Origin of the sequence: Streptomyces sp. NPDC088261, assembly GCF_044740805.1 — a bacterium.
GTDB lineage: Bacteria > Actinomycetota > Actinomycetes > Streptomycetales > Streptomycetaceae > Streptomyces.
This window is the reverse complement of sequence record NZ_JBIURL010000021.1, coordinates 1-56,622: the sequence shown is the minus strand read 5'-3', so window position 1 is coordinate 56,622 and position 56,622 is coordinate 1. Positions and strand designations below refer to the sequence as shown.

Annotated in this window: 51 protein-coding genes and 1 pseudogene; 17 read left to right on the top strand and 35 right to left on the bottom strand. The window is 73.1% G+C overall.

Features of this window, described 5'->3' with window-relative positions; translation table 11 throughout:
- Positions 1-121 precede the first annotated feature (121 nt).
- From pepN to ACIODU_RS29940, 3 genes are all read right to left on the bottom strand, one after another.
- Positions 122-2,623, bottom strand: a complete 2,502-nt coding sequence (gene pepN / locus ACIODU_RS29950) for an aminopeptidase N (RefSeq protein WP_401771524.1) — start codon at positions 2,621-2,623, stop codon at positions 122-124.
- Positions 2,624-2,756: 133 nt separating this feature from the next.
- Positions 2,757-3,101 (bottom strand): chorismate mutase, encoded by a 345-nt coding sequence (locus ACIODU_RS29945; RefSeq protein ID WP_356424500.1) that lies wholly within the window; start codon positions 3,099-3,101, stop codon positions 2,757-2,759.
- A 165-nt stretch (positions 3,102-3,266) separates the two neighbouring features.
- Positions 3,267-4,091, bottom strand: coding sequence for a serine protease (locus ACIODU_RS29940; protein ID WP_356424503.1), 825 nt, complete (start codon positions 4,089-4,091; stop codon positions 3,267-3,269).
- Positions 4,092-4,448: 357 nt separating this feature from the next.
- Here ACIODU_RS29940 and ACIODU_RS29935 point away from each other — a divergent pair, with 357 nt between their 5' ends.
- The 4 genes from ACIODU_RS29935 (at position 4,449) to ACIODU_RS29920 (ending at position 8,029) form a co-directional block, all read left to right on the top strand.
- Positions 4,449-5,351 (top strand): hypothetical protein, encoded by a 903-nt coding sequence (locus ACIODU_RS29935; protein ID WP_356424506.1) that lies wholly within the window; start codon positions 4,449-4,451, stop codon positions 5,349-5,351.
- A 94-nt stretch (positions 5,352-5,445) separates the two neighbouring features.
- Positions 5,446-6,975 carry an ankyrin repeat domain-containing protein gene (locus tag ACIODU_RS29930; protein ID WP_401771520.1) on the top strand — a complete coding sequence of 510 codons (1,530 nt, stop codon included), beginning with the start codon at positions 5,446-5,448 and terminating at the stop codon, positions 6,973-6,975.
- A gap of 116 nt (positions 6,976-7,091) precedes the next feature.
- Positions 7,092-7,682, top strand: coding sequence for an NADPH-dependent FMN reductase (locus ACIODU_RS29925; protein ID WP_401771517.1), 591 nt, complete (start codon positions 7,092-7,094; stop codon positions 7,680-7,682).
- A complete protein-coding gene (locus tag ACIODU_RS29920; RefSeq protein ID WP_356424514.1) occupies positions 7,679-8,029 on the top strand; it encodes a helix-turn-helix domain-containing protein in 351 nt (116 codons plus the stop codon). Before ACIODU_RS29925 ends, ACIODU_RS29920 begins: the two co-directional genes overlap by 4 nt.
- 81 nt (positions 8,030-8,110) lie before the next feature.
- Here ACIODU_RS29920 and ACIODU_RS29915 read toward each other — a convergent pair whose 3' ends face one another.
- The 5 genes from ACIODU_RS29915 to ACIODU_RS29895 all read right to left on the bottom strand — a co-directional run bounded on the left by ACIODU_RS29915 (position 8,111) and on the right by ACIODU_RS29895 (position 12,040).
- Positions 8,111-8,413, bottom strand: a complete 303-nt coding sequence (locus tag ACIODU_RS29915) for a barstar family protein (RefSeq protein WP_356424517.1) — start codon at positions 8,411-8,413, stop codon at positions 8,111-8,113.
- Between the two features lie 70 nt (positions 8,414-8,483).
- Entirely contained in the window at positions 8,484-8,873 is a 390-nt protein-coding gene (locus ACIODU_RS29910) for a ribonuclease domain-containing protein (protein WP_161312255.1), read from the bottom strand.
- 272 nt (positions 8,874-9,145) lie between these two features.
- Positions 9,146-10,798: a DEAD/DEAH box helicase gene (locus ACIODU_RS29905; protein WP_401771513.1), complete on the bottom strand. Its 1,653-nt coding sequence runs from the start codon at positions 10,796-10,798 to the stop codon at positions 9,146-9,148.
- A gap of 105 nt (positions 10,799-10,903) precedes the next feature.
- Entirely contained in the window at positions 10,904-11,107 is a 204-nt protein-coding gene (locus ACIODU_RS29900; protein ID WP_015607926.1) for a cold-shock protein, read from the bottom strand.
- Positions 11,108-11,317: 210 nt separating this feature from the next.
- Positions 11,318-12,040, bottom strand: coding sequence for a VWA domain-containing protein (locus ACIODU_RS29895; RefSeq protein WP_401771510.1), 723 nt, complete (start codon positions 12,038-12,040; stop codon positions 11,318-11,320).
- 170 nt (positions 12,041-12,210) lie between these two features.
- On the opposite strand from ACIODU_RS29895, the gene ACIODU_RS29890 reads away from it, so the two are divergent.
- Complete coding sequence (locus ACIODU_RS29890) at positions 12,211-13,122, top strand: rhomboid family intramembrane serine protease (protein WP_356424526.1); 912 nt, start codon at positions 12,211-12,213, stop codon at positions 13,120-13,122.
- Between the two features lie 169 nt (positions 13,123-13,291).
- Here ACIODU_RS29890 and ACIODU_RS29885 read toward each other — a convergent pair whose 3' ends face one another.
- The 3 genes from ACIODU_RS29885 to ACIODU_RS29875 all read right to left on the bottom strand — a co-directional run bounded on the left by ACIODU_RS29885 (position 13,292) and on the right by ACIODU_RS29875 (position 20,460).
- A complete protein-coding gene (locus ACIODU_RS29885) occupies positions 13,292-14,752 on the bottom strand; it encodes a glutamate synthase subunit beta (protein ID WP_356424529.1) in 1,461 nt (486 codons plus the stop codon).
- Entirely contained in the window at positions 14,745-19,304 is a 4,560-nt protein-coding gene (gene gltB, locus ACIODU_RS29880; RefSeq protein WP_401771506.1) for a glutamate synthase large subunit, read from the bottom strand. Before gltB ends, ACIODU_RS29885 begins: the two co-directional genes overlap by 8 nt.
- 427 nt (positions 19,305-19,731) lie before the next feature.
- On the bottom strand, positions 19,732-20,460 hold the full coding sequence (locus ACIODU_RS29875) for a VIT1/CCC1 transporter family protein (protein ID WP_356424535.1): 729 nt from the start codon (positions 20,458-20,460) through the stop codon (positions 19,732-19,734).
- A 359-nt stretch (positions 20,461-20,819) separates the two neighbouring features.
- Here ACIODU_RS29875 and ACIODU_RS29870 point away from each other — a divergent pair, with 359 nt between their 5' ends.
- The 7 genes from ACIODU_RS29870 to ACIODU_RS29840 all read left to right on the top strand — a co-directional run bounded on the left by ACIODU_RS29870 (position 20,820) and on the right by ACIODU_RS29840 (position 30,214).
- Positions 20,820-21,848 carry an ADP-ribosylglycohydrolase family protein gene (locus tag ACIODU_RS29870; protein ID WP_401771503.1) on the top strand — a complete coding sequence of 343 codons (1,029 nt, stop codon included), beginning with the start codon at positions 20,820-20,822 and terminating at the stop codon, positions 21,846-21,848.
- 1,052 nt (positions 21,849-22,900) lie between these two features.
- Positions 22,901-24,130 (top strand): ADP-ribosylglycohydrolase family protein, encoded by a 1,230-nt coding sequence (locus ACIODU_RS29865; protein WP_401771585.1) that lies wholly within the window; start codon positions 22,901-22,903, stop codon positions 24,128-24,130.
- The gene (locus ACIODU_RS29860) at positions 24,072-25,256 is read left to right on the top strand and encodes an ADP-ribosylglycohydrolase family protein (protein WP_356424544.1); all 1,185 of its coding nucleotides are present in this window, start codon (positions 24,072-24,074) and stop codon (positions 25,254-25,256) included. Before ACIODU_RS29865 ends, ACIODU_RS29860 begins: the two co-directional genes overlap by 59 nt.
- A 536-nt stretch (positions 25,257-25,792) precedes the next feature.
- Positions 25,793-27,295, top strand: a complete 1,503-nt coding sequence (locus ACIODU_RS29855; protein ID WP_401771583.1) for an ADP-ribosylglycohydrolase family protein — start codon at positions 25,793-25,795, stop codon at positions 27,293-27,295.
- Entirely contained in the window at positions 27,292-28,176 is an 885-nt protein-coding gene (rbsK, locus tag ACIODU_RS29850) for a ribokinase (protein WP_401771501.1), read from the top strand. Before ACIODU_RS29855 ends, rbsK begins: the two co-directional genes overlap by 4 nt.
- The gene (locus tag ACIODU_RS29845) at positions 28,173-29,423 is read left to right on the top strand and encodes a CaiB/BaiF CoA transferase family protein (RefSeq protein ID WP_401771498.1); all 1,251 of its coding nucleotides are present in this window, start codon (positions 28,173-28,175) and stop codon (positions 29,421-29,423) included. Before rbsK ends, ACIODU_RS29845 begins: the two co-directional genes overlap by 4 nt.
- Positions 29,420-30,214: an HpcH/HpaI aldolase/citrate lyase family protein gene (locus ACIODU_RS29840; protein ID WP_401771495.1), complete on the top strand. Its 795-nt coding sequence runs from the start codon at positions 29,420-29,422 to the stop codon at positions 30,212-30,214. Before ACIODU_RS29845 ends, ACIODU_RS29840 begins: the two co-directional genes overlap by 4 nt.
- A 644-nt stretch (positions 30,215-30,858) precedes the next feature.
- On the opposite strand, the gene lgt is transcribed toward ACIODU_RS29840, so the two are convergent.
- From lgt to hisI, 11 genes and pseudogenes are all read right to left on the bottom strand, one after another.
- Complete coding sequence (lgt, locus tag ACIODU_RS29835) at positions 30,859-31,776, bottom strand: prolipoprotein diacylglyceryl transferase (protein WP_401771492.1); 918 nt, start codon at positions 31,774-31,776, stop codon at positions 30,859-30,861.
- A 69-nt stretch (positions 31,777-31,845) separates the two neighbouring features.
- Positions 31,846-32,676 carry a thioredoxin domain-containing protein gene (locus ACIODU_RS29830; protein WP_161310864.1) on the bottom strand — a complete coding sequence of 277 codons (831 nt, stop codon included), beginning with the start codon at positions 32,674-32,676 and terminating at the stop codon, positions 31,846-31,848.
- A 76-nt stretch (positions 32,677-32,752) separates the two neighbouring features.
- Positions 32,753-33,565: a tryptophan synthase subunit alpha gene (gene trpA, locus ACIODU_RS29825; protein ID WP_401771490.1), complete on the bottom strand. Its 813-nt coding sequence runs from the start codon at positions 33,563-33,565 to the stop codon at positions 32,753-32,755.
- Positions 33,562-34,797, bottom strand: coding sequence for a tryptophan synthase subunit beta (gene trpB / locus ACIODU_RS29820; RefSeq protein WP_401771488.1), 1,236 nt, complete (start codon positions 34,795-34,797; stop codon positions 33,562-33,564). Before trpB ends, trpA begins: the two co-directional genes overlap by 4 nt.
- 147 nt (positions 34,798-34,944) lie before the next feature.
- Positions 34,945-35,130, bottom strand: coding sequence for a tryptophan biosynthesis modulator TrpM (gene trpM / locus ACIODU_RS29815; protein ID WP_401771485.1), 186 nt, complete (start codon positions 35,128-35,130; stop codon positions 34,945-34,947).
- A gap of 7 nt (positions 35,131-35,137) precedes the next feature.
- Positions 35,138-35,947, bottom strand: coding sequence for an indole-3-glycerol phosphate synthase TrpC (trpC, locus tag ACIODU_RS29810; protein ID WP_356424561.1), 810 nt, complete (start codon positions 35,945-35,947; stop codon positions 35,138-35,140).
- A gap of 155 nt (positions 35,948-36,102) precedes the next feature.
- Positions 36,103-36,672, bottom strand: a complete 570-nt coding sequence (locus ACIODU_RS29805) for a DUF2752 domain-containing protein (RefSeq protein WP_401771581.1) — start codon at positions 36,670-36,672, stop codon at positions 36,103-36,105.
- 199 nt (positions 36,673-36,871) lie between these two features.
- Positions 36,872-37,111, bottom strand: a pseudogene (locus ACIODU_RS29800) (HGxxPAAW family protein); the annotation flags it as partial.
- A gap of 86 nt (positions 37,112-37,197) precedes the next feature.
- Complete coding sequence (locus ACIODU_RS29795; RefSeq protein ID WP_401771483.1) at positions 37,198-37,872, bottom strand: TIGR02234 family membrane protein; 675 nt, start codon at positions 37,870-37,872, stop codon at positions 37,198-37,200.
- Positions 37,873-37,941: 69 nt separating this feature from the next.
- Positions 37,942-39,462: an anthranilate synthase component I gene (locus ACIODU_RS29790; RefSeq protein WP_356424566.1), complete on the bottom strand. Its 1,521-nt coding sequence runs from the start codon at positions 39,460-39,462 to the stop codon at positions 37,942-37,944.
- An 87-nt stretch (positions 39,463-39,549) separates the two neighbouring features.
- Positions 39,550-39,927, bottom strand: a complete 378-nt coding sequence (hisI, locus tag ACIODU_RS29785) for a phosphoribosyl-AMP cyclohydrolase (protein ID WP_356424569.1) — start codon at positions 39,925-39,927, stop codon at positions 39,550-39,552.
- An 84-nt stretch (positions 39,928-40,011) separates the two neighbouring features.
- On the opposite strand from hisI, the gene ACIODU_RS29780 reads away from it, so the two are divergent.
- Positions 40,012-40,644: a TIGR03085 family metal-binding protein gene (locus tag ACIODU_RS29780; protein ID WP_356424572.1), complete on the top strand. Its 633-nt coding sequence runs from the start codon at positions 40,012-40,014 to the stop codon at positions 40,642-40,644.
- A gap of 53 nt (positions 40,645-40,697) precedes the next feature.
- Here the strand turns inward: ACIODU_RS29780 and ACIODU_RS29775 are convergent, their stop codons facing one another.
- From ACIODU_RS29775 to hisD, 10 genes are all read right to left on the bottom strand, one after another.
- The gene (locus tag ACIODU_RS29775) at positions 40,698-42,116 is read right to left on the bottom strand and encodes an MFS transporter (protein ID WP_356424575.1); all 1,419 of its coding nucleotides are present in this window, start codon (positions 42,114-42,116) and stop codon (positions 40,698-40,700) included.
- Between the two features lie 158 nt (positions 42,117-42,274).
- On the bottom strand, positions 42,275-42,727 hold the full coding sequence (locus ACIODU_RS29770; protein WP_356424578.1) for a winged helix-turn-helix domain-containing protein: 453 nt from the start codon (positions 42,725-42,727) through the stop codon (positions 42,275-42,277).
- 101 nt (positions 42,728-42,828) lie between these two features.
- The gene (gene hisF, locus ACIODU_RS29765; protein WP_356424581.1) at positions 42,829-43,584 is read right to left on the bottom strand and encodes an imidazole glycerol phosphate synthase subunit HisF; all 756 of its coding nucleotides are present in this window, start codon (positions 43,582-43,584) and stop codon (positions 42,829-42,831) included.
- The gene (locus tag ACIODU_RS29760) at positions 43,581-44,000 is read right to left on the bottom strand and encodes a RidA family protein (RefSeq protein WP_401771481.1); all 420 of its coding nucleotides are present in this window, start codon (positions 43,998-44,000) and stop codon (positions 43,581-43,583) included. The genes hisF and ACIODU_RS29760 overlap by 4 nt, the downstream gene beginning before the upstream one ends.
- Entirely contained in the window at positions 43,997-44,734 is a 738-nt protein-coding gene (gene priA, locus ACIODU_RS29755; protein ID WP_401771579.1) for a bifunctional 1-(5-phosphoribosyl)-5-((5-phosphoribosylamino)methylideneamino)imidazole-4-carboxamide isomerase/phosphoribosylanthranilate isomerase PriA, read from the bottom strand. The genes ACIODU_RS29760 and priA overlap by 4 nt, the downstream gene beginning before the upstream one ends.
- Before the next feature lie 9 nt (positions 44,735-44,743).
- Positions 44,744-45,421: an imidazole glycerol phosphate synthase subunit HisH gene (hisH, locus tag ACIODU_RS29750; protein WP_356424585.1), complete on the bottom strand. Its 678-nt coding sequence runs from the start codon at positions 45,419-45,421 to the stop codon at positions 44,744-44,746.
- Positions 45,422-45,426: 5 nt separating this feature from the next.
- Positions 45,427-45,594, bottom strand: coding sequence for a hypothetical protein (locus ACIODU_RS29745; RefSeq protein ID WP_167033751.1), 168 nt, complete (start codon positions 45,592-45,594; stop codon positions 45,427-45,429).
- Positions 45,591-46,184, bottom strand: coding sequence for an imidazoleglycerol-phosphate dehydratase HisB (gene hisB / locus ACIODU_RS29740; RefSeq protein WP_356424590.1), 594 nt, complete (start codon positions 46,182-46,184; stop codon positions 45,591-45,593). The genes ACIODU_RS29745 and hisB overlap by 4 nt, the downstream gene beginning before the upstream one ends.
- Complete coding sequence (locus ACIODU_RS29735) at positions 46,181-47,323, bottom strand: histidinol-phosphate transaminase (protein ID WP_401771477.1); 1,143 nt, start codon at positions 47,321-47,323, stop codon at positions 46,181-46,183. The genes hisB and ACIODU_RS29735 overlap by 4 nt, the downstream gene beginning before the upstream one ends.
- A complete protein-coding gene (gene hisD, locus ACIODU_RS29730; protein WP_401771474.1) occupies positions 47,320-48,651 on the bottom strand; it encodes a histidinol dehydrogenase in 1,332 nt (443 codons plus the stop codon). Before hisD ends, ACIODU_RS29735 begins: the two co-directional genes overlap by 4 nt.
- 159 nt (positions 48,652-48,810) lie before the next feature.
- Here hisD and ACIODU_RS29725 point away from each other — a divergent pair, with 159 nt between their 5' ends.
- The 4 genes from ACIODU_RS29725 (at position 48,811) to ybaK (ending at position 52,822) form a co-directional block, all read left to right on the top strand.
- Positions 48,811-50,412 (top strand): oxidoreductase, encoded by a 1,602-nt coding sequence (locus tag ACIODU_RS29725; protein ID WP_356424634.1) that lies wholly within the window; start codon positions 48,811-48,813, stop codon positions 50,410-50,412.
- 103 nt (positions 50,413-50,515) lie between these two features.
- On the top strand, positions 50,516-51,544 hold the full coding sequence (locus tag ACIODU_RS29720) for a hypothetical protein (protein WP_356424599.1): 1,029 nt from the start codon (positions 50,516-50,518) through the stop codon (positions 51,542-51,544).
- A gap of 5 nt (positions 51,545-51,549) precedes the next feature.
- A complete protein-coding gene (locus tag ACIODU_RS29715; protein ID WP_356424602.1) occupies positions 51,550-52,290 on the top strand; it encodes an LON peptidase substrate-binding domain-containing protein in 741 nt (246 codons plus the stop codon).
- A 25-nt stretch (positions 52,291-52,315) separates the two neighbouring features.
- Positions 52,316-52,822 (top strand): Cys-tRNA(Pro) deacylase, encoded by a 507-nt coding sequence (ybaK, locus tag ACIODU_RS29710; protein ID WP_356424605.1) that lies wholly within the window; start codon positions 52,316-52,318, stop codon positions 52,820-52,822.
- 321 nt (positions 52,823-53,143) lie between these two features.
- Here ybaK and ACIODU_RS29705 read toward each other — a convergent pair whose 3' ends face one another.
- The 3 genes from ACIODU_RS29705 to ACIODU_RS29695 all read right to left on the bottom strand — a co-directional run bounded on the left by ACIODU_RS29705 (position 53,144) and on the right by ACIODU_RS29695 (position 55,788).
- Positions 53,144-53,815, bottom strand: a complete 672-nt coding sequence (locus ACIODU_RS29705) for a hypothetical protein (RefSeq protein WP_401771471.1) — start codon at positions 53,813-53,815, stop codon at positions 53,144-53,146.
- Between the two features lie 34 nt (positions 53,816-53,849).
- On the bottom strand, positions 53,850-54,710 hold the full coding sequence (locus ACIODU_RS29700; protein WP_401771469.1) for an ABC transporter permease: 861 nt from the start codon (positions 54,708-54,710) through the stop codon (positions 53,850-53,852).
- A 106-nt stretch (positions 54,711-54,816) separates the two neighbouring features.
- On the bottom strand, positions 54,817-55,788 hold the full coding sequence (locus tag ACIODU_RS29695; protein ID WP_356424640.1) for an ABC transporter ATP-binding protein: 972 nt from the start codon (positions 55,786-55,788) through the stop codon (positions 54,817-54,819).
- Positions 55,789-56,622 lie beyond the last annotated feature (834 nt).

The following is a 56,622-nucleotide window of genomic DNA, read 5'->3' as shown; positions in this document are numbered from 1 at the left end:
GTTTGTGGGGGGGGGGGCCCGGGGGCCCCCCCCGGGGGGGGGGGGGTTGTTGTGGGGGTGGGGGGGGGGGGGGGGGGCGGGGGGGGGGGCGGGCCCCCCCCCCCCCCCCCCCCACCCCGGGTCAGGCGCCCCGTACCCGGAGGGCGCGGGCGAGGTCGTCCAGTTGGTCGGCGAGCTTGCGGCGCAGGGCGGGGATCATCTCGGCGGTGTCCAGGCACTCCTGGCCGAGGCGCAGCACCTCCTGGTCGACCGCGTGCAGCGGGAATCCGTAGTGCCCGGCGGCTCCGGCCATGGCGGGGCCGCGCCGGCCGGCGAGGGCGACGGCCTCGGGGTAGAAGCGGGGCACGTACTCCCGTACGAGATCGGCCTGTTCGGGCTGCCAGAAGCCCTGCGCGGTGGCGGCGAACAGGTAGTTGGACAGGTCGTCGTTGGCGAAGAGCCGGGCCCAGGCGGCGGCCTTGGCCTCGGAGTCGGGCAGGGCGGCGCGGCAACGGGCCGCGCCCTCCTGGCCGGTGGCGCTGGGGTCGTCGGCGAGTTCGGCGGCGATGGAGTTCTCGTCCAGGGAGCCGAGGACCGCGAGGCGGGTGAGGATCCGCCAGCGCAGTTCGGGGTCGAGTTCGGGGCCGCCGGGGACGCTGCCGCACTCCAGCCAGTCCTGGAGGGCGCCGGGCTGGGTGGCGGCGTCGATGAAGTGGCGTACGGCGGTGAGGCGCAGCCCGGGGTTGCTGCCGTCCTCGGTGCGGCGGATGAGGTCGCGGCAGAGTGCGGTGAGGGTGGTGAGGGCGGCGCGCCGGTCGTCGTCGGAGAGGTAGCGGTCGGTGATCTGGACCGCGGCGAAGGAGAGGACGCCCTGGACGAGGGCGAGGTCGCTCTCGTGGGGCAGGTGGGCGCGGGCGGCGTCGAGGTAGGCGGTGGGGGCGAGTTCGCCGTCGCGGACCATGTCGCGGGCGGCGTTCCAGATGACGGCGCGGGTCAGGGCGCCGGGGACGCCGGAGAGGGCGCGCAGGGCGGTGTCCCAGGAGGCGGGGTCGAGGCGGACCTTTGCGTAGGTGAGGTCGCCGTCGTTGAGGACGACGAGGGCGGGGCGGCGGCCGGGCCTGGTCACGGGCGCCTCGGTGAGGGGCACGTCGAGTGCGACGCGCTCGCGCGCGACGAGTTTGGTGGGGTCGACGACGTCGAAATCGTACAGACCGACGGAGATGTGGTGCGGCCTGCTGCCGTCCCGTACGACGTCGAGGGTCCAGCTGTTGTCGCCGGTGGTCACGCGCGGGGTGAGGGTGTCGACGCCGGTGGTGCGCAGCCACCGCTCGGCCCAGGCGTGCACGTCGCGGTCGGTGGCCGACGCCAGGTTGTCGATGAAGTCGGCGAGGGTGGCGTTGCCGAACTTGTGCCGGGCGAAGTGGACGTTGATGCCGGCGAGGAAGTCCTTGTCGCCGAGCCAGGCGACGAGTTGGCGCAGGGCGGAGGCGCCCTTGGCGTACGAGATGCCGTCGAAGTTGAGGAGCGCGGAGGCGGTGTCGGGGACGGCGTCCGGGTCGGGGGCGACGGGGTGGGTGGAGGGGCGCTGGTCGGCGTCGTACCCCCAGGCCTTCCGCGCGATGCCGAAGTCGACCCAGGTGTCGGTGAACCGGGTGGCCTCGGTGAGGATCTGGTACCCCATGTACTCGGCGAAGGACTCGTTGAGCCAGATGTCGTCCCACCAGGCGAGGGTGACGAGGTCGCCGAACCACATGTGGGCCATCTCGTGCGCGACGACCATGGCGCGCGTCTGGCGCTCGGTGTCGGTGACGGCGGAACGGTAGATGAACTCGTCGCGGAAGGTGACGAGTCCGGGGTTCTCCATGGCGCCGGCGTTGAACTCCGGGACGAACGCCTGATCGTAGGAGTCGAAGGGGTACGGCTCCTCGAACTTCTCGTGGTAGCGGTCGAAGCAGGCGCGGGTGATGGAAAGGATCTCGTCGGCGTCGGTGTCGAGGTGGGGGCCGAGGGAGCGACGGCAGTGGATGCCGAAGGGCAGCCCGGCGTGTTCGGTGCGCACGGAGTGCCAGGGGCCGGCGGCGACCGCGACGAGGTAGGTGGAGATGAGCGGGGTGGGCGCGATCGTCCAGTGTCCCGCCGGGCCTTCGGGGGTGCGCGTGGCGACGCCGTTGCCGAGGACCGTCCACTCCTCGGGCGCGGTGACGGTCACCTCGAAGACGGACTTGAGGTCGGGCTGGTCGAAGGCGGCGAAGACGCGCTGGACGTCGTCCATGAAGAGCTGGGTGTACGTGTACGTCTCGCCGTCGGCGGGGTCGGTGAAGCGGTGCATGCCCTCGCCGGTGCGGGAGTAGCGCATGTCCGCGTGTATGCGCAGTTCGTGCGCCCCGGCGGTGAGCCCGGTGAGGGCGAGCCGGTTCCCGTCGAGCGCGGCGGGGTCGAGGGCCGTGCCGTCGAGGGTGGCGGAGTGCAGCGCGGCGGGCTTGAGCTCGACGAAGGTGTCCCCGGCCGCCCGCGCCGTGAAGTGGATGACGGTGCGGGAGTCGAAGGTGTCCTCGCCGGTGGTGAGATCGAGAGCGATCGTGTACCGGTGCACATCGAGGAACTGGGCTCGGGTCTGCGCTTCGTCGCGCGTCAGTACGGACATGGGGGACATGGTGCCGGATCGCCCCCGGCCCGCGCACCGGGATGTGTTGCGCTGTGGGCGATGGGGCGCCGGGATCGCGGAGGAGGCGCCCCGGCCGCCGGGCTGATCCCGCCCGGCGGGCCCCCGCGCGCCGTCACTCGACGTCGCCGCCGGAGGCGGTCTGCGTCACCTCGTCGGCGATGGTCTCGTGGTGGCGGATGACCTCGGCGATGATGAAGTTCAGAAGCTTCTCGGCGAAGGCCGGGTCCAGACGGGCGCTCTCCGCCAGCTGCCGCAGCCGGGTGATCTGGCGGGACTCGCGGGCCGGGTCGGCCGGTGGGAGATGGTGCTCGGCCTTGAGGACACCGACCTGCTGGGTGCACTTGAAGCGCTCGGCCAGCATGTGGACGACGGCCGCGTCGATGTTGTCGATGCTGTCGCGGAGGCGGTTCAGTTCGGCGCGTACGGACTCGTCGACGCCGGTGTTGCTCGTGGTCATGGTGTCGGAGCTTAGACCGTCCCGCGGGGGGCGCAGGCCGGCCCGCGCGCGCCGGGTGGTGAAGCGGGATGCGTGATCCCGGCGCCCGCGGGGTGGCTGGGCGTGTCCGTGGATGACGGCGGTCGGCCCGGGGGGCCGGTTCGGGGACCGGCCCCGGGGGCGGGGTCAGAGACCGGCGGCCGCCGAGGCGATGGCGGAGGCGAAGGTCGAGACCTCGGTGTACACGCCGTAGTAGTTCGGCCGGGCGCAGCCGTTGCCCCAGCTGACGATGCCGACCTGGACAAAGGCGCCCGCGTTGTCCTTGCGGAACATGGGGCCGCCCGAGTCGCCCTGGCAGGTGTCGGTGCCGCCCTGGGCGTAACCGGCGCAGATCTCCTGGGACGCTATGACGTCACCGTCGTACGAGTTGGGGCCGTTGCAGACGGAGTCGGAGACGAACGGAACGGTCGCCTTGAGGAGGTAGCGCTGCTGGGCGCCGCCCTCGGTCGCCCCGCCCCAGCCGGCGATGGTGAAGTTGCCGGTGTTGTACTGCGTGGTCGTGGCGATCTTCAGCGTCGGCAGGTTGATCGCGGAGGCGAGCTTGATCAGCGCCCAGTCCTTGCCCGCGCCGTTGTAACCGGGGGCCTGGAGGACCTTGGTGGACCGGACCTTGATGGCGCTGGTGCTGTTCAGGTCGACGACACCGGCGGTCGCGGTGATGCTGGTGTTGTTGCCCGAGCCGCTGACGCAGTGCGCGGCGGTGAGGACGATGGTCGGGGAGTACAGCGCGCCGCCACAGCCCATGGAGAGCCGGACCATGAAGGGGAACTCGCCCTGCGCGGCGCGGGTGCCGCCGACGACGGGGGGCGCGATGGGCGCGACGGCCGCGGTGCGGGCCTCCGGGGCCGGCAGGGGCGACGCGGAGGCGGAGGAGGGCTGGAGGCTGACGGCCGCGAGGATGACGGCACCGGCGGCGGCGCATCTCTTGAAGGCACGCACGAGCTGGTTCATGGATCTGCCCTTCGTGGGGGGAGAAACGGGAGAGCGGGCCTGACATGAGCCCGACAAAGCGTGATCCGGATTATGGGGAGCGCGCCCACCGCGCCACAAGAACCCGGATCCGGCCACGGACAGGGGGTGCACACCGGCCGCCGTCCGCTGACCGGACGCGGGACACGGTCCGGTACGGCGGCCCCGCGCCGCGCCGGCGCCGTACCGCCAGGGGTTGCCCCACCGCCGTACCACCGCGGGCCGGACCACCGCGGGCCGTACCTCCGCAGACCGGACCATCGCGGGCCGCGCGGCCGCGCGCCGCACCGCCGCCGTACAGTGGATCGCGGAGGACCGTCCTTGCAGGGGGGTACGGACGTGGCACACGGAACCGAGGTCGCGCACGGCTATCCGCACCTGGATACCGCGCGCGCCGCGATCACCGCGCTCTACCGGCGCCTCTCCCCCGAGGGCGTCCGCCGGTACGCGCCGAGCGTCGCCCCGGCCGACGTCGCCTTCTCCGACCACGACGACCTCCATCTGGGCACCCAGCGGGTCGCCCACGCGCTGGTCCAGCAACTCCGGCTGCCCGACGCCCGCGTGATCGTCAGCTTCCGCGACATGGACCACGCGGCGAGCGTCGAACTGACCGCGGGGCCCGAGTACTTCGTCGAGCTCAACAACCGTTTCCGCACCCACCGCAGGGACATCGGCGCCGCGCTCGCCCACGAGATCACGCACGTCCTGCTGCACCGGCTGGGGCTGAGCTTCCCCGGCACCCGCGACAACGAGATCCTGACCGACACCGCGACCACCTACCTAGGCGCGGGCTGGCTGCTGCTCGACGCGTACCGCGAGGACCGCGACTCCAGCCAGAAGCTCGGCTATCTGACCCCCGAGGAGTTCGGTTACGTCCTGGCCAAGCGGGCGCTCGTCTTCGACGAGGACCCCCGGATCTGGTTCACCAGCCCGCAGGGGTACACGTCGTACGCGAAGGGCCGCGCGCAGGCCCTGCGCGACGAGCAGCAGCCGCCGCTGACCACGGCCGGACGGCAGGGCCGCCACCGGTACGCGAAGGAGCGGCGGTACGCGCTCGACCACCCCGGCCGCGTGGAGGGCGCCCCCGACCCGGCGCTGCCGTACGCCTTCGAACACCTCCCCGACGGGCTGCGCGTCTCGTTCCCCTGCCCGACCTGCCACCAGCGCATCCGGGTGCCGGTCCGGGGGCGGGTCAGGGCGCGCTGCGGGCTGTGCGGGACGGTCCTGGAGTGCGACACCTGACGTCCGGGAGCGCGACTCCTGGCAGGTCCCGCGCGCCGCGCGCCGGTCCGCGGCCCCGGGATGCCCGCACAGGCGCCGCACGTAGGGTCGAAGGATGACGAATGAGCCGACGGCGGGTGTTCCCGGCCTGTTCGAGGCGGTGCTCAGCGGCGCGGACGACACGGTCGTGCGCCTGCTGCGCGCGGGCGTGCCCCCCGAGGCGACCGACGGGGACGGCCAGAGCGCGCTCCATCTCGCGGCCGTCAGCGACGAACCGGGCCTGGTACGGCTGCTGCTCGCCGCCGGCGCCGACCCGGAGCGCGGCAGCGGCCCCGACGGCGGGGACCTGCCCCTGTGCGGTGCGGCCTGCGGCGGGCACACCGAGGTGGTACGGGCGCTGCTCGCCGCGGGCGCGCGGCCCGACCGGCCGGAGGCGTTCGGCTTCACCGCCCTGGCCTGGGCCGCCGTCCAGGGGTTCCCCGACACGGCGGAGGCCCTGCTGGAGCACGGCGCGGACCCGGACCTCCCGGGCCCCGGCGGCGAACCGCCGCTGGTCCTCGCGGCCCGCCGCGGCTCCCCGTCGGCCACCCGGGTCCTGCTGCGGTACGGCGCGGGCGCCCAGGACACGGGCGTCCTGGACGCGGCCCTCGCAGAGGCGCGCCGCTGGATGGCGCTCGACGTGGAGCGCGAACTGCGCGACGAGTTGCTGCGCGCGTACGGCGACGGGTACGAGAGCGTGGTGCGGCGGATCGCGGAGGACGGCTCCGAGACCGTGGTGGTCGAACTGCTGCGGGACGGCGTGCCGGTGGCGGGCCAGGAGCGGCAGACGGGGCACGCCGCCGTCGCCACACTCCTGGAGGCCGAGCTGGGCATCCTGCCGCCGTACGAGGAGCTGGCGGGGCGGGGGCTGCGCTGCGGGGACCCCGGCCGGGACGACTGGACGGAGGCGGCGGCCGCGCTGTGGCGGCGCGGCGATGAGGAAACGTTTCTGGCGGCGTCCGCGTGGTGCGCGGACGAGGATCCGCAGCGGCAGGCGTTCGGGGCGGACGTCCTGGCGGGGCTGGGCGGGGCGGGCGCCGACGTGGCGGGCGGCACGGACCGGTTCACCGCCCGGGTGGTCGCGCTGCTGCGGGAGCTGTCGCGCGGCGCCACGGAGACGGAACCGGTCCGCGCGGTCGTGACCGGGCTCGGGCGCCAGGGCGATCCGGACGCGCTGCCGGAGATCCTGCGCCACACGGGCCACCGGGACGCGGGGGTACGGCGGCGGGCCGCGTCGGCGCTGGCCGGGCTCGTACCGGACGGACACCGGGACGGGGTGTGGGCGCTCGTCCTGCTGAGCGGCGACGCGGACGCCTCCGTACGGAAGGCGGCGGTCCGGGCCCTGGCGGGTGTGGCGGACGACACACCCGCCCTGCGGGAGGCGCTGGCGGCCCGGCTGGCGGACCCGGAGGCGGACACGGCCGCCGAGGCGGCGCACGCTCTGGCGGTACGTCAGGACCCGCGCGCCGTCGGGGCGTTGGCCCGGATCCTGGCGGACGGGGACGCGGGCGGCGGCGCGCGCCGGACGGCTCTGGACGCGGTGCGCTACGTACCGGAGGGGCCGGAGCGGCGGCGCCTGGAACGGACACTCCCCCGGCGCCACTGACGGGAGACGCATCCACCCCGCCACTAAGTTTTGCTTATCGACTAAGAAATCCGTAGTCTCCTCATGTGCCGGTCAGGTGATCCCCCTGCCGGCCGGCCCCTCACAAGGAGACAGCAGTGGCGCACCTGAAGATCATCGTGGCGAGCACCAGGCCCGGCCGGATCGGCCTGACCATCGGGCAGTGGGTCGACGCGGAAGCGCGCGGGCACGGTGGTTTCGAGGACATCGAGCTGATAGACCTCGCCGAGGTGAACCTGCCGTTCATGAACGAACCGCACCACCCCCGGCTGGGGCAGTACACCCACCAGCACACCCGCGACTGGAGCGCGAGGATCGCCGAGGGCGACGCCTTCGTGTTCGTCATGCCGGAGTACAACTACGGCTACAACGCGGAGCTGAAGAACGCCCTCGACTACCTGCACAACGAGTGGCACCACAAGCCGGTCGGCCTCGTCAGCTACGGCGGCGTCGCCGGGGGCACCCGGGCGGCCCAGATGATCAAGCAGGTCGTCACCACGCTCCGGATGACCCCGCTGTTCGAGGCGGTCGCCATCCCCTTCGCCCACCGGCTCGTCACCGAGGACGGCGGCTTCGCGGCCGACGACGCCATGACCGGCTCGGCGAAGGCGATGTTCGACGAGCTGAAGCGGGTGAGCGAGGCGCTGCGCCCGCTGCGCGCGCCCCAGCCGGCGGCCGTGAAGCCATGACCGCCGTCCATCCGGTGTGCACGCGCTTCCACACGGCGATCGAGCTGATCGGCACCCGGTGGACGGGCGCGGTCCTGCGCGCCCTGTTCACCGGGCAGCACCGGTACGGGCAGATCAAGGCGGCGATCCCGGGCGTCAGCGACACGATGCTGGCGCAGCGGCTGCGCGCGCTCCAGCGGGACGAGCTGATCGAGCGCCGGGTGGTGGCCACGACACCGGTCCAGGTCGAGTACCACCTCACGCAGAGGGGACGGGAACTGGAACCGGTGCTGGAGTCGGTCATCGCCTGGTCGCACAAGTGGATCCCGCTGCCGGACGAAGCGGAAGCGGGTACGCACACAGGCTGAGGTCCACGGGCCTGACGGCGTGTCAGCGTCGTGTCGGACGACGTATCGGACGACGTACCGGACAACGCGTCGGACGGCGCATCAGAGGAGCCGCAGCCCTCCCGGCGCACCCTCCTCGATGATCTCGGCGAGTTCGCCGAAGACCGAGCGCCCCGTACCGGCGGCCGCCTCGTCCAGCCGCGCGCGCGAGACGTCGTGCGCGCGCCACTCGAAGGCGAAGTCATCGTCGTCGGGTGTGCCGAACCCGCCGCGCAGGCAGTCCACGAGCGCGTCGAGATTGCTCCCGAAGTACCCGCCGGGTCCGTTCACGGCGGCGCCGATCACCCGCCAGAAGCTGGCCAGGTCGGTGACCTCCGCCCCGTCGATCACATAGGTCACGGTCATGGGACGGAGGTTACCTTTCCTGGGCCCGGGCGGCGGTCGCCGCCGCCCGGGCCGGTGAGCGGACGTGGTGTCAGCAGCCGTAGTTGACGAGCGAGAACGACGCGTAGTGGTTGGAGGTGTAGTAGTCCTCGTCGACCTTCTTGCCGGTGATGATGCGGCGGGCGCCGCGGTCGGGGGAGCCGGGGGTCACGACGGTGTACTCGTGGTAGTAGCTGGACGCCTGGAGGGGGAGCAGGCGCTCGCGGTTCTGGAAGACGGCACCGTCCTGGGAGTACGGGAACGGCCCGCCACGGGCGATGAGGTTGAGGGTCGTACGGGCCTGCGAGGGCAGGCTGCCGTAGCAGATGCTGCCGACGGCGCTCGGCGCGGCGGACGCGCTGAGGGCGGCCGTGCCGACCAGGAGGGTGGAGGCGAGGGCTACGACGGAGCCCAGGGCGGCGATACGTGGGGGAATTCGCATGCCCCCATGATGACGCGCGTAGATATGTACACGTCAAGACCCCGTCCCCCCAACGCGCCCGAATTTCCGGGACGTTCACCACCCGGAACCCGTTCGTACCGTCTCAGGAGTCACCCGCGTCACAAAACGGCCGCCGCGAGGCTGGAGACGCACGAACGCACGAACGCACGAACGCGCGAACGCACAGACGCACGAACGCCCGGCGGCGCGTGGGCACTGCCGGGCGTTCGTGTCGTTTCTTCGTACGGGTCGCGCAGAGGGGTCGGGGCCGGTCAGGCAGCCGTGCGGCGTCCGCCGCCCTCGCCGCCCGCTCCGCCGCCGCCCCGGCCGCGCCGGCCGCGGCCGCCGTTGCCGGCCCCCGCGCCCGTACCGCCGCCGGTCCTGGCGCCTCCGCCGGTACGGGCACCGCTTCCGGCACCCCCGCCGCCGGCGCCCGTACGCGCGCCTCCGGTGCCGCCCGCGGCGGCGCGGGCGCCACCTCCGGCGGTGGTACGTCCGGCACCCCGCGACCCCGACCGTGCGGGGCGTGCGGTGCGCGGCTTCTGCTTCTGCTGGACCACCGGCTGCGGCACCTCTATGACGACGGCCACCCCGGAGGGCTCCCGCGCGCCGGTGAGCTGGGCCAGTTCCTCGTCGGTGGACTTGATCCTGGCCGACTTGGGGTCGATGCCCGCGTCCGACATCAGCCGGGTCATCTCCCGCCGCTGCTCGGGCAGGACGAGCGTCACGACGCTGCCGGACTCCCCCGCGCGGGCGGTACGTCCGCCGCGGTGCAGGTAGTCCTTGTGGTCGACGGGCGGGTCGACGTTCACGACGAGGTCGAGATCGTCGACGTGGATGCCGCGGGCCGCCACGTTGGTCGCCACGAGGGCGGTGACCTGGCCGGTCTTGAACTGGTCGAGGGTGCGGTTGCGCTGCGGCTGCGAACGGCCGCCGTGCAGGCCGGCCGCCCGTACGCCGCTGGCCAGCAGGCGCTTGACCAGCCGGTCCACGGAGCGCTTGGTGTCCAGGAAGAGCAGCACCCGGCCGTCGCGGGCCGCGATCCTGGTCGTGACGGCCTTCTTGTCCGTCTCGTCCAGGACGTACAGCACGTGGTGCTCCATCGTGGTGACCGCGCCCTGCGAGGGGTCGACGGAGTGCACGACGGGGTCGGTCAGGTACTGCCGTACGAGCCGGTCGATGTTCTTGTCCAGCGTCGCGGAGAACAGCATCCGCTGGCCGTCGGGCCGCACCTGCTTGAGCAGGGCGGTGACCTGCGGCATGAAGCCCATGTCGGCCATCTGGTCGGCCTCGTCGAGGACGGTGATGTCCACCTGGTCGAGCCGGCAGTCGCCGCGCTCGATCAGGTCCTTGAGCCTGCCGGGGGTGGCGACGAGCACCTCGGCGCCGCGCCGCAGCTGGCCGGACTGCTTGGTGATCGACATGCCGCCGACGACGGTGGCCATTTTCAGGTTCACGGCGGTGGCGTACGGGGTGAGCGCGTCGGTCACCTGCTGGGCCAGCTCACGCGTGGGTACGAGGACCATCGCGAGGGGCGCCTTGGGCTCGGCGTGGCGGCCCGCGAGGCGGGCGAGGAGCGCGAGGCCGAAGGCGAGGGTCTTGCCGGACCCGGTCCGGCCGCGGCCGAGGATGTCACGGCCCGCGAGGGAATTGGGCAGGGTCGCGCCCTGGATCGGGAACGGTTCCGTCACACCCTGGGCGGTGAGGGTCTTGAGCAGCCCGGCGGGCATGTCGAGCTCGTCGAACGCCTCGACGGCAGGGAGTGCGGGGGTAAGGGTCTCCGGCAGAGTGAATTCCTGGGGGCGGGCGGGGGCACGGCGGGCCGGGGCCTTCGCCGTACCGCGCGCGGAGCCTTGTCCACGTGAATTCACCGGGCGTTTGCCGGCAGGTCTGGCAGCACGGTCCTGCCGCTCGGGGCGAGTCATTCAGTAAAGCCTTCCTGGGCCTGAGAACAGCGGCCTGAGAACAGCGCGAGCCGGGGCCCGCACCTGCACGGTGCGAGCCCCGGCTGCGAGGTACACGTCCGGGAACTAGGCCGGGACGATGTTCTCCGCCTGCGGGCCCTTCTGGCCCTGCGTGACGTCGAACGAGACCTTCTGGCCCTCCTGGAGCTCACGGAACCCCTGGGTGGCGATGTTCGAGTAGTGGGCGAAGACGTCGGCGCCGCCGCCGTCCTGCTCGATGAAGCCGAAGCCCTTTTCGCTGTTGAACCACTTCACGGTGCCAGTAGCCATGTCATTCTCCTAAAACAGGTGCAGAGCCGGAAATCCGCACTTTACGGATTCCTCGTCGCCGCATTGAGCCCCATCCGGAGAAGCCGGCAAAAACAATAATGCGCCTGAGCGAGTTTCCGTCAGGCGCACATAAAGTTCATGGGTACCAAAACTGCAACGCTTGTAAGCCTAGCACGGTCGCTCGGCACGCGGCACGCGGCACGCGTGGCGTCATGCCACGATTCCCAGCTCCCGGGCCCGGCGCAGCCAGCGGGGGAACTCGCCGAGCAACCGGTCGTACAGCGTGGAGTCCGCGACCCGGCGCGGATTCCGGCCCGCGGGGAAGAACCCGGCGTTGTCGACCCGCCGCTTCGCCGGGACGGCGAGCTCGTCGAGCCGGCGCAGGAAGTCGAACTGCCTGCCGCGCGGATCGCCGAAGCCGATGAACTGCCAGAAGATCGGCAGCCCGGCGGCCTTGCAGAGGTATCGCTCGGCGGCGAGCCTGCTGGTCGGCCCCCCGTCCGTCTGGAAGACCACGAGCGCCGGGGCGGTGGCGCCGCCGGCCAGATGGTGGTCGATCACCGCGTCCATGGCCAGGTGGTAGTTGGTGCGGCCCATGTGCCCCAGCGTCCCGACGATCTCGTCCACCCGGCCGACGTGGTTCGCGAGCGAGATCTCGGCCTCGGCGTCGATGTCCGTGGAGAAGACGACGATCGGGACGGTGCCGTCGTCGTCCAGGTGTGCGGAGAGGCCGAGGACCCGCTCGGCCAGGGCCTGGACGCTGCCGTCCTTGTAGTAGTCCCGCATGGAGCCGGAGTGGTCGAGGACCAGGTACACGGCGGCGCGCTGGTCGTCGAGGCCGTGTTTGTCCAGTGAGACCGCGGCGGTCTTGTAGAGGCTGACCAGCGCGGGCGCGGTCTCCTCCACCTTGCGGAGACTGATCGCGGAACCCATGGAACTCCCCCTGCATCAATGGGCGGTGACGTGCGTGCGCCGAGGGTACGCCCCGTGTGGGGTGGGGGCGCCGGTGCGGTGGTGGCTGGTGTCGGTGGGCTTCGCTACCTTGAGCCGCGCCGCCCCACCGGCCGAGACGTTCACGCCCGCCCCGCTCGAAGGAGACGGCCATGGAGGCCGCTGTCACGACGTGCTATCGCCATCCCAAGTACGAGTGCTACGTGCGCTGTACGCGGTGCGACCGGTACATATGCCCCGACTGCATGCGGGAGGCGGCGGTCGGTCACCACTGTGTGGAGTGCGTGCGGGAGGGGCAGCGGTCGGTCAGGCAGGCGCGGACCGTGTTCGGCGGGCGGGTGTCCGCGGTCTCCGCGCCGGTGGTGACGGTCACCCTGATCGTGCTCAACGTGCTCGTCTACCTCGGCGAGTTGGCGCGGCCCGATCTCGTCGACCGGTTCGCCATGCTGGGCGCGGCGAGTGTGGGTCCGGACGGGGCGTGGTACGTGTACGGCCCCGAGTTTCCCGAGCTGCGCACCGTGGGGGTGGTCGACGGCGAGTGGTACCGGCTCGTCACCGGCGCCTTCCTGCACAAGTCCCCCGCCGACGGCACCTTCTGGATCATGCACATCGTCTTCAACATGTACTCGCTCTGGATACTGGGCCGCTTCGCGGAGGAACAGCTGGGCCGGGCCCGGTATCTGACGGTGTATCTGCTGTCGGCGGTGGGCGGTTCCGTGCTGGTGTACCTGATCTCACCGCAGGACATGGCGGTGGGCGCCTCCGGCGCGCTGTTCGGTCTCGCGGCGGCCTTCTACGTCACCCACCGCAGGCTGGGCCACACCATGGCCCCCGTGAACCGCCTCATGGCCGGGTTCCTGATCTGGATGGTGATCTCCGCCGGATTCACCTCGTGGGAAGGCCACTTGGGCGGCCTCCTGACGGGCGGCGCGGTGACCCTGGCCCTCGCGTACAGCCCGGCGAAGCACCGGACCGCGCTCCAGGTCGCGGCGGGCGCGGGCACGCTGGCGGTGCTGCTCGTCCTGGTGGTGCTCAAGACGTCCGCGTTGACCGGCGGAGTGTGACCACCGGAAAGAGACCACATGCCACGGCGCCTGCCAGCGGTCCGGTCGGGGACTGGGGGCAGGCGCCGCGCCTTGCGGAGGGCCCGGGGATCGCTCCCCGGGCCGACACCGCCCGTACGCCGTTGTACGGGACGTCTTGGGGGGCCCGACAGCTGAACGCTCTGAGCGCTCAGACCGTCAGCGCCCGGTCCGTCGGGCGGATCGGCGACGGCAGGTCGCTGGCGCCCGTCAGGTGACGGTCCACCCCCCGCGCCGCCGAGCGCCCCTCGGCGATCGCCCAGACGATCAGGGACTGGCCGCGCCCCGCGTCCCCGGCCACGTACACGCCGGGAACGTTCGTCGCGAAGTCCTCGTCGCGGGCGATGTTGCCGCGCTCGTCCAGCTCCAGGCCGAACTGCTCGACCAGGCCGTTGGACCGGTCCGTACCCGTGAAGCCCATCGCCAGCGTGACCAGCTGCGCCGGGATCGACCGCTCGGTGCCCGGCTTCCGCTCCAGCGTGCCGTTCACGAACTCCACCTCGGCCAGGTGCAGGGACTGGACGTTGCCGTCCGCGTCGCCCTCGAAGTGCGTCGTGGAGACGGCGTAGACGCGCTCGCCGCCCTCCTCGTGCGCGGAGGTCACCTTGTAGAGCATCGGGAACGTCGGCCACGGCTGGTGCGCCGCCCGGTCGTCGCCCGGCCTCGGCATGATCTCCAGCTGGGTGACGGACGCCGCGCCCTGCCGGTGGGCCGTACCGACGCAGTCCGCGCCGGTGTCGCCGCCGCCGATGACCACGACGTGCTTGCCCGCTGCGCTGATGGGGGCGACCGTGAGGTCCCCCTCCTGCACCTTGTTGGCCAGCGGCAGGTACTCCATCGCGAAGTGGATGCCCTTGAGCTCGCGGCCCGGGACAGGCAGGTCGCGCGAGACGGTCGCCCCGGCGGCGATGACGACGGAGTCGTACCGCTTGCGCAGCTTCACCGCGTCGATGTCACGGCCGACCTCGACACCGGTACGGAACTTGGTGCCCTCCGCGCGCATCTGCTCGATGCGCCGGTTGATGTGCGACTTCTCCATCTTGAACTCGGGGATGCCGTACCGCAGCAGCCCGCCGACGCGGTCCGCCCGCTCGTACACGACCACGGTGTGCCCGGCCCGCGTCAGCTGCTGCGCGGCGGCGAGTCCCGCCGGGCCCGAGCCGATGACGGCGACGGTCTTGCCGGAGAGCCGCTCGGGCGGCTGCGGGGTGACGTCGCCGCTGTCCCAGGCCTTGTCGATGATGGAGACTTCGACGTTCTTGATCGTGACGGCCGGCTGGTTGATCGCCAGCACACACGCGGACTCGCAGGGCGCCGGGCACAGCCGCCCGGTGAACTCCGGGAAGTTGTTGGTGGCGTGCAGCCGCTCGCTCGCCGCCGTCCAGTCCTCGCGGTAGGCGTAGTCGTTCCACTCGGGGATCAGGTTCCCCAGCGGACAGCCCTGGTGGCAGAACGGGATGCCGCAGTCCATGCAGCGGCCGGCCTGCTTGCTGATGATGGGGAGCAGCGAGCCCGGGACGTAGACCTCGTTCCAGTCCTTGACGCGCTCCTCGACGGGCCGGGTCCTGGCGACCTCGCGTCCCGTGGTGAGAAAGCCCTTAGGGTCAGCCATTGGTCGCCGCCTCCATCATCTTCTCGGTGGTCTCGGTCTCCGAGAGACCGGCCAGCTCGGCGGCGTCCTTGGCGGCGAGCACTGCCTTGTACGTGGTCGGGATGATCTTGCTGAAGCGGGCCGCCGAGGCGTCCCAGTCGGCCAGCAGCTTGTCGGCGACGGTGGAGCCCGTCTCCTCCTGGTGGCGGCGCACGACGTCGTGCAGCCACCGCTTGTCGGCGTCGTCGAGCGGCTCGACGGCTTCCAGGTTCCCGGCGTTGACGTTGTCCGGGTCCAGGTCGATGACGTACGCGACCCCGCCGGACATGCCGGCCGCGAAGTTGCGCCCCGTCTCGCCGATGACGACGGCACGGCCGCCGGTCATGTACTCGCAGCCGTGGTCGCCCACGCCCTCCGAGACGACGGTGGCACCGGAGTTGCGGACGCAGAAGCGTTCGCCGGTACGGCCCCGCAGGTACAGCTCGCCGCCGGTGGCGCCGTAGGCGATGGTGTTGCCCGCGATGGTGGAGAACTCCGCGAGGTGGTCGGCGCCCCGGTCGGGCCGTACGATCACCCGGCCGCCGGACAACCCCTTGCCGACGTAGTCGTTCGCGTCGCCCTCCAGGCGCAGGGTGACGCCGCTGGGCAGGAACGCGCCGAAGGACTGGCCGGCGGATCCGGTGAAGGTGATGTCGATCGTGTCGTCGGGCAGGCCCGCGCCGCCGAACTTCTTGGTCACCTCGTGGCCGAGCATCGTACCGACGGTGCGGTTGATGTTACGGATGGCGACCTGCGCGCGGACGGGCTGCGCGGCCTCGGCGCTCTCGGCGCCCAGCGCGTCGGCGGCGAGCCGGATCAGCTCGTTGTCGAGGGCCTTGGCGAGGCCGTGGTCCTGGATGGTGACCTGGTGGCGTACGGCTCCCTCGGGCAGCGCCGGTACGTGGAACAGCGGCGCCAGGTCGAGGCCCTGGGCCTTCCAGTGCTCGACGGCCCGGTCGGTGTCCAGGAACTCGGCGTGTCCGACCGCCTCTTCGAGGGTACGGAAGCCCAGCTCGGCGAGGATCTCGCGGACCTCCTCCGCGATGAACTCGAAGAAGTTGACGATGTACTCGGCCTTGCCGGAGAACCGCTCGCGCAGGACCGGGTTCTGGGTGGCGATGCCGACGGGGCAGGTGTCGAGGTGGCAGACGCGCATCATGACGCAGCCGGAGACGACGAGCGGCGCGGTCGCGAAGCCGAACTCCTCGGCGCCGAGCAGCGCGGCGACGACGACGTCCCGGCCGGTCTTGAGCTGGCCGTCGGTCTGGACGACGATGCGGTCGCGCAGCCCGTTGAGCAGCAGCGTCTGCTGGGTCTCGGCGAGGCCCAGCTCCCAGGGGCCGCCCGCGTGCTTGAGCGACGTGAGCGGGGAGGCGCCCGTACCGCCGTCGTGTCCCGAGATCAGGACGACGTCGGCGTGCGCCTTGGAGACCCCGGCGGCGACCGTGCCGACGCCGACCTCGGAGACCAGCTTCACGTGGATGCGGGCCCGCGGGTTGGCGTTCTTGAGGTCGTGGATGAGCTGGGCGAGGTCTTCGATGGAGTAGATGTCGTGGTGCGGCGGCGGGGAGATCAGGCCGACGCCGGGGGTGGAGTGCCGGGTCCTGGCGACCCACGGGTAGACCTTGTGGCCGGGCAGCTGGCCGCCCTCGCCGGGCTTGGCGCCCTGCGCCATCTTGATCTGGATGTCGTCGGCGTTGACCAGGTACTCGCTGGTGACGCCGAAGCGCCCGGAGGCCACCTGCTTGATGGACGAGCGGCGCGCCGGGTCGTACAGCCGCTCCGCGTCCTCGCCGCCCTCGCCGGTGTTGGACTTGCCGCCGAGCTGGTTCATGGCGACGGCCAGGGTCTCGTGCGCCTCCTGCGAGATGGAGCCGTACGACATGGCGCCGGTGGAGAAGCGCCGGACGATCGCGGAGGCGGGCTCGACCTCGTCCAGGGGGACGGGGGTACGGCCGGACGCCATGGTGAACAGGCCGCGCAGCGTCATCAGGCGCTCGGACTGCTCGTTCACGCGCTCCGTGTACTTCTTGAAGATGTCGTAGCGGCGGGAGCGCGTGGCGTGCTGGAGGCGGAAGACCGTCTCGGGGTCGAACAGGTGCGGTTCGCCCTCGCGGCGCCACTGGTACTCGCCGCCGATCTCCAGCTTGCGGTGGCTGGCGGAGATCCCGGAGGCGGGGTAGCCCTTGGCGTGCCGGGCGGCGACCTCCTGGGCGACGATGTCGAGCCCGGCGCCGCCGATCTTGGTGGCGGTGCCGTTGAAGTACTTCTCCACGAAGTCCTGGTCCAGGCCGACGGCCTCGAAGACCTGGGCGCCCCGGTAGGAGGCGACGGTGGAGATGCCCATCTTGGACATGACCTTGAGGACGCCCTTGCCGAGCGCGTAGATCAGGTTACGGATCGCCTGCTCGGGCTCCAGGCCCTCGATGAACGTCCCCGCGCGGACCAGGTCCTCGACGGACTCCATCGCGAGGTACGGGTTGACGGCGGCGGCGCCGTACCCGATCAGGAGCGCGACGTGGTGGACCTCGCGGACGTCGCCGGCCTCGACCAGCAGGCCGACCTGCGTGCGCTGCTTGGTGCGGATGAGGTGGTGGTGCACGGCGGCGGTGAGCAGCAGCGAGGGGATCGGGGCGTGCTCGGCGTCGGAGTGCCGGTCGGAGAGCACGATGATCCGCGCGCCGCTCTCCAGGGCGGCGTCGGTCTCGGCGCGGATCTCCTCGATACGGGCGGCCAGCGCCTCGCCGCCGCCGCTGACGCGGTAGAGGCCGGACAGGGTGGCTGCCTTCATGCCGGGCATGTCGCCGTCGGCGTTTATGTGCACGAGCTTGGCCAGCTCGTCGTTGTCGATCACCGGGAAGGGGAGCGTGACGCTGCGGCAGGACGCGGCGGTCGGCTCCAGCAGGTTGCCCTGCGGGCCGAGGGAGGAGCGCAGCGAGGTGACGAGCTCCTCGCGGATGGCGTCCAGCGGCGGGTTGGTGACCTGGGCGAAGAGCTGGGTGAAGTAGTCGAAGAGCAGCCGGGGACGGGCGGAGAGCGCGGCGATCGGCGAGTCCGTACCCATGGAGCCGATGGGCTCGGCGCCGCTGCGGGCCATGGGCGCGAGGAGGACGCGCAGCTCTTCCTCGGTGTACCCGAAGGTCTGCTGGCGGCGGGTGACCGAGGCGTGGGTGTGCACGATGTGCTCGCGCTCGGGGAGGTCGGAGAGCTCGATCTCGCCGGTCTCCAGCCATTCCCTGTACGGCTTCTCGGCGGCGAGGGTCGCCTTGATCTCGTCGTCCTCGATGATGCGGTGCTCGGCGGTGTCGACGAGGAACATCCGGCCGGGCTGGAGGCGGCCCTTGCGGACGACCTTGGCGGGGTCGATGTCGAGGACGCCGACCTCGGAGGAGAGGACGACGAGGCCGTCGTCGGTCACCCAGTAACGGCCGGGGCGCAGTCCGTTGCGGTCGAGGACCGCGCCGACCTGGGTGCCGTCGGTGAAGGTGACGCAGGCGGGACCGTCCCAGGGCTCCATCATCGTGGCGTGGAACTGGTAGAACGCGCGGCGGTCCGGGTCCATGGAGTCGTGGTTCTCCCACGCCTCGGGGACCATCATCAGCACGGAGTGCGGCAGCGACCGGCCGCCGAGGTGGATGAGTTCGAGGACCTCGTCGAAGGACGCGGAGTCGGAGGCGTCCGGCGTACAGAGGGGGAAGATCCGCTCCAGCTTGTCGGCGCCGAAGAGGTCGGAGCCGAGCTGGGACTCGCGGGCCTTCATCCAGTTGCGGTTGCCCTTGACCGTGTTGATCTCGCCGTTGTGCGCGACGAAGCGGTACGGGTGGGCGAGCGGCCAGCTCGGGAAGGTGTTGGTGGAGAAGCGGGAGTGGACCAGGGCGATCGCGGTGGCGAACCGGCGGTCGGACAGGTCGGGGAAGAACGGCTCCAGCTGGCCGGTGGTGAGCATTCCCTTGTAGACGATCGTGCGGGCGGAGAGCGAGGGGAAGTACACCCCGCCGACCCGCTCGGCGCGCTTGCGCAGGAGGAACGCCTTGCGGTCGAGGGCGATGCCCGTGCTCGTACCGTCGGCGACGAAGAGCTGGCGGAAGGCCGGCATCGTCGCGCGGGCGGTGGCACCGAGCAGTCCGGGGGCGACGGGGACGTCACGCCAGCCCAGGACGTTCAGGCCCTCTTCGGCGGCGAGCGTCTCGAGCCGTGAGACGGCGTCGGTCGCGTCGTCGGCGGGGAGGAAGGCGATGCCGACGGCGTACGCGCCGGGCTCGGGCAGCTCGAAGTCGGTGACCTCGCGCAGGAAGGCGTCCGGGACCTGGAGCAGGATGCCGGCGCCGTCACCGGAATCGGGCTCGGAGCCGGTGGCACCGCGGTGTTCGAGATTGCGCAGTACGGTCAGCGCCTGCTCCACCAGTGCGTGGCTGGCAACACCGGTAAGGGTGGCCACGAACCCGACACCACAGGCGTCGTGTTCGTTACGGGGGTCGTACATCCCTTGCGGGGCGGGGCGACCGTCCATGGGCGACCAGGCGTCGGAACGCATTGGCACTCCCGTCGTCGTCGTGGCATATGCGATAACCGAGGGACGACGCTGGCCCTCCAAGAAATTTCGTGCAGGTTACATGATGGGCGACTTCTCAGGAAGCGGATAGCGCATTCCAACATGTGGACACCGCGCGTAGCGGCGGATGTGGGGCACGGACGGACAGATCGTCGCCCGCCGGGCAGGTGCGGAGCAGGCATCGTTGCCCGCGGCGCCCAGAGGTCATGCCCGGTCATTAAGGACTCGAAACCGCGGCGTAACGACTGTGCGTGGGGCGCTCCGGCCAGTGTCGCATCCGGGCCCGGCGGGAGGTCGGCGCGGGGCCCGGGAGATGGGTCACAGGGCAGGTCAGGGGGTGGTTTGGGCGGGGCGTCTTGAGGGGCGCCGTGAGGGGGCGGCGGCGGAGACCTGTACGGGCCGCCGTACGTCAGAGGGCCGCGCCGAACGCCGTGCCCAGGCCGTACGTCAGGGCGGCGGCCGTCCCGCCGAGGGTCAGCTGGCGCAGTCCTCCGTACCACCAGCTCCGGGCGGTCACCCGCGACACCAGCGCGCCGCAGCCGAAGAGCCCGACGAGCGCCAGGACCAGGGCGGGCCACAGGGCGGTGGCGCCCAGCAGGTAGGGCAGGACGGGCAGCAGGGCGCCCAGCGCGAAGGAGGCGAACGACGAGACGGCGGCGACGGTGGGGGACGGCAGGTCGTCCGGGTCGATGCCCAGCTCCTCGCGGGCGTGGATCTCCAGGGCCTGCTCGGGGTCCTTGGAGAGCTGCTGGGCCACCTCGCGGGCGAGCGCCGGTTCCACGCCGCGCGACACGTAGAGCGCGGCCAGTTCCTCCATCTCGTCGGCGGGGTGTTTGCGCAGCTCACGGCGTTCGACGTCCAGTTCGGCCTGGACCAGTTCGCGCTGGGAGGCGACCGAGGTGTACTCGCCGGCGGCCATCGAGAAGGCACCGGCCGCGAGGCCCGCGAGGCCGGTGATCACCAGGGTGTGGTGGGAGACGGCGCCGCCGGCGACGCCGGTCATCAGGGCCAGGTTCGAGACGAGTCCGTCCATCGCGCCGAACACCGCGGGACGCAGCCAGCCGCCGTTGACGTCGCGGTGGGTGTGGTTGTCGCGGTGGGCCTCGTGGAGCGTGGCCTCGGTGTCGATGACGGACATGCTTCTCCTCTTTCCTCACGGTGGCGGACGGGGCGGGCACGGACCGGCGTCCACCTCTCCCTCCTCCAGGTGGTCGAAAGTACGCACGAAAAACGTGGCCCGCCAGCAAGGAAGGCCGTACTTACCAGCGCTTTCGGAGGGTTTGGGCGGCGGCGTGTCGACGCCGTGGGCCCCTTTCCGGCCTGCTTCCGTCCCCCTTCCGACCCCGTTCCGACCTCCTTTCGACCCCCTTCCGGCACCCTTCCGGCACCCGGGCCCGGTGTCAGCCGGGTGACAGCGACGTTTCCCGGACTCCCGGGCGCGCGTACGTGGCACAGATGGCAGGAACAGGCTCGTTGTGCGCGGAAGGGCGGCCACCGATGGAGCTGATTGCATGCGATCCGGCTCGCGACGAGGCCGCGGTGCTGCGTGACCGGGCGCGGGGCGCACTGCTGGGCCTCGCGGTGGGGGACGCGCTCGGGGCGCCCGCGGAGAACATGCGGCCCTCGGAGATCCGCCGCCGCTGGGGCCGTATCGAGGGCTTCGTCGCGGAGAACCCGGCGGGTACGGACGACACGGAGTACGCGATCTTCTCCGGGCTGCTGCTGGCCCGGCACGGGTCGGCGCTGACCGTCGCGCACGTGGAGAAGGCGTGGCACCACTGGCTGGCGGACCTGGACGAGGGCCCGTTCCGGGGGGCGGGGTTCAGCGAGCGCGGCACGCTGGAGAACCTGCGGCGCGGCCTGGCCGCCCCCATCACGGCGCAGCACCGGCACGCGTGGAGCGACGGCCTGGCGATGCGCGCGGCGCCCTTCGGTGTGTTCGCGGCGGGGCGGCCGGCAGAGGCGGCGCGGCTGGTCTCGGTCGACGGCAGTGTCAGCCACGACGGCGAGGGCATCTACGGCGGCCGGGCGGTGGCGGCGGGGGTCGCGGCCGCGATGGCGGGGGCGGGTCCCACGTCGGTGGTCGCGGCGGCGCTCTCGGTGATCCCGATGGACTCGTGGACGGCCCGCACCCTGCGGCGGGGGGTGGTCGCGGCGCGGCGGGAGTACCCGGACACGCTCACCATGGAGCGCGCGGTGCGCTCGTCGGTGGTCATCGGCGGCTACCCGTGGACGGACCTGGCACCGGAGGCGGTGGGCCTGGCCTTCGGCGCGTTCACGGCGGCGCGCGGTGATTTCCGTACGTCGGTCCTCATGGCGGTCAACATGGGCCGCGACGCGGACACGACGGCGGCGGTGGCGGGGGCCCTGGCGGGCGCGCTCTCGGGGGCGCGGGCCATCCCCACGGAATGGTCCTCGGCGATCGGAGCGGTACGGGGCAGCTGCCTGCCCTCGATGCGCGGCTACCACGTCCTGGACATCGCGGACCTGCTCACCCCGGACGAGGAAGAGGCACGACGCCCATGACACGGAACGACCGGGGCGGGCCCCGGGGCACGGCAGGGTTCGACACGGGGGCCCCGGCGGGGCGGGCGGGCCCGGCGGATGCCGAAGCTGGGCTCGCGGCCGCGCGGGCCCCCGGCGTCGGGCAGGCGCCGACGCCCTACAAAGGCCCGGCGGGGCCGGCTACGACCACGCCGGAGGTACCCGGGGCCGGGGCGGGGGCCGCGAGGTCAGGGACCCCCGGTACGCCGGGGGCGGCCCGGACGGCATCGGCGTCCTGGCAGGGCATCGGCCAAGGCCCGACCCCGGGCGGGGCACCGGGCGGGGCAGAGCCGCGCGACACCGGGACGGACGGGGCAAGGACCCCCGGGACGCCGGGGCCGGGCACGGAGCCCGCGACCGGGCCGTGCGCGAGGACGACGGTCGCCCGGGGGCAGGTGTCCACGCCTCCGGCGCCGCCGGACCCGGGCCGGCAAGGGCCTGGCACCGCGGCGACGACGGGGGAGATCACGCCGGGCACGGAACCGGCGGCCGGGTGTCCCGGCCCGGGGCGGCCGGCCGGTTCCGGTGCCGGGGTCGCGGCCCCCCAGGCCCCTCGTGCGGGGCGGGCGGCGACGCCCTCCGTGGGCCCGGCGGGAACGTACACCGAACCGCCGGCCGCGTCCGGGGGTGCCCCCGGGGTACTCCTGCCGGGCGGTCCGCGCGACGGCGCCGTCCTGGACGGCCGCACCTCACCCGGCACCGGAGGCCCCGGGACAGGCGCGGATACCCCCACGGGTGCCGGCGCTGACGCGCGCGCGGGTACGGCCGCTGAACCGGGCGCGGAATCAGGCACCCGCGCAGACAGGCCGACGGGCGCCGATCGGCACGCGGGCGCGGCTGCCGACACCTGTACGGGTCCGGGTCCGGGTACGGATCCACGTACAAGCACCGAACCGGACGCGGGCTCCGGTGCCTGCACAGGCACCGGCGTGGGTGCGGGTATCGGCATCCATGCGGACGAGGTCCACGACAGACGCAGCGCGGGCGCCCGGGCCGGGGTGGGCAGGTCGGGTGTCGGGCGGCGGGAGGACGGCTTGACGCCGCGCGCGAGCGGTCGCCGTTCCGTTCGGCGGATCGAGGGGCTTCTTCTCGGGCTGGCCGCCGGGGACGCTGCCGGGTGGCCCGCCGCTCGGCATCGGGCCGCTCGGATGCCCGAGTGGACACGGCGGCTCACCCGGGAGCTCGACACCTTCGCCGAGCAGAACGCGACCACCACCCTCCCCGTCCCCATCGCCCTCAACCAGCCCCCCGAGCCCCTGCGCCTCGGCCCCTCCGACGACGCCGAGTGGGCCGCGTTCGCCGCCGAGGCCGTGCTCACCGCCGCCGGTGACCTCTTCCACGGGCTCGGCGCCGACCGGCGCGTGCGCGCCGCCGTCGACCTCTCCTGGAACTCCCTCGCCAGCGAGATCGCCGCCGCCGCCGACCGCGCCCCCGAGGTCGAGTCCGCCGTGCTGCCGCTGCGCGCCCGGATCTCCGTACGGGCCGGGCTCGGCAACCTCGCCGCCGGCCTCCGCCCGCCCGCCACCGGACACGACAACCCGCACTACTTCGACGACGCCGCGTGCGTACGGGCCGTCGTCCTCGCGGTCGTCCACCCCGGCGACCCGGCCGCCGCCGCCGAACTCGCCGAGTTCGACGCCCGGTATACCCAGGACGGCGACGGCGTCCACGGCGCCCGCGCCATGGCCGCCGCCGTCGCGACCGCTCTCGGCGGCGGGGACGTGGAGGCCGCCGTCGGGGCCGCGCTCGCCCAGCTCCCCGGCACCACCGAGATCGGCCGCAACGCCCGGCACGCCGTCAAACTCGCCCAGTCCTTCGCCGGCGAGGACGCCGACGAGGACGCCGGCGCCTTCGCCCTCGTACCCCTGCTGGAGCATCAGATCGTCGACCACGTCTACAGCTACGGCATCGCCGCCGCCGAGACCGTCCCGGTCGCCCTCGCCCTCACCGTCGCCGCCCGGGGCCGGGTCACCGGCGCCGTCCCCGCCGCCGCGTGCCTGTCCCGGGTCGCCGACTCCGCCCCCGCCCTCGCCGGCGCGCTGACCGGCGCGCTCGGCGGCGGCGACACCGTACCGGCCGCCTGGCGGGACGCCTGCCGTACGCTCGCGGGCTGCGCGCTCCCCCGCCTCGCCGGCATCGATCTCATCGAACTCGCCGGGCTGCTGGCAGACACGGAACTGGCCTCTCCGGGTGGACAATTCCGACATGACGACCCTGAGCACACCCCCCACCCCCTCCGCCACGGAGATCCCCACCCTCGCTGACCGCGTCACCGGCTGCCTGCTCGGCGCGGCCGTCGGCGACGCGCTCGGCGGCCCGGTCGAGGGGTACTCCCCCGACCAGATCGCCGAGCGCCACGGCGGCCGGGTCACCGGCATCGTCGGCCCGTGGAACGAGGACTGGCGCACCGCCCGCCCCATCGCGCCGTACCACAAGGGCGACGGACACGTCACCGACGACACCCTGATGACCCACGCCCTGGTCCGGGTGTACGGGACCGTCCGCGACCACCTGGACGCGTACGCGGTCGCCGAGCACCTCGTCCCCGACCTGATGTCGACCCCCCGGTGGATCCCCGAGCTGGAGGCCGAGGCGCTTCCGCTCCAGCGGATCTTCCTCGCGGAGAAGTGGATCGTCGCCCGGCTGCACTACGGACACGTCGACCCGCGCGAGGCCGGGACCGGGAACATCGTCAACTGCGGGGCGGCGATGTACATGGCGCCGGTCGGCCTGGTCAACGCCGCGCACCCGGCGGCGGCGTACGCGGAGGCGCTGGACGTGGCCGGCGCGCACCAGTCGTCGTACGGGCGCGAGGCCGCCGGGGTGTTCGCGGCGGCGGTCGCGGCGGCGTGCCTGCCGGGCGCGACGCCCGCGTCGGTCGTCGAGACGTGCCTGGCGCTCGCGAAGGACGGGACGCGCGCGGCGATCGAGGCGGTGTGCGAGGTGGCCGCGTGCCACGGCGACGCGGAGTCGGCGCAGCGCGGGCTGCGCGAGGCGGTGGCGCCCTTCGACACCGTCGGCCCCAACTACCGCGCCCCCTCGCTCGGCGCCCGCCGCCCGTCCCGGCTGCACTCGATCGAGGAACTGCCCGTGGCGCTCGGCATGTTGCTCATCGGCGGGGGCGACGTCCGCCGTACGGTGCTCGGGTCGGTCAACTACGGGCGCGACTGCGACTCCATCGCGACGATGAGCGGGGCGATCGCCGGGGCGCTGGGCGGCGAGTCCGCCGTGCCGGCGGAGTGGGCCGCGCGGGTGGCCGAGGCGAGCCGCCTCGACCTGCACGCGCCGGCGCGGGTGCTGACGGAGGTGGCGTACGAGGTGTTCGCACGGGACACGGAACGCCGCCGCGCCCACGAAAGCGCGTTCGCCCGCCTGACGGGGCGGCGATGAGGGAGGCGAGCGGGACGGGGGCGAGCGGGACGGCGCTGCCCGGCGCACCGCTGAACAGCGCGGCGCTGAACCACCCGGACGACCTGCGCCTGACCTGGGTCCAGCCGGAGGACCTGATCGGCCACGAGCTGGCGCAGGCGGCGCGGGACGGCCGCGACGCGACGGAGATCGAGCGGCGCTGGTACGAGGCGGGCGGCCACCCGGCCCCACCCCGCGCGGGCGCGTCCCCGACCGCCGCGTCCGCGCGCCTGCGCGCGCTGGCCGAGGAGCTGCTGGACGAACTGGCCGAGCTGGACTCCCCGCTGACGGTGTACGAGCCGACGGACCTGCCCGCGATCAGAGCGATGAGCACGGCGTGGCGGTCCGCCGCAAGCGCTCTCGGCACACCGCCCCAGGCCGGGGCTCCCTCCCCGACCGACACACCGCCCAGCACCAACGCGCCGTCCCGGACGGTCGAACCCCCTCAGGCCGACGCTCCGTCCGAGGCCGACGCACCGAACCGGACCGACACATCCCCTCAGTCCGGCCCCCACCCCCTGGCCGACGTGCCGCCCCGTACCGACTGCGGCCCCCAGGACCTCAAGGTGTTCGGGGCCGCGGCGACGGCCGCCGGCGCCCCCGGCCACAGCGCCCCGCCGCCGCACGTCCCCGGGGCGCTCCCCCGTACCGGTCCCGCCACCCCCGTACGGGCCGAGGCGCCGAACAGACCACCCCGTACAGACGCCGACCGCGTCGAGTGGTCCGGGGGTCCGGGCGCCCGACCACCGCACCCCGCCGAACCACTCCCCCACGGCGGTCCTACCGCCCCGGCGCGGCCCGCAGTTTCGGACGGCCCCGCGCACGCCCGGTCCGGCCCCCCCGGCGGACTCGATCACGCCGACACCGCCCCCGGCGGGCCGTCCCTCACCGTCGCCCAGCTCCACGCCGCCTGGCTCGGGCGGGCCGTTGGGTGTTTGTTGGGGAAGCCCGTCGAGAAGCTGCCCCTCGCGGGCATCCGCGCCCTCGCCGCCGCCACGGGCAACTGGCCCCTGCGGTCGTGGTTCACCGCGAAGGGTGTCCCGGCCGAGCTCACCGACGCGTACCCCTGGAACCGGCGTTCCGCGCCGACCTCGCTCGCCGAGAACATCGACGGGATGCCCGAGGACGACGACCTCAACTACCCGCTCCTCAATCTGCTCCTCCTCCAGCGCCACGGAAGGGAGTTCACGACCGGTCAGGTCGCCAGGCTCTGGCTGGACGAGCTGCCCGCCGGGCGTACGTTCACGGCCGAGCGGGTCGCGTACGGCAATCTGCTCCACGGGATCGAGCCCCCGCGCACCGCCGCCCACCGCAACCCGTTCCGCGAGTGGATCGGCGCGGCCATCCGGGCCGACGTCCACGGGTGGACCCATCCCGGCGACCCGGCCGCCGCCGCCGAACAGGCCTACCGGGACGCGGTGTTGACCCACACCGGCAACGGCGTCTACGGCGCGATGTTCGTCGCCGCCACCGTGGCGTCGGCCGCCGGCCAAGGGCAGGGGCAGGGACAGGGGCAGGGACAGGGACAGGGGCACGGTACGGACAGTGGCGTGCACGCCTGCCTGCGCGCAGGCCTCTCCGTCGTACCGCCCCGCTCCCGCCTCGCCGACGCCGTCCGCCTCGGCATCGCCGTCGCCGGGGAGCACGCCCACACCGGCTTCGAACCCGTCGTCGACCTCCTCCACTCCGCCCTCGGCCACTACCACTGGGTCCACGTCGTCCCCAACACGGCCCTGCTCGCCGCCGCCCTCACCCACGCCGACGGCGACTTCACCGGCTCCATCTGCCGCGCCGTGTCGGGCGGTTGGGACACCGACTCGAACGGCGCGACGGCCGGTTCCGTCGCCGGGCTGCTGGCCGGCCACCCGGACCGGCTGCCCGAGCGCTGGACAGGACCGCTCAAGAACCGCCTCGCCACCTCCGTCGGCGGTTTCGACGGCGTCGGCTTCGACACCCTCGCCGAGCTCACCCACCCACTCGCCGCACCGGCGCCCGCCCCCGAGGAGTCCCTCCACCCATGACCGGCATCGTGGTGCTCGGCAGCACCAACATGGATCTCGTCGCGTACACCGCCCGGGCCCCCAAGCTCGGGGAGACCGTCACCGGACGGGAGTTCGTCACCGTGCCCGGCGGCAAGGGCGCCAACCAGGCCGTCGCCGCCGCCCGCGCGGGCGGCTCCGTCGCGATGATCGGGGCGGTCGGCTCCGACGACTTCGGTACGGTGCTGCGGCACACTCTCGAAGCATCCTGCGTCGACACCGACCTCCTGCGCACCGCCGAGGGCGCCTCGGGCACCGCCCACATCGTGGTGGACGACGACGGCGGCAACGCCATCGTCGTCGTCCCGGGCGCGAACGGCACCGTCACCGACCTGGGCCCCGGCGACGAGGCCCTCATCACCACGGCCGACGCGCTGCTCCTCCAGCTCGAACTCCCCCTGAGCGCCGTGGTCGCCGGGGCGGAGGCGGCCCGCCGCCACGGCGTACGGACCGTCCTCACCCCGGCCCCCGCCCAGCCCCTGCCGCCCGAACTCCTCGCCGCCACCGACCTGTTGGTGCCGAACGAGCACGAGGCGGCCGTACTCACCGGGATCGCCGACCCGCGCTCGGCGGCCGACGCGCTGCTCCGGCAGGTCCCCGAGGTGGTGATCACCCTGGGCCGGGCCGGCAGCCTCCACGCGTCCCGGACCACGGAACCCCTCTTCGTGCCCGCTCCCCAGGTCACCGCCGTGGACACCACCGCCGCAGGGGACACGTTCGTGGGCGCGCTCGCCGTCGCGCTGGTCGAGGGCCGCCCCATGCCCGAGGCCCTGCACTGGGCCTCCACCGCCGCCGCGCTCTGCGTCCAACGCCCGGGGGCGTCCACCTCCATGCCGTACCGCACCGAGATCGAGGCCTCATGACCACCGCGGCACCCCCCGCCACCACCCCCGAGCCGGACCCCGTGACCCCCGCCCCCACCGCCCCCGCGCCCCTCGCCGGCCTGCGCGTCCTCGATCTCGCCACGCTCTTCGCCGGCCCCCTCGCGGCGACGATGCTCGGCGACTTCGGTGCGGACGTCATCAAGATCGAGCACCCCACCCGCCCCGACCCCTCCCGGGGACACGGTCCCGCCAAGGACGGGGTGGGCCTGTGGTGGAAGCTCCTCGGCCGCAACAAGCGCGCGGTCACCCTCGACCTGTCCACGCCAGGCGGCCGTGACCTGCTCCTGCGCATGGCCGCCGAGGCGGACGTCGTCATCGAGAACTTCCGGCCCGGCACGCTGGAGAAGTGGGGCCTCGGCTGGGAGGAGCTGTCGACCGCCAACCCCGGGCTGGTGCTGGCCCGCGTCACCGGGTTCGGCCAGTTCGGCCCGTACTCCCACCGCCCCGGCTTCGGCACGCTCGCCGAGGCGATGAGCGGCTTCGCCGCGATCACCGGCGAGCCGGACGGGCCGCCGACGCTGCCGCCGTTCGGCCTGGCCGACTCGATCGCGGCGCTGGCCACGGCGTACGCGGTGATGACCGCGCTCGCGGGCCGTCGGATCACCGGGCGCGGCCAGGTGGTCGACCTGGCGATCATCGAGCCGATCCTCACCGTGCTCGGGCCGCAGCCGCTCTGGTACGACCAGCTCGGCTACGTCCAGCCCCGTACCGGCAACCGGTCCCGCAACAACGCCCCCCGCAACACCTACCGGACCACCGACGGCTCCTGGCTCGCGGTCTCCACGTCCGCGCAGTCCGTCGCGGAGCGGGTGATGCGCCTGGTGGGACGGCCCGAGCTGGCAGCCGAGCCGTGGTTCGCCACCGGCGGCGGCCGGGCGGAGCACGCGGACGTCCTGGACGACGCGGTGGGCGACTGGATCGCCCGGCACACCCGCGACGAGGCGATGGCGGCGTTCGAGAAGGCCGAGGCTGCGATCGCGCCGGTCTACGACATCCGGGACGTCATGGAGGACCCGCAGTACCGGGCGCTGGACAGCGTCACCGAGGTCGCCGACCCCGAGCTGGGCCCGCTGCGGATGCAGAACGTCCTCTTCCGGCTGTCCGAGACGCCCGGGGCCATCCGCTGGGCCGGCCGCCCGCACGGCGCGGACACCGACGCGGTGCTGGCCGGCCTGGGCCTGTCGGCGCCGGAGATCGCGGCGCTGCGGTCGGAGGGGGCGCTGTGACGATCCCGCTGACCTGGCTGTACGTCCCCGGCGACCGGCCCGAGGTGATGGCGAAGGCGCTGTCGCGGGGGGCGGACGTGGTGATCGTGGACCTGGAGGACGCGGTCGCCCCGGACCGGAAGGAGCACGCGCGCGCCGCCACCGCCGAGTTCCTGTCCGAGCCGCACGCGACGCCGGTCCATGTCCGTATCGACGACGGCCCCGACGCGGCCGCGCTCTCCGGGCTCCCCGGGCTGTCGGGCCTGCGGCTCCCCAAGGTCACCCACGCGTCCGACATCCACCGGATCGCGGCGAGGACGCCGGACACGGCGCTGTACGCGCTGCTGGAGTCGGCGATGGGGGTCGAGCACGCGTACGCGATCGCTACCGCGCATCCCGCGGTGCGGGGGATCGGGCTCGGTGAGTCGGACCTGCGCGCGGATCTGGGGGTACGGGACGACTCCGGCCTCGACTGGTCGCGCGGCCGGGTCGTGGTGGCGGCCCGCGCGGCGGGGCTGGCGCCGCCGGCCCAGTCGGTGTTCCCGGACGTCCGGGACCTGGAGGGGCTGGCGGCGTCCTGCGCGCACGGGCGGGCCCTGGGGTTCCTGGGGCGGGCGGCGATCCATCCGCGCCAGCTGCCGGTCATCGAGCGGGCCTATCTGCCGACGTCCCGGGAGATCGAGGCGGCGGAGGAGGTGGTGGAGGCGGCGACCCGCGAGGGGGGAGCGCAGTCGCTCCCGGACGGCCGCTTTGTCGATGCGGCGATTGTGGCGGCGGCGCGGCGTACGCTGGCGCTGGCGTCGCGGAACTAGGCGTCGCCCCTGGGGCCCCCGGGGGCGAGGCCCCCGCCCCCTGAGCGCGCCCCCGTGCACCGGTTCCGTCCTCAAGCGCCGGACAGGCTGAATGGGGCCGCCCCGACCCGGGGCACGACCCCGCCCACTCAACGCAGACCCGCGCACCGGTTCCGTCCTCAAACGCCGGACGGGCTGGATCCGGTCGCCGGACGGGGGGGGCGATCTGTGCGCCCTGATCGTCAGGGTGCGGGACCGCGCGATCGTCGGGTGGGCTGTTTCCAGCCCGTCCGGCGATTGAGGACCCGGGGGCGAGCCCGCACCCGCTTCAGCGGTCAGCGTGCCGCGCTCGGCCGCTCAGGCCGGCCCCATCCAGCCCGTCCGGCGATTGAGGACCCGGCGGCGAGCCCGCACCCCCCTCAGCGGTCAGCGTCCCGCGCTTGAGCGCTCAGCCCGGCCCAATCCAGCCCGTCCGGCGATTGAGGACCCGGCGGCGAGCCCGCACCCGCCGTGGCGGTCGGCGTGCCGCGCTTGAGCGCTCAGGCCGGCCCCATCCAGCCCGTCCGGCGATTGAGGACGGTACCGGGGCGTGGGGGCGCGCTGTGGGGGCGGGGGCCCTGCCCACGTGGGCGTCGCGGCCCAGCAAAGTGGGGCGCAGCCCGGCGTCAGGTCGTCGTTTTCGCGTCCGCCGCGTCCGCGTCCGCGTCCCGGTCCGCAGGCTCCGCGTCCTCCGGCTCAGACGAGCGCTCCGGCGCCACCCGCTTCGCCGACTCGTCCGGCTCCACCACCTCTTCGCGGCCCGGCCGCACCCGCGACGAGATCACGATGTACGTGACCGCCAGCGCGAAGATGACGATCGCCGTCCAGTCGTTCAGGCGCAGGCCCAGGATGTGGTGCGCCTCGTCGACCCGCAGGTACTCGATCCAGAAGCGCCCCACGCAGTACGCCGCGACGTACAGCGCGAACGCCCGCCCGTGCCCGAGCTTGAAGCGGCGGTCGGCCCAGATGACCAGCAGGGCCACCCCGACGCACCACAGCGACTCGTACAGGAACGTCGGGTGGTAGAGGCCGGCCTCGCGGTTCGGCCCGGAGGAGATCTTCAGCGCCCAGGGAACGTCGGTCGCCTTGCCGTACAGCTCCTGGTTGAACCAGTTGCCCCACCGCCCGATCGCCTGCGCGAACGCGATCGCCGGCGCCAGCGCGTCCGCCCACGCGGGCAGCGGGATCCCCCGCCGCCGGCAGCCGATCCAGGCGCCCACCGCGCCCAGCGCGATCGCGCCCCAGATCCCGAGGCCGCCCTCCCAGATCTTGAAGGCGTCGACCCAGTCCTCACCGTCGCTGAAGTACAGCTGGTAGTCGGTGATGACGTGGTAGAGCCGCCCGCCGACCAGGCCGAAGGGCACCGCCCAGACGGCGATGTCGGCCACGGTGCCGGCTTTGCCGCCCCGGGCGACCCAGCGCTTGCCGCCGTACCAGACGGCGACGAAGACACCGATGATGATGCAGAACGCGTAGCCGCGCAGCGGGAGCGGTCCAAGATGGAGCACACCGGACGACGGGCTGGGAATGTAGGCAAGTTCCATGGCAGAACCGACGGTACCGTGCCGGGCGGGACCTGCGCCGACCCGCCCGGCAACTTCCTGGTAACGAGGTCAGCCCACGGACGTCGTCTCGGGCGGTGCCGTACCGGGCTTCTTGCCCCGGTTGGCCTCCTTCACCCACTTCTTCAGATTGTCGGGTGTGATGTTCTCGTTGCCCTTCTTCGGGAACACCGCCTCCCCGTTCAGGAGCACGGTCGGCGTCCCGGAGAAGCCGCCCGTACGGAACGCCGTCGCCGACTTGTTCACCCAGTTGTTGTGGTCCCCGCCCTCCACGCACTGGCGGAAGCCGGGCGCCGACTCCAGGCCCTCGACCTTGCCCGCCAGCTCCAGCAGCCGGCTGTTCCTGGCGAAGGCGTCGTCCGTCTCGGCAGGCTGGTTCTTGTACAGCTCGTCGTGGTACGGAGCGAACTTGCCGACATCCTGGGCGCAGGCGGCCGCGTTGGCCGCGCGCAGCGAGCCCGTACCGCCCATGTTGCCGTCGATGATCGTGGCGAGGTGGTACTCGGCCTTGAGCTGTCCCTGGTCCTCCAGCTCGTGGACGGTGCTCCGGAACGCGTTCTCGAACTGGGCGCACGCCGGGCAGCGGAAGTCCTCCCACACCGTCAGCGTGGACGGGGCGTCGGGCGCCCCCACCGGGATCGCCAGGTCGTCCTTGCCCGAGACGCCGGACGGCGCGAGCACGGGGCCCGCGGCGTCGCTGGTGCCGTCCTTGCCCGCCTTGGCGGCGACCACGCCGATCACGGCGACCACCCCGAGCACGCCGACCACCGTCGACGCGACGACCAGCACCCGCTTGCGCTTCTCCCGGGACTTCTCCGCCACACGTTCCTGCTGGAGCCGCTCTCTCGCGCTCCGCCTTGCCTCACGGTTCTTCTCGCTCACGCAGGGCGCAACGAACCGGGGAGGTGCGTACGCACCTCCCCGGCCCCAGGTCCACCCTTACGGGTTATGCCACCCGTCAGCGCTTGCGAACACCGGCGGCCAGCTCGGCCGCCAGCTCACGCACCGCGACCAGGCCCGACGCCGCGTCGGGGGCGTCCAGCATCCGCTTCACGAAGGCGGAGCCGACGATCACCCCGTCGGCGAAGCCCGCGACCTCGGCGGCCTGCGCCGCGTCGGACACCCCGAGCCCCACACAGACCGGCAGGTCGGTCGTGGCGCGGGTGCGTACCACCAGGTCCCGGGCCTGCGCGCCGACCGATACGCGCGTACCGGTCACGCCCATCAGGGAGGCGGCGTAGACGAATCCGCTGCCCACGGCCGTGATCTCGGCGAGCCGCTGGTCCTTGCTGCTGGGCGCGACCACGAAGACCGTGGCCAGGCCGTGCTTCTCCGCGTGCTCGCGCCACAGCGCGGACTCCTGGACCGGCAGGTCGGGCAGGATGCACCCGGCGCCGCCCGCCTCCGCCAGCTCGGCGGTGAACCGCTCGACGCCGTAGCGGTCGATCGGGTTCCAGTACGTCATCACGAGGACCGGCTTCCCGGTCGCCTCGTACGCCTCACGGACCGTGCGCATCACGTCCGCGATCTTGACGCCGCCCTTGAGGGCGATGTCGTCGGCGGTCTGGATGACGGGTCCGTCGAGCACCGGGTCGCTGTGCGGCAGCCCGATCTCGACGATGTCGGCGCCCCCCTCGAAGACGGCCTTGACCGCCGCGATGCCGCCGTCCACCGTCGGGAACCCGGCGGGCAGATAGGCGATGAGGGCGGCCCGGTCCTCGGCCTTGGCCGCCGCCAGTGTGGTGTCGAGCAGCGTTACGTTCCCGCTCACTTGGAGCCCTCCCCGTCGTACAGCCCGAAGTAGCGGGCGGCCGTGTCCATGTCCTTGTCGCCGCGTCCGGAGAGGTTGACGACGATCAGGCCGTCCTTCCCCAGCTCCTGTCCCACTTCCAGGGCGCCGGCCAGCGCGTGCGCGCTCTCGATGGCCGGGATGATCCCTTCCGTACGGGAGAGCAGCAGCAGTGCCCGCATGGCCGCGTCGTCCGTGACGGCGCGGTACTCCCCGCGCCCGCTGTCCTTGAGGTACGCGTGCTCGGGGCCGATGCCCGGGTAGTCGAGTCCGGCGGAGATCGAGTACGGCTCGGTGATCTGGCCCTCCTCGTCCTGGAGGACGTACGACCGTGAGCCGTGCAGGATGCCGGGCTCGCCCGCGCTCAGCGTGGCCGCGTGCTCGCCGGTCTCGATGCCGTGTCCCGCGGGCTCGCAGCCCACGAGCCGGACGTCCGCGTCGGGGAGGAACGCGTGGAAGAGCCCGATCGCGTTGGACCCGCCGCCCACGCAGGCGACGGCGGCGTCCGGCAGCCGTCCGGCCCGCTCCAGGATCTGGCGCCTGGCCTCGACCCCGATGACGCGGTGGAAGTCCCGGACCATCGCGGGGAAGGGGTGCGGTCCCGCGACGGTGCCGAAGAGGTAGTGCGTACGGTCCACGTTGGCGACCCAGTCGCGGAACGCCTCGTTGATGGCGTCCTTGAGGGTGCGGCTGCCGGACAGCACGGGCACCACGTCGGCGCCGAGCATCCGCATGCGGGCGACGTTCAGCGCCTGGCGCTGGGTGTCGATCTCCCCCATGTAGATGGTGCATTCGAGGCCGAAGAGCGCGCAGGCGGTGGCCGTGGCCACGCCGTGCTGGCCGGCACCGGTCTCGGCGATGACGCGGGTCTTGCCCATGCGCCGGGTGAGCAGCGCCTGCCCCAGCACGTTGTTGATCTTGTGGGACCCCGTGTGGTTGAGGTCCTCCCGCTTGAGGAACACCCGGGCGCCCCCGGCGTGTCCGGCGAACCGCGGCACCTCGGTCAGCGCGCTGGGCCGACCGGTGTAGTTCGCCATCAGCTCGTTCAGCTCGGCCGCGAAGGCGGGATCGCCCTTGGCCTTCTCGTACTCGACGGCGACCTCGTCCACGGCGGCGACCAGCGCCTCGGGGATGAACTTGCCGCCGAAGTCACCGAAGTAACCTGCGGCGCTGGGGACGAGTCCCCCGGGATCGGGGATGAAGAATTCTGACATGTCTGACTTCTCAGGCATTACGGTACGACTCCTCGGAGCAACGGACGGATCCGGGCGCCGGGCGGGCGGTGCCACGAGGAGACGAAGGCGTACGACACCCCTCCTCGGACCCGCCCGGGCCGCGCGGCCCGGTGGACGACTGCGGTCTCAGCGACCGCCGCGCCATCGCATCCCGTTGACCTGACCGGGCTCGTCGCCGATCACGTACCGCACCCGCCGCCCGTGCACCCGCCGCGCCGGCGCGCGGCAGCCGCGCGGCCGGCACCCGCGCGCCAGGGGCGCGTGGGGCGACGGCAGCGGCAGCGCGCGCAGCACGGCGACGGCGTCGGACACGGTGAGGTCAGTCCCTTCCGTGCCGCAGCGCCGGGTGGGCCCCGGCGGCGACCAGGTCGGCCACCGCGGACTTCGGGTCGCGGCCGGTGACCAGCGACTCGCCGACCAGGACCGCGTCGGCCCCGGCGTTGGCGTACGCGATCAGGTCGTGCGGACCGCGCACCCCCGACTCGGCGATCTTCACAATGCCGGCCGGGATCTCGGGGGCGACCCGCTCGAACGTGCCCCGGTCGACCTTGAGCGTCTTGAGATCACGCGCGTTGACGCCGATGATCTTCGCCCCGGCGGCCACCGCCCGCTCGACCTCGTCCTCGTCGTGGACCTCCACCAGCGGGGTCAGCCCGATCGACTCGGCGCGCTCGATGAGCGACACCAGCGCGTCCTGCTCCAGCGCCGAGACGATGAGCAGCACCAGGTCGGCGCCGTAGGCACGCGCCTCCCACAGCTGGTACGAGGTGACGACGAAGTCCTTGCGCAGGACCGGGATGTCGACCCGGGCCCGGACGGCCTCCAGGTCGGCCAGCGAGCCGCCGAAGCGGCGCTTTTCGGTCAGTACGGAGATGACGGCCGCGCCGCCCGCCTCGTAGTCGGCGGCGAGCCCGGCCGGGTCGGCGATCGCGGCGAGCGCGCCCTTCGACGGGCTGGAGCGCTTCACCTCGCAGATCACGTGGACACCCTCGCCGCTCAGCGCGGCGACGCCGTCCTTGGCCGCGGGGGCCTTGGCGGCGCGCTCCTTGAGCTCGTCAAGGCTCACCCGCGCCTGCCGCTCCGCGAGGTCGGCGCGGACGCCGTCGATGATCTCGTCGAGCACGCTCACGGGAGCGGCCCCCTTCCGGGAGAGTGGTGATCAGGTCGGCCGAGGAGCTCGGCCGGTCGCGCCAGGGCCGAATCGGGGTCCAGCCCTGTCGATGCTAGCCGGAACTGGTCCGAGGACCCGCATCCGGATCGCCGAGCCTGCCACGACCTGGGCCTTCACGGGGCGAGCGAGGACCCGAACGGCAGGTTTCTGATCAGTGTGAAGATCAGGACGACTCCCCCGACGGCCCACCACACGGCCGGACGGCGCGGGACGGGCAGCGGGCGCCGGGTCCCGGCCCGTACGGACGAGACCGTCCAGAGCACCCAGAGCGCGGCGGCCGCCCCGTACCCGAGAACCGCCAGCGCGTTGTCTCCGAAGGCGGTGGCCAGGTCGCCGTGGGCGACGGCGTGGGCGCTCCGCAGCCCGCCGCAGCCGGGGCAGTAGAGGCCGGTGAGGGCGTACAGCGGGCAGACCGGATAGTGGCCGGGGTGGTTCGGGTCGATCAGCCCGACGTACGTGAAGGCCCCGGCGACGGCGGCCAGCGAGCCGGCCGGGGCGAGGAGCCGCCGTACGAGCGAGGCGGCGGGCGGTCCGGGCGGCGGGGACGCGTTGCCCGGCGGGACGGCCGGAGCGGGAGGGGCCTGCGGAGCCGCGTGGCGGCCCGGCGGGACGGCGGGGGCGGGACGGGCCTGCCCGGCCGGCGGCTCGGGGCCCGCCGGAACCGGTGCGGAGGGGACTGACATGGCATCCACCCGGTGATTGTGGCAGCCGCCGCGCGGGACGGTGGTGAGGAACCGGCGGGTGGCACCGACGCGGCCCGGACCTGCCGGGCCGCGTCGGTGCCACCCGTGCCGGAGCGGAAGACGCCTGTCAGACGGTCTGGTGGGTCTTGTCGCCGGCCTTGTCGCCGCCGTCGGAGGCGGTGGCGTTGGCCCCCTCGACCTGCGCCCGCCCGGCCTCGGCCCTGGCGCGCGCCTGCTCCGAGGACTCCTGGGGCATGCCGAGACCCATGAACTTCATCCCGAGGCCGACCACGCCGCCGAGCAGGACGACCCCGATGCCGACCCAGAACCCGACCGGGTCCGCCGTCACGGTGAAGACCCCGCCGACGCAGAACCCGATGAACGCGATGGTGACGCCGGTCCAGGCGGCCGGGGTGTGTCCGTGGCTGGTGCCCGCCATGAGTTGCTCCTCGTTGGTGTTGCGCTGTGTGAGTCGGACGCTCAACGCCATTGTCCCGCATGTGCGGGGCATTCCGGCGCCGGGGGTCACGTCTCCCGCGTGGGGTCCTCGCCCCGGTCCAGTGCCTTCCACAGGTCCTCGGGCCGGTCGGGGTCCACGACGGGCGCGGGCCTGCCCGGCCCCCTGCGCACGGCGCCCCCGGCGCGGGACGCGCCCTCGCGTTCGTACCGCCCCGACATGGCGGGCCACTGCTTCCCGTACCGCAGGGAGAGCAGGCCCGCGAGCAGGATGAGGACCCCGGCGACGGCGGTGACGTACGGCCAGGCCGTGTGGGTCAGGACGTCCCCGATGGTCGCGGAGCTGTCGCCGACCGTCGTCGCGGCCTTCTCGTCCAGGGCGGAACTGTCCGACGCGCCGAGGAAGGCGGTCGCGGCGGCTCCCGCGCCGCTCAGCGTGAGCAGCAGGGAGACGAGCAGGCGCCCTCCGCTGCGGACGGCGAACACGGCGACGAGGGCGGCCAGGCCCACGACGGCGAGGGCGGCGGGCACGCCGGTGACGTCACGGCCGTCGGCCGAGAGGGGCACGCTGCCACCGCCCACCGACGCGGTGCCCCGGGACCAGACCTGGCCGGAGGCGATGAGGACGACGGCGGCGCCCGCGGCACCGAGGAGGAGGGCGACGGCGAGACTGCGGCGGCTGCTCGCGGCGTCGGTGGACACCGGGACGGCGGCGCGGGGCTGGGGTACGGGGACGGCACTCACCCCACCACTATCCCTCACGGGCCTTCCGTGCCGCCGCCCCGGGGTTCGGGCGGTCCGCCGGCCGGTCCCTCAGCCTCCGTGCGGCGCGGGCGCCTTGAGCCGGTTCGCCGTGTGGACGGCCCTGAGGACCGCCGCCGCCTTGTTCCGGCACTCCAGGTCCTCGGACACCGGGTCGGAGTCGGCGACGATGCCCGCCCCGGCCTGGACGTACGCGGTGCCGTTCCTGAGCAGCGCGGTCCTGATGGCGATGGCCGTGTCGGAGTCCCCGGCGAAGTCGAGATAGCCGACGCAGCCGCCGTACACGCCCCGCCGGGTCGGCTCGACCTCGTCGATGATCTGGAGGGCGCGCGGCTTGGGGGCCCCGGAGAGGGTGCCCGCCGGGAAGCAGGCGGTCAGGACGTCGAAGGCGGTACGGTCCGCCGCGACCCGGCCGGTCACGGTCGACACGATGTGCATGACGTGGGAGTACCGCTCCACGGACATGAAGTCGACCACCTCGACGCTGCCGGGCCGGCAGACCCGCCCGAGGTCGTTGCGGCCCAGGTCCACGAGCATGAGGTGCTCGGCGCGCTCCTTGGGGTCGGCGAGCAGTTCGTCCGCGAGGGCCTGGTCCTCCTGCGGTGTGGCGCCGCGCGGCCGGGTCCCGGCGATGGGGTGGACCATGGCCCGCCCGTCCTCGACCTTCACCAGCGCCTCGGGGCTGGAGCCGACGACGTCGAAGGCCCCGCCGCCGTCGGCGGCGGGGAAGCGGAAGAGGTACATGTACGGGCTGGGGTTGGTGGCGCGCAGCACCCGGTAGACGTCGAGCGCGCTCGCGGTGCAGGGGGTCTCGAAGCGCTGGGAGGGAACGACCTGGAAGGCCTCACCGGCCCGGATGCGCTCCTTGATGTCCTCCACGACGGCCTGGAAGTCGGGGCCGCCCCAGAGCGCGGTGTACTCGGGGAGTTCGGAGGCGGGCAGCGCGGTGGGCATCGAGTCGACGGGCCTGGCGAGGTCGGCGGCCATGGCGTCGAGCCGGGCGACGGCGTCCGCGTACGACTCGTCGACGCCGGTGTCCAGGTCGTTGTGGTTGATCGCGTTGGCGATCAGCAGGACCGTGTTGTCCCAGTGGTCGAGCACGGCGAGGTCGGAGGTGAGCAGCATCGTCAGCTCGGGCAGCCCGAGGTCGTCGCGCGCGTGGTCGCCGATCCTCTCCAGGCGGCGGACGATGTCGAAGCCGAGGAAGCCGACCATGCCGCCGGTGAAGGGCGGCATCCCGTCGGAGAGGTCGCGGGGGGTGTGCAGGGTCTCCACCGTGGCGCGCAGGGCGGCCAGCGGGTCGCCGTCCACGGGGACGCCGACGGGCGGGGCGCCGAGCCAGTGGGTGGCGCCGTCGCGTTCGGTGAGCGTGGCGGCGGACCGTACCCCGACGAAGGAGTAGCGGGACCAGGAGCGGCCGTTCTCGGCGGACTCCAGCAGGAACGTGCCGGGACGCTCGGCGGCGAGCTTGCGGTACAGGCCGACCGGGGTGTCGCCGTCCGCGAGGAGCCGCCGGCTGACCGGGATGACACGGCGGTCGGCCGCCAGCTTGCGGAAGGTCTCAAGATCCATGGCCGCTGACCCTACTCGTTGGCTCTTCGGCGGTTGCGCGGGCTCCCCGCGTGGTGCCGGGGAGTGCCCGTCTGTGGGGGAGGCGCCTCACCGCCCGAGCGGCAGGACGTCCTCGTCGAAGCAGGTGCGGGCACCGGTGTGGCAGGCGGCGCCGACCTGGTCCACCTGGACGAGGACGGTGTCCGCGTCACAGTCCAGGGCGACGGACTTCACGTGCTGGACGTGGCCCGAGGTGTCGCCCTTGACCCAGTACTCCCGGCGGCTGCGGGACCAGTAGGTGCAGCGGCCCGTGGTGAGGGTGCGGTGCAGGGCCTCGTCATCCATCCAGCCGAGCATCAGCACCTCGCCGGTGTCGTACTGCTGGGCGATGGCCGGGATCAGTCCGTCGGCGCTGCGCTTGAGGCGGTCGGCGATGGCGGGGTCGAGGCCGCCGGTCGGTCCCGGCGCCGCGGTCGTGCTGCTCATGGGGCCATTGTGCCGCGCCCGGGCGGCCGCGCGGGAGGGGAGTCCACTGGGCGGACGGGCGGGGGCGGCCGTACCCTTGCGGACATGTCGACCCATGCAAAGCGTGAACGACTTCTGCTCGCCGACCTGTTGGAGACCGCGGGCCCGGAGGCGCCGACCCTCTGCGAGGGCTGGACCGCCCGGGACCTGGCCGCTCACGTGGTGGTGCGTGAGCGCCGGCTCGACGCGGCGGGGGGAACGATGCTGCCCGCGCTCAAGAACCGGCTGGACCGGGTCCAGGGCGAATTCGCCGCGAAGCCGTACGAGGAGCTGATCGAGCTGATCCGTACGGGACCGCCGAAGATGTCCCCCTTCTCCATCAAGCAGCTCGACGAGGCGGCGAACACCTCGGAGTTCTACATCCACGCCGAGGACGTCCGGCGGGCGCGGCCCGACTGGACCCCGCGCGAGCTGGACCGGGTCTTCGCGGACTCGCTGTGGTCGCGGCTGGAGAAGGGCGCCCGGCTGATGGGGCGCAAGTCCCCGGTGGGCCTGGTGCTGCGGCGGACCGACGGCCGGACGGCGGTGGCCCGCAGGGGCGCGCCGGTGGTGACGGTCACGGGCGAGCCGGGCGAGCTGCTGCTGTTCCTCTCGGGGCGGCAGGCCGCGGCGGACGTGCAGGTGGAGGGCGACAAGGACGCGGTGACGCGGGTGCTGGACGCGAAGCTGGGCATCTGAGTGCCCCTGGCCGGGCGCCTCGGGGCGCGCCCGGCGGCAGGACGGCCCGGGGCTCAGGTGGGCAGCTCGGCCCGGCGGAGCTGCTTGACGCACAGTCCGAACGTGGTGCCCGCCGCGCAGAGCGCCGCGCTGGCCACGAACACCGGCCCCGATCCCCAGGCGCCGATGGCGGCGCCCATGACCGGGTAGACGAGCGGGGCGATGCCCAGGCCGAAGAGCGTCGAGACCGAGGTGACCCGGCCCAGGTAGGCCGGTTCCGTCTGGGTCTGGACGAGCGCGCCGGACAACGCGCCGCCCAGGCCCGCGAGCAGTCCGACGCAGACGGCGGCGACGGAGGCGAGGGCCACCGACGGGGCGTACGCGATGCAGGCGATGGCGACCGAGCCGATGATCGTAGAAGCGCACATGACAAATCCGGCCCGGGGGACCCGGCCGCGGACCGTCAGCAGCAGCGAGGCCCCGGCGGCGCCCGCGCTGAACGCGGCGATGATCCAGCCCAGGCCCGACGCGCCCCAGCCGTGCTCCTCGGACACCAGGACGAGGCCGATGTTGAGGGGTCCCACGAAGCCCAGCTGGGTGATGGCGCTGACGAGGATCAGCGGGGCGAGGACCCGGTGCCGGCGGATGTAGCGCAGGCCGTCGAGGAGGGCGCGGCCGGCGCCGGGGGCCGCCGGGTCCGTCCCGCCCGTCCGCTTCTCCGCGGCCGGTGAGACCCCGGATTCGTCCGGCCGCTCTCTACGCGCGTCGGCGGCGTCGCGTGGCGCCGGGATCACGTCGTGCGGTACGGGGCTCTCCTCGCCCGCCTCCAGGGCCTCCTCGGCGCGGTCGCCCTTCTCGCCCCGCGCGCCGGGCAGTTCGCCGATCCGTACGCTCAGGAGCAGCGGCAGCGACACCGCGAACAGCACCCCCGCCGCGGTGAAGGCCGACGCCGAGCCGCCGAGGGCGACCGTCAGGCCGCCGATCGGCGCTCCGGCGACGTTGGCGAAGCGGGTGGCGAGCCCGCTCATGCCCTGCACCCTGACCAGTTGGCCGGGGGCGGTGATCCGGGGCGGCAGCGCGCCGACCGCCGGCAAAAACAGCGCGTCGACCGCGCCGAAGACCAGCGCGACCCCGGCCAGCAGCCAGACCGAGGGGCTGATGAACAACAGCACGGCCGCCATGCCGAGGATGAAGACGCAGCGTGCCGCGTCACTGCCGATGACCACCAGGCGGGGTCCGAAGCGGTCCGCGACCACTCCGCCGCCGAGCATCAGCGCGGCGCGGGGCACCGATCCGACGGCGAGGACCAGGCCGGCCTGAGCGGGGCTGCCGGTCCGGGCGGCGGCCCAGGCGAGGGCCACGAAGTAGACGTTGCTGCCGACCATCGACGCGGTGTAGGCGCCGAGCCAGCGCAACACGTTTCCGTCGCGGTGGGCGGGGGGTGGGGGGGTGGTCCCGTTCTCGGCGGGCGCTGATATCGCATGTGGGGGCATGCTCAACGATCCTCTCTGGTCTCAGTAGGGGGGATGGAAGGAAAGGGAGAGGAACAGACAATGATCGGGAAAAGCGGGAATGATCGAAATATTCAGGAAAGGGTCAGAAGGTTCGGAAAAGACGGAAAGGTCGGACACGAATCGGATACGCACACGAATCAGACACGAAAGGGAAAGCCGTAGGTGTGCAGCGCGACTCTCTCGCGCCCTTCGGTGTCCCCCGCCGCCTCGGCCGCCCGGCCGGCGGTCTCGTACTTTCTGACGAGGTCGTGCATCTCGCGGGAGAGGTCGGCGAGTTGAGCGGCCGTGAGCGGCACCAGGTACTGGCGGCTGAAGGACGCGGCGCGCAGGGCCGGGTCCTCGGAGGCGAGTTTCCACCACCGCTCCCGGCCGTCCCCCTGCCCCTCCGCCTCGTCGATCAGCCCGTGATCGGCGAGTCTGCGGAGGTGGTAGCTGACGAGCGAGACGGTTTCGCCGACCTGGTCGGCGAGTTGGGAGGCGGTGCCCGTCCGGGAGAGGTGGAGGGCGCGGTAGAGCCTCATGCGCAGGGGGTGTCCGAAGACCTTGAAGGTCTCGGGACCCGTCACTCCGCGGGTTTCCCTGCGTGTCATGGCGTGCACGCTAAATTAAGAAAGGAAAGTTGCGCAATATATCTTGTGCGATCAGGTCGGAACTCGCGAAGGAACGGCCGGAACCGTCCCCTCGCTCCGTCCTATCTGACCGGATGGCCCGCTTGGCGCAGGATTTCCTTCACCTGGCCGATCCGCAGATCGCCGAAGTGGAAGACGGACGCGGCGAGGACCGCGTCGGCGCCCGCGGCGACGGCCGGCGGGAAGTCCGCGAGCCGGCCCGCGCCGCCGGAGGCGATGACGGGGACGGTCACGTGTTTCCGTACCGCCGCGATCATCTCGGTGTCGTAGCCGTCCTTCGTGCCGTCCGCGTCCATCGAGTTGAGCAGGATCTCCCCGGCGCCGAGCTCCGCGGCCCGGTGCGCCCACTCGACCGCGTCGATGCCGGTGCCCTGCCGGCCGCCGTGCGTGGTGACCTCGAAGGAGCCCGACGGTGTCCGCCGCGCGTCGACCGACAGGACCAGCACCTGCCGTCCGAAGCGCTCGGCGATCTCGCGGATCAGGTCGGGGCGGGCGATGGCCGCCGTGTTGACCCCGACCTTGTCCGCGCCGGCCCGCAGCAGCTTGTCGACGTCCTCGGGGGTACGGACACCCCCGCCGACGGTCAGCGGGATGAAGACCTGCTCGGCGGTACGGCGCACCACGTCGTACGTGGTCTCGCGGTCGCCGGACGAGGCGGTGATGTCGAGGAACGTCAACTCGTCCGCGCCCTCGGCGTCGTACAGCTTCGCCATCTCGACGGGGTCGCCCGCGTCGCGGAGGTTCTGGAAGTTGACGCCCTTGACGACCCGGCCGTTGTCCACGTCCAGGCAGGGGATGACCCGTACCGCCAGGCTCATGCGGAGCCCCCCGGGGCGGCCAGGTAGGCCTCCACCTCCACCTCGACCACCAGGCTCGGGTCGATGAGGCCCGCGACGACGACCATCGAGGCGGCCGGCCGTACCGTGTCGAACAGCTCCTTGTGGGCCCGGCCCACGTCGTCGGCGTCCCGGGGGTGGGTGATGTACATCCGGGTGCGCACGACGTGCTCCACGCCGAGGCCCAGCTCCTCCAGTGCCTTGACGGCTACACCGAAGGCGGTCTTCGTCTGTTCGTACGGGCTGCCCTCGGCGATCCGGCCGCCGACCACCGACGTACAACCGGACACCAGGACCAGGCCGTTGGGCAGCCGTACCGCGCGGGAGTAGCCGAAGGACTCCTCCCAGGGGCCGCCCGAGGAGATCTTCCGTACCTGGTCCGGCGACGCGCCGCTCATCGGAGGACCGTCCCGGCCACCGTCTCCAGCGCCTCTTCCAGCGTGAACGCCTTCGCGTAGAGCGCCTTGCCGACGATCGCGCCCTCGACTCCCTCGGGCACGAGCGTGGCCAGGGCCAGCAGGTCGTCCAGCGAGGAGACCCCGCCGGAGGCGACGACGGGCCGGTCGGTCGCGGCGCAGACGCTGCGCAGCAGCTCCAGGTTGGGGCCCTGGAGGGTGCCGTCCTTGGCGATGTCGGTGACGACGTACCGGGCGCAGCCCTCGGCGTCGAGGCGGGCCAGCGTCTCGTAGAGGTCGCCGCCGTCGCGGGTCCAGCCGCGCCCGCGCAGGGTCGTGCCCCGTACGTCGAGGCCGACCGCGATCCGGTCGCCGTTCTCGGCGATGATCCTGGCGACCCACTCGGGCGTCTCCAGGGCGGCCGTACCGAGGTTGACCCGGGTGCAGCCGGTGGCGAGGGCGGCGGCGAGCGAGGCGTCGTCGCGGATCCCGCCGGACAGTTCGACCTTGATGTCCATGGCCGAGGTGACCTCGGCGATCAGGTCGCGGTTGTCACCGGTGCCGAACGCGGCGTCCAGGTCGACCAGGTGCAGCCACTCGGCGCCCGAGCGCTGCCAGGCGAGGGCCGCTTCGAGGGGGGAGCCGTACGAGGTCTCGGATCCCGACTCGCCATGGACGAGGCGTACGGCCCGGCCGTCGCGGACATCGACGGCGGGGAGGAGTTCGAGCTTCGGCACAGGAGGCATTCAGAGGGTTCCGATCCAGTTGGTCAGCAGCTGGGCGCCGGCGTCGCCGGACTTCTCGGGGTGGAACTGGGTGGCCCACAGTGCACCGTTCTCCACCGCGGCGACGAACGGCTCGCCGTGGGTGGACCAGGTGACGAGCGGGGCGCGGATCGCGGGGTTGGTGACTTCGAGTCCCCAGGTCCGGACGGCGTACGAGTGCACGAAGTAGAAGCGCTCGTCGGCGCCGACGCCCGCGAACAGCCGGCTGTCCCGGGGCGCCTCGACGGTGTTCCACCCCATGTGGGGCACGACCGGGGCGTTCAGCGGCTCGACCGTGCCGGGCCACTCGTCGAGGCCCTCGGTCTCGACGCCGTGCTCGATGCCCCGCTCGAAGAGGATCTGCATGCCGACGCAGATCCCGAGGACGGGGCGGCCGCCGGACAGCCTGCGGCCGATGATCCACTCGCCGCGCGCGTCCCTGAGCCCGCGCATGCAGGCGGAGAAGGCGCCGACGCCGGGCACGAGCAGCCCGTCGGCGTTCATGGCCCGGTCGAAGTCACGGGTGATCTCGACGTCGGCGCCGGCGCGGGCGAGGGCGCGTTCGGCGGAACGGACGTTGCCGAAGCCGTAGTCGAAGACGACGACCTTCTTGGCGGGCCGGGTGGGCCTGCCCGGCGCGGTGGACTCGGACTCGGTCACCGTACTCACCCCCAGATGCCCTGGATCCGCAGGACACCCGCGACCAGGCAGAAGGCGGAGGAGATCGCCAGCAGGGTGATCACACCGGTGGGCAGCTTCTGCTTGGTGAAGGAGTAGACACCGCCCGCCAGGAAGAGTCCCAGGACGATCAGGATGGTCGACAGGCCGGTCACAGGGCACCCTTGGTAGACGGAAGAATTCCCACGGCGCGCGGGTCACGCTCGGAGGCGTACCGCAGGGCGCGGGCGAGGGCCTTGAACTGGCACTCCACGATGTGGTGGGCGTTGCGCCCGTACGGTACGTGGACGTGCAGCGCGATCCTGGCCTGCGCGACGAAGGACTCCAGGATGTGCCGGGTCATCGTCGTGTCGTACGAGCCGATCATCGGCGCCATGTTCTCGGGCTCGGTGTGCACCAGGTACGGGCGGCCCGAGAGGTCCACGGTGACCTGGGCGAGCGACTCGTCCAGCGGGACCGTGCAGTTGCCGAAGCGGTAGATCCCGACCTTGTCGCCGAGGGCCTGCTTGAAGGCGGCGCCGAGCGCCAGCGCGGTGTCCTCGATGGTGTGGTGCGTGTCGATGTGCAGGTCGCCCTCGGTCTTCACCGTGAGGTCGAACAGGCCGTGCCGGCCGAGCTGGTCGAGCATGTGGTCGAAGAAGCCGACCCCGGTCGACACGTCGACCGTCCCCGTGCCGTCGAGGTCGATCTCCACGACGACGGAGGTCTCTTTCGTACTGCGTTCCACGCGGCCGATGCGGCTCATGCGCTCTGCTCCTTCTTGAGTTCCCGTACCGCGTCGAGGAACGCGTCGTTCTCGGACGGGGTGCCCGCGGTGACCCGCAGCCGTCCCGGTACGCCGTTGTCGCGCACGAGGACACCCCGGTCGAGGATCCGCCGCCACGCGGCGTGGGAGTCCTCGAAGCGGCCGAACTGCACGAAGTTCGCGTCCGAGTCCGTGACCTCGTAGCCGAGGGCCCGCAGCTCGCCCACCAGACGGTCCCGCTCCGCCTTCAGTGCCTCCACGTACCCGAGCAGCGTATCGGTGTGCTCCAGGGCCGCGAGCGCGGTGGCCTGGGTGACGGCCGAGAGGTGGTAGGGCAGTCGCACCAGCTGGACCGCGTCGACCACGGCGGGGTGGGCGGCGAGATAGCCCAGGCGCAGGCCCGCGGCGCCGAACGCCTTCGACATCGTGCGGGAGATCACCAGCCGGGGGCGGCCCTCGATGAGCGGGAGGAGCGACGGACGATGGCTGAATTCGACGTACGCCTCGTCCACGACGACCAGGGACGGCTTGGCGGCCTGGGCCGCCTCGTACAGCGCGAGGACGGTCTCCGCGTCGACGGCGGTGCCCGTGGGGTTGTTGGGCGAGGTGATGAAGACGACGTCGGGGCGGTGCGCGGTGATCGCCTCCGCGGCGGCGGCCGCCTCGATCGTGAAGTCCTCGCCGCGCGGCCCGGAGAGCCAGCCGGTGCCGGTGCCGCGCGCGATGAGGTGGTGCATCGAGTACGACGGTTCAAAGCCGATCGCGGTACGGCCCGGCCCGCCGAAGGTCTGGAGCAGCTGCTGGATGACCTCGTTCGAGCCGTTGGCGGCCCAGACGTTGGCGGTGGTCAGCGGGTGGCCGCCGGTCCTGGAGAGGTACGCGGCCAGCGCGGTGCGCAGTTCGACGGCGTCCCGGTCGGGGTAGCGGTTGAGCCCGCGCGCGGCCTCGCGGACCCGCTCGGTGATGCGGTCGACCAGCGGTTCCGGCAGGGGGTACGGGTTCTCGTTGGTGTTCAGCTGGACGGGGACGTCCAGCTGGGGGGCGCCGTACGGGGTCTGGCCGCGCAGTTCGTCCCGTACGGGCAGGTCGTCGATGCCGGGGTCCGCGGGCTCCCGGACCGGTCCTGAGGCGGCGCTCATGCGGTGGGCACCTTCCATCCGAACCGTGCCTTCACGGCCGCGCCGTGGGCGGGCAGGTCCTCCGCCTCGGCCAGCGTCACCACGTGGTGGGCGACCTCGGCGAGGGCGTCCCTGCTGTAGTCCACGATGTGGATGCCGCGCAGGAAGGACTGGACGGAGAGCCCGGAGGAGTGGCACGCGCAACCGCCGGTCGGCAGGACGTGGTTGGACCCGGCGCAGTAGTCGCCGAGGGAGACCGGCGCGTACGGGCCGACGAAGATCGCCCCCGCGTTGCGGACGCGGTCGGCGACGGCGGCGGCGTCGGCGGTCTGGATCTCCAGGTGTTCGGCGCCGTACGCGTCCACGACCCGCAGGCCGTCCTCGACGGAGTCGACCAGGACGATCGCGGACTGCTTGCCGGCCAGCGCGGGCGCGATCCGGTCCTCGACGTGCCTGGTCGCGGCGACCTGCGGCGCCAGCTCCTTCTCGACCGCGTCGGCCAGTTCGACCGAGTCGGTGACGAGGACGGCGGCGGCGAGCGGGTCGTGCTCGGCCTGGCTGATGAGGTCGGCGGCGACGTGCACCGGGTCGGCGGTGGCGTCCGCGAGGACCGCGATCTCGGTGGGGCCGGCCTCGGTGTCGATGCCGATGCGGCCGGTGAAGTACCGCTTGGCGGCGGCGACCCAGACGTTGCCGGGGCCGGTGACCATGTCGGCGGGGGCGCAGCCGTCGGGACCGGTGGTGCCGTACGCGAACATGGCCACGGCCTGGGCGCCGCCGACCGCGTACACCTCGTCGACGCCCAGCAGGGCGCAGGCGGCGAGGATCGTGGGGTGGGGCAGCCCGCCGAAGGCGGCCTGCGGGGGCGAGGCCAGCGCGATCGACGGGACGCCCGCCTCCTGGGCCGGCACCACGTTCATGATCACGGACGAGGGGTAGACGGACCGGCCGCCGGGCGCGTAGAGCCCCACGCGCCCGACCGGGACCCACTTCTCGCTGACCGTGCCGCCGGGCACCACCTGCGTGGTGTGCGGGGCGCGCCGCTGGTCGCGGTGGACGAGCCTGGCGCGCCGGGCGGACTCCTCCAGCGCGGCCCGTACGCCCGGATCGAGCCCCGCCAGGGCGTCCGCGAGCGCCTGCGCGGGCACCCGGACGCGGCTGAGCGTCACGCCGTCGAACTTCTCCGCGTACTCGATCAGCGCTTCCGTACCGCGATGGCGCACGTCCTCGCAGATGGGCCGCACCTTCTCCAGGGCGGCTTCCACGTCGAACTCGGCTCGGGGCAGCAGGTCACGGAGCGCGGAGCCCTCGGGGAGGGCGCCGCCGCGCAGATCGGTTCGTGAGATCACGCGGTCAATTCTCGCAGACGGCCTCCGGCCGCCGGACGCGAGTATCACTGGCTGATACATGCCCCGTCAGGCTCATGTCACCACTAGCGTTCAGGCCGTCACCCAGGGGGAACACCATGAGTAATGACGTGACAAGGAAGCGGAGGAGCGGCCGTGACCGTGACCGAGCCGCAGGAAGGTGAGGCGCCCGACTGGCTGAGCGCGGCGGAACTGGGCATGTGGCAGGCCTTCCGGAACGGCAGTACGTACGACCTCTCCACGTACGACCCCCGGCGGGACGATCCCTTCGACCCGCACGGCTGGGGCGCGAACCGCAGCGTACGTGCCAGGGTCATCGCGTTACTCCTGCTCAGCGGCCCTCCGGCGCTCCCGGGCCGGGTCGCCGCGCTCAAGATGCGCGGGGTACGGATCACCGGGACGCTGACCCTCGCGGGCGGCACGATCGCGCCGTACGTCGAACTGGACCGCTGTCTGTTCGACAACGAGATCGTGCTCCCCGAGTCGCACTTCACGACGCTGCGCATGGCGGGCTGTGCCATACCGCGCCTGGAGGCCGCCCGGCTGCACACGGAGGGTGACCTCCACCTGCCGCGCTGCCGGGTCGAGCGCGGGATACGGCTGACGGACGCGCAGATCGGTACGGATCTGCTGATCAGCCAGATCGAGGTGCGTCCGGACCGGATGGGCCGGGCGATCACCGCCGACGGCATGACGGTCGCCCAGGACCTCCAGGCCGATCAGATCGAGACATACGGCGAGGTGAGCCTCCGCGGCGCCAAGGTCGGGGTGTCGCTGAGCCTGCGCGGCAGCCGGCTGCGCGCCCCGCGCGACCGGCGGGCGCTCAACGCGCCGCGCCTGACGGTCGAGCGCACGCTCCACATGACCGGCGCGTGGGTGACGGACGAGGCCTCGGGGTCCGGTTCCACTCCCCCGTACGGCGTCGGGATCTCCGGCGGGCCGCCGCCCGGCACCCGGGTGCAGCCCTTCGAGTGCCGGGGCGGGGTGCGGCTGGACGACGGCCGGTTCGGGGACGCGGTCGACCTCGACCAGGCGCGGTTCGTCCTGATGGCCGGGGAGGAGCTGTCGCTGCGCAGGATCGTCACTCCAGAGCTGCGGTTCACGTGCGAACGCCCCGAGGAGGGACGGGTCGTGCTGAGCGGGGCGAGGATCGTCACGCTGGTCGACGTGTCGACCAGCTGGCCCGGGCCCGGCGGGCTCGCCATGGGCGGCTTCGTCTACGAGAACCTCGTGTGGGTCGGTCACTTCCCGCTCGGCCGCCGCCTGGAGTGGGTCGCGGCGGCGACGCCCGAGTACGCGCCGGAGCCGTACGAACGGCTCGCGCAGGTCCTGCGCAACAGCGGCGAGGACGCCGACGCGCGCGAGGTGCTTCTCGTCAAGCAGCGCCGCCGCCGGGAGACGCTGCCGCTCGCCGCGAAGCTCTGGGGGTACCTCCAGGACTGGACGGTGGCGTACGGCTACCGCCCCGGGCGGGCGGCGCTGTGGATGGCGGTCCTCTGGGCGGGCGGCACGTTCGCGTTCGCCCGCCACGCCCCGCCGCCGCTCAAGGCGACCGAACACCCCGAGTGGAACCCGGCCCTCTTCGCGCTGGATCTGCTCGTCCCGGTGATCAATCTCGGCCAGGACGGGTACTGGCGGCTCGAAGGCGGCTGGCAGTGGGCCGGAGCCGTGCTGGTCATGCTCGGCTGGATCCTCGCCACCACCGTCGCGGCCGGCGCCTCCCGTCTCCTGCGCCGCGGCTGACCCCCCTTTCTTTGCCCTCCCTTGACCTTGGTGCCTACAACCTTCCCACCCCTACGAAAGCTTCACAGCAGCCCTCTGGCGCGGCCACGACCTGCGGTTTTCAATGGTCGGCACCATGTCATTGCTCCGCGCCCTGATCAGCACCGCGCGTATGGTCCGGCACACCCCGCTGCTCGCCGCGGGGCAGCCGCCCGACGACGCCGTCCTGCTCGACGCCCCCGACGAGCGGCTCGCTCCCGTGCTGGTCTCCGCCGCCCTCGGCGCGTACGAACAGGCCGCGAAGCTCCTCGCGACCACACGTGAATCAGCCGAATGGGAGAACCGGGACCGCTATGTGAGACGGCTGGCCGCGTTCGCCCACAGCCGCCAGGACTGGCTCACCGACTGGCTCGCGGTGGCGCCCCGCGATCCGGACGCACTGCTCGTCAAGGCCGAACTCGCCGTCCGCAGGGCGTGGGAGTCACCGGCGCGCGCCGAACGGCTGCGGGAGATGGGCCCGCTGATCGACGCGGCGGCCGACGGCGATCCGCGCGACCCCGTGCCGTGGCGCCTGGCGCTCGACCACGCGCGCGGCACGCACGCCACGCACTCCGCCTTCGAAGGGCTCTGGGCACAGGCCGTACGGCGCTCCCCGCACCACTACGGGTGCCATGTCGCCGCGCTCCAGTACCTGTCGGCCCTCTGGTACGGCTCGCACCGCGAGTGCTTCGACTTCGCCGAACAGGCGGCGCACGACGCGCTGCCCGGCTCGCTCGTCCAGGCGCTTCCCGTACGGGCCGCCTTCACGCTGCTGATGAGCGGCGACCCCACCTCCGTACAGGGGGACCGGATCGACGCGGCGGCCGACCTGGCGGTCGCGGTGTCCGCGCGGTACGAGGCGGGCGATCCCTGGCCGGCCGAGGTGCGCAATCTCCTCGCGTACGTCCTGGCGGGGCGCGGCCGCTGGGCGGAGGCACTGGAGCAGTTCCGGCTCGTCGGACCGTACGCGACGTCCTTTCCGTGGACGTGTTTCACCGACGATCCGCTGGGCCGGTTCCTCGAAACCCGGGACGGCGTACGGCTCCAGGTGGCCGCCGGGATGCCTTTGCGGGCCCGGGCAGACCGGAGAAGGCCCCGGGGCCATTACGCTTGAGCGTTGTGACCACCGCACGCCTCCCTCTCTTCCCGCTGAACGCGGTGCTGTTCCCGGGCCTCGTCCTGCCCCTGAACGTCTTCGAGGAGCGCTATCGCACGCTGATGCGCGAGCTGTTGAAGACGGACGAGTCCGAACCGCGCCGCTTCGCCGTGGTCGCCGTCCGCGACGGGCACGAACTGTCGCCGACCGCCCCGGGCCTGCCGGACCGGGCGGCCCTGCCCGAGCGCGGCCCGACCGACGGCTTCGGCCCCGAACCCATGGACGCCTTCCACCACGTGGGCTGCGTCGCGGACGCGGCGACGATCCGTGAACGCCCCGACGGCAGCTTCGAGGTGATGGCCACCGGCACCACCAGGATCCGGCTGCTGTCCGTCGACACCAGCGGCCCCTATCTGACGGCCGAGGTGGAGGAGCTGCCCGAGGAGGTCGGCGAGGGCGCGTCCGCGCTGGCCGAAGGGGTGCTGCGGGCGTTCCGCAGCTACCAGAAGCGGCTGGCGGGCGCGCGTGAGCGCACGCTGGCGACGGGCGACGAACTGCCCGACGAGCCCTCGGTGGTGTCGTACCTGATCGCGGCGGCGGCGGTGCTGGACACCCCGTCGAAGCAGCGGCTGCTGGAGGCGCCGGACACGGCGGCGCGGCTGAAGGAGGAGCTGAAGCTCCTCCGCTCGGAGACGGCGGTGATCCGCCACCTCCCGTCGCTGCCGGCGGTGGACCTGACCAGATCGCCGACGAGCCAGAACTGACGGACCCGACGCGAGGACCCCACCGGTGGCGAAGCCCAAGAAGAAGAACCAGCCCGGCTCGGGGGGCACCCCGGCGACGGTCGCCCTCACGGCGGCGGGCACGGCGTACACCCTGCACGCGTACGAGCACGACCCCGCGTCGGCGTCGTACGGCGAGGAGGCGGCGGAGGCCCTGGGCGTCTCCCCGGACCGGGTCTTCAAGACGCTGGTGGCCGACGTGGACGGCGAACTGACCGTGGCGGTGGTCCCGGTGGCCGGCTCCCTGGACCTCAAGGCGCTGGCGTCGGCGGTGGGCGGCAAGCGCGCGTCGATGGCGGACCCGGCGGCGGCGGAACGTACGACGGGTTACGTACGGGGCGGAATCTCCCCCCTGGGCCAACGCAAGCGCCTGCGCACGGTCCTGGACAGCTCGGCGGAGTCCCACCCCACAATCTGCGTCTCGGCGGGCCGCCGGGGCCTGGAGGTGGAACTGTCGCCCAACGCGCTGGCAACCCTGACGTCGGCAACGCTGGCACCGATCGCCCGCCCCTGACACTCCCAGCCCGTCCGGCGCTTGAGGACACCCACCCACCGGGCCGCACGGGCAAATCAAGCCCGCCCACCCCAGCCCGTCCGGCGCTTGAGGACACCACCCACCGGGCCCGCGCGGCCAAGTCAAGTCCGGCGCACCCCCAGCCCGTCCGGCGATTGAGGACACCCACCCACCGGGCCGCACGCCCCAAACCCGCCCGCCCAGGCGCACCCCCAGCCCGTCCGGCGTTTGAGGACATCCACCCACGGGCCCGCGCGGGCAGATCAAGCCCGTCCGGCGATTGAGGACAAAGGCGTCAGGCGGACGCGCCCGCCACCACCCTCACGGCTTACCCGCCCCCGGCGGCACCCCGCCAAACCCGCTCCAGTCCCACTCCGGCTCCGGATCCCGCGGCCCGAACACCGCCGTCAACGCCAGGTTGACGACCATCGCCGCCACCGGCCACGCCAACAACGCACCCTTCGCGTTCAGCTTCAGCGGCGCGTCAAACGTGACGCCCTTCCCCACCTCACGCGCGTGCGCGACCACGTCCGACGTCGGCCCCAGCCACACGCCGACCTTCCACGCCAGGAACGACCCAACCAGCCCGCCCAGCACCAGCCCCACCACCACCGCGACCCCGCCCCGCCTGCGGAACAGGAAGACGGCGGCGGCGGCGACCGCGCCGAACCCCAACCCCAGCAGCGCGAACGTGCCGTCCGCCCCGATCGCCTCCTCGCCCTCCGTGTCCTTGAGGAAGACCGCCGTATCGTCCGAGACCAGCGGGATCCGCGGCGAGAGCCACAGCCACAGCAACCCGAGCAGCACACCCGCCACGGCGAGCACCACCGTCACGACCACACCCGTCCGCACCTCGGCGCCGACTCCCGCGCCGGTGTCCGACGGGTCGCCCGGCAGGGATCCGCGAGATCCGGGATCGCCGGAAGCACCGTCCGGCGGCGTCTGCCACGGATCGTGTCGCGGCTGGTGAGGCGGTGTCAGGGGTGCGGTCACCCTGCCATCGTGCCAGGCCCGCCCCACGCCCGCCTCACCGGACCGCCGCACGCCGGTACGCCCACGTCGCGACGGCCAGCGACACCACACCGACGGCCGCGCAGACCCCCAGGTCCAGGAAGACCGCCACCCAGTCGGGACGCGCGTCGAAGGACCGGGAAAGCGCCTCCACACCGTACGTGGACGGCAGCAGGTCCCGGGCCCAGGTGACCGGCTCCGGCAGCCGGTTCGCCGGCAGCACGCCCAGCAGCAGGGCCGCGGACATGCCGAGCTGCCCCAGCAGCGTCGCCAGCTCGGGACGCGGGGCCAGCAGGCCCAGCGCCGCGCCGAGCCCGGCGAGCGCCGCGCCGGCCGGGGGGATCACCAGCAGCAGCACCCACAGATGGGCCAGCGGCAGCTGGAAGAGCACGCTCCCCGTGACCGCCGTGAACACCGCCCCCGGCACCGTGAACGACGCGTACGCCGCCGCCGTACCCAGCACCACCGCGGCCGGCGGCACCGGCAGCGTCGCGTAGTGGTCGAGGCCCCCGCTGGCCCGCAGGTGCCCGAAGTACTGGGCGAGCAGATTGAGCGCCACGAACGCGACCACGAGCACACTGGCCCCGGCGACGACCGCCCGCGACTCCTCCGCCCCGTTCACGACCCCCCGCATCAGGACCATGATCCCGACGGACTGGAAGGTCGCGACGAACAGCAGCGGTATCCGGGCCACCCGGGCCCGGGACATCTGGGCGCGGTACACGGCGGCCAGCGCGGGCAGCAGCCGCGCCCTCGGCGCGAGCGGCGCGGGCGCGCCGTCCGCCGTCGTCCCGGCGGGACCCTGCCGGACCACCCTCACGCTCCCGCCGCTCCCGCCGCCTCGCGCGGACACGGCCTCCGCCGGCACGATGCTCACCTGGCGATGCTCCTGTTCGTAGACGCGGATGCCTCCGGCGCGGGGTGCGTACGGCTGGTACGACGCGCACGCGCGCACGGCGTCTCATACGCCTCGTCGTGCGGGCTCACGCCTTCACCAGCCCTTTCGCGCGGCCTCCGAGCGCCAGGTACACGTCCTCCAGACTGGGCGTCGCCAGCGTGAAGTCGTCCAGCGCCGCGAAGGCCTGGCCACCGGTCACCGCCGCGACGGCGGCCCGCGCCTCGTCGGGGGCGAGCCGCAGCACCCACCGGCGCCCCGACTCCTGCGCGGACCCGCGCAGCGCGGCGACCTCGGGGACGTCCAGCGGCGCGCGCTCGCGCCACACCAGCTCCACCCGGACCTCCCCCGCGACCTGCTCCTTGAGCCCGGCGGGGGTGTCGCAGGCGATGACCTTGCCGCGTTCCAGCACGGCGACGCGGTCGAGGACGGTCTCGGCCTCGATGACGTTGTGGGTGACGAGCACCACGGTCGCGCCGTGCTCGGCCCGGCGGCGGTCGACGGCGGCCCAGACCGCGCGGCGCGCGATCGGGTCCATGCCGGTGGTGGGCTCGTCGAGGATCAGTACGGGGCGTTCGCCGACCAGCACGGCGGCGAAACAGGCCAGCCTGCGCTGTCCGCCCGAGAGCTTCTTGAGCGGGCGCCCGGCGATCTCGGTGAGCCCCAGCTCCTCCAGCACGGCGTCCCGCTCGGCGCGGGCCGCGCGCAGCGTGAGCCCGCGGAGGCGGCCCGTCGTCTCGGCGGCGAGCGCGACGGTCAGCTCGTCGAGGGCGGTCGATTCCTGGCCGAGGTAGCCGATGAGCCGGGCGGCGCGTTCGGGGTGGCCCACGAGGTCGTGGCCGAGCAGCTCGACGGTGCCGGAGTCGGGGCGCATGAGGCCGGTGAGCTGGCGGACGAGGGTGGACTTGCCGGCGCCGTTGGGTCCGAGCAGCCCGAAGATCTCCCCGCGGCGCACGTCGAGACTGATGCCGTCGGTGGCACGGACTTCCGGGGTCGCCGGGGTGCCACGTCTGGCGCGCGCGGCGGGGTACGTCTTGACGAGATCGCGGACGACGCACACCGTACTCACACGCTTGAGCGTACGGGGTGCGCAAGCCCGCCAACGTCCCGGGGTCGCCGCCCCGCCCCCCTTCGTCCTCGCGCCGGACGGGCGCCTGCGCCCCGGTGGTGGGCGCGGCTTCCTTCTTTGTCCTCAAGCGCCGGACGGGCGCCTGCCTCCCGGCGGTGGGCGCGGCTTACTGATGTCCTCAATCGCCGGACGGGCTTGATGGTGCCCGCTGCGGGCCGCGTTTTCCGGCGCGGGCCGGTTGCCGGGGGCCGGTCAGGGGTCGTGTCCTGCACTGCATGTTTTACGTCGCGTGCGACCGGTCGTATTGATTGACGATCGCCATGCGACACAAAACACGCTTTACGTTCCGGACACGACCCCTGCCCGTCCCCCTTCCAGGCCCGCGCACAAGCAACCGACGGCCCGTCGGGCGAGGGCGGAACCGGGTGCCCCGCACCCGGGGGCAACCCGGGCCCGCAACCCGGAGACGCCTCCAGCCCCTCCCGACGCACCCCCAGCCGCCCGGACGCCCCTCTCCAGCCCGTCCGGAGATTGAGGACATCCTTGACCCGCACCGATGCACCGCGCGGGGGCACCATCCAGCCCGCTCGGACGCACCCCAGCCCGTCCGGCGATTGAGGACATCCTTGACCCGCACCGACGCACCGTGCGGGGGCACCATCCAGCCCGCCCGGACGCACCTCAGCCTGTCCGGCGTTTGAGGACACCACGAAGCCGGGCCCGCGCAACAGACCGCAGGACCCCGGGGGCGGGCGGGGTCGTTCAGTTCACCCTCGGCGTGAGGGGGGTGGGGTCGGAGGAGGTGCGTGTGGCCGGACGTAAAGC

Coding starts and splice junctions, on each gene's coding strand:
- ACIODU_RS29805 (WP_401771581.1), bottom strand. CDS start 36,672: ATGTCAGTCCCCTCCGCACCGGTTCCGGCGGGCCCCGAGCCGCCGGCC.
- ACIODU_RS29905 (WP_401771513.1), bottom strand. CDS start 10,798: ATGACTCGCCCCGAGCGGCAGGACCGTGCTGCCAGACCTGCCGGCAAA.
- ACIODU_RS29790 (WP_356424566.1), bottom strand. CDS start 39,462: ATGGATCTTGAGACCTTCCGCAAGCTGGCGGCCGACCGCCGTGTCATC.
- ACIODU_RS29910 (WP_161312255.1), bottom strand. CDS start 8,873: ATGCGAATTCCCCCACGTATCGCCGCCCTGGGCTCCGTCGTAGCCCTC.
- hisB (WP_356424590.1), bottom strand. CDS start 46,184: ATGAGCCGCATCGGCCGCGTGGAACGCAGTACGAAAGAGACCTCCGTC.
- lgt (WP_401771492.1), bottom strand. CDS start 31,776: ATGGAACTTGCCTACATTCCCAGCCCGTCGTCCGGTGTGCTCCATCTT.
- hisI (WP_356424569.1), bottom strand. CDS start 39,927: ATGAGCAGCACGACCGCGGCGCCGGGACCGACCGGCGGCCTCGACCCC.
- ACIODU_RS29915 (WP_356424517.1), bottom strand. CDS start 8,413: ATGACCGTGACCTATGTGATCGACGGGGCGGAGGTCACCGACCTGGCC.
- ACIODU_RS29780 (WP_356424572.1), top strand. CDS start 40,012: ATGTCGACCCATGCAAAGCGTGAACGACTTCTGCTCGCCGACCTGTTG.
- rbsK (WP_401771501.1), top strand. CDS start 27,292: ATGACCGGCATCGTGGTGCTCGGCAGCACCAACATGGATCTCGTCGCG.
- ACIODU_RS29940 (WP_356424503.1), bottom strand. CDS start 4,091: ATGAACCAGCTCGTGCGTGCCTTCAAGAGATGCGCCGCCGCCGGTGCC.
- ACIODU_RS29890 (WP_356424526.1), top strand. CDS start 12,211: ATGGAGGCCGCTGTCACGACGTGCTATCGCCATCCCAAGTACGAGTGC.
- ACIODU_RS29860 (WP_356424544.1), top strand. CDS start 24,072: ATGACGACCCTGAGCACACCCCCCACCCCCTCCGCCACGGAGATCCCC.
- ACIODU_RS29885 (WP_356424529.1), bottom strand. CDS start 14,752: ATGGCTGACCCTAAGGGCTTTCTCACCACGGGACGCGAGGTCGCCAGG.
- trpB (WP_401771488.1), bottom strand. CDS start 34,797: ATGTCAGAATTCTTCATCCCCGATCCCGGGGGACTCGTCCCCAGCGCC.
- ACIODU_RS29895 (WP_401771510.1), bottom strand. CDS start 12,040: ATGGGTTCCGCGATCAGTCTCCGCAAGGTGGAGGAGACCGCGCCCGCG.
- ACIODU_RS29775 (WP_356424575.1), bottom strand. CDS start 42,116: ATGCCCCCACATGCGATATCAGCGCCCGCCGAGAACGGGACCACCCCC.
- ACIODU_RS29870 (WP_401771503.1), top strand. CDS start 20,820: ATGGAGCTGATTGCATGCGATCCGGCTCGCGACGAGGCCGCGGTGCTG.
- ACIODU_RS29760 (WP_401771481.1), bottom strand. CDS start 44,000: ATGAGCGGCGCGTCGCCGGACCAGGTACGGAAGATCTCCTCGGGCGGC.
- ACIODU_RS29770 (WP_356424578.1), bottom strand. CDS start 42,727: ATGACACGCAGGGAAACCCGCGGAGTGACGGGTCCCGAGACCTTCAAG.
- hisF (WP_356424581.1), bottom strand. CDS start 43,584: ATGAGCCTGGCGGTACGGGTCATCCCCTGCCTGGACGTGGACAACGGC.
- ACIODU_RS29845 (WP_401771498.1), top strand. CDS start 28,173: ATGACCACCGCGGCACCCCCCGCCACCACCCCCGAGCCGGACCCCGTG.
- ACIODU_RS29920 (WP_356424514.1), top strand. CDS start 7,679: ATGACCGCCGTCCATCCGGTGTGCACGCGCTTCCACACGGCGATCGAG.
- ACIODU_RS29945 (WP_356424500.1), bottom strand. CDS start 3,101: ATGACCACGAGCAACACCGGCGTCGACGAGTCCGTACGCGCCGAACTG.
- ACIODU_RS29930 (WP_401771520.1), top strand. CDS start 5,446: ATGACGAATGAGCCGACGGCGGGTGTTCCCGGCCTGTTCGAGGCGGTG.
- ACIODU_RS29735 (WP_401771477.1), bottom strand. CDS start 47,323: ATGAGCGCCGCCTCAGGACCGGTCCGGGAGCCCGCGGACCCCGGCATC.
- ACIODU_RS29900 (WP_015607926.1), bottom strand. CDS start 11,107: ATGGCTACTGGCACCGTGAAGTGGTTCAACAGCGAAAAGGGCTTCGGC.
- pepN (WP_401771524.1), bottom strand. CDS start 2,623: ATGTCCGTACTGACGCGCGACGAAGCGCAGACCCGAGCCCAGTTCCTC.
- gltB (WP_401771506.1), bottom strand. CDS start 19,304: ATGCGTTCCGACGCCTGGTCGCCCATGGACGGTCGCCCCGCCCCGCAA.
- ACIODU_RS29720 (WP_356424599.1), top strand. CDS start 50,516: ATGGTCGGCACCATGTCATTGCTCCGCGCCCTGATCAGCACCGCGCGT.
- ACIODU_RS29875 (WP_356424535.1), bottom strand. CDS start 20,460: ATGTCCGTCATCGACACCGAGGCCACGCTCCACGAGGCCCACCGCGAC.